The sequence below is a fragment of the Photobacterium sp. BZF1 genome, from assembly GCF_014349205.1.
Lineage (GTDB): Bacteria > Pseudomonadota > Gammaproteobacteria > Enterobacterales > Vibrionaceae > Photobacterium.
Map to the genome: position 1 here is coordinate 1 of NZ_JACSOF010000029.1, position 52,051 is coordinate 52,051.

Here is a 52,051-nt window from a genome sequence, read left to right on the forward strand (position 1 = left end):
AATTGGCAGAGCAGCGGATTCCAAATCCGCGTGTTGGGAGTTCGAATCTCTCCACCCCTGCCATCTTCGAAGCCTCAGCAGAAATGCTGGGGCTTTTTTGCGTCTGTTGCTTCTGCGAAGCAATGTTGGGAGCTGGAGCGCCAGCCCGCTTGGAGGCAAGTCCCATCGAATCTCCGGGGTGCCGGCCCAGTTCACACCTGCCATCTTCGAAGCCTTAGTCGAAAGACTGGGGCTTTTTTACGCTTGTTGCTTTTCAATAAATACGCCCTCAAGTGAGGGCGTATTATGAATCAATAGTTTTTGCAGCTGACCGCTTCCGGGCGGCAGAACATTTCATCATGGTCGCTGATGCACTGGTTGACGACCTTAGCAATTGCCTTGCCCCGGCTGGATGAACGGCCTTTATATGTTTCGCCAAAGATGCTCATTTTGCATTGGTACATTCGGTCATGGCGCTCGTAATCTTGTTTGTGATCAAGCTCCCTTTCAAGGCTATCTACCCGTTGGGTCAGTAACCGAATTTGGTATTCCAGCTCTTTGATTCGCTGATCAGTATTATTGCTTGCCGCATGGGCTTGTGTGGTGACAACAAGGCAGAGTGCCAGTAAGGGCAGTATTTTCTTAAACATAGTATTGCTGGAACTTTAAATTGAACGGTGTTTTATTTGTGTTTATGGTAGCAAAATATCACTTGATTTGAAATGTGAAACACTTTGAATGGGGTAGGCTGTGTACAGTGTTTGACCCGAAATTGACAAAAATAGCTGCGAAAAAGATGTGTTAGATGGTATCTTGTGGCTTTTTCAGGTTAAGCAAAATTGGAGTTACCATGCCGCACCTGCGTTTCAGAGCCGTTGAATTTGATCATGTGAAGGCGCTGTCGACCAAACTGGTTGACGATCTGCAGCCGCTAATGGCTTGTCCTCGTGAGGATTTTACCCTTGAGCATATCTCAACCACTTTCATTTTTGATGGTGAGGTATCCGATGCCTACCCGTTTGTGGAGGTGCTGTGGTTTGATCGCGGCCAGGAAGTTCAGGATCAGGTTGCTGAGCTTATCACCAAGGCTGTGCGTGCTGAACTTGAAGAGCCAGAACAGGATGTTGCGGTAATATTCTCAGCGCTGATGCCGTCAGCATATTATGACAACGGTAGTCATTACTGATACTCAAAGCGGCCAATAGGCCGCTTTCCTTACTGTGGTAGCTTGTTTTAAGTCAGTTGTTGGTTGGGTAGGTTAGATGTCGCGTTATACCAAGGTTGTAGCAGGATTGGGGGTTGTCGCAGGAGCGTTGGGGCTCAGCACGGGCTTGTCATTTGATGTGTCCGAAGTCCCTGAGGTCAGTGCTAATGTGTTGGCACCACAGTTCTCGTTCAACTGTATAAAAAGCGATGTGGCCATGCCGCTGGATAACGATGGTTCGTTTTCGGTATCGGTGTGGAATATCTACAAGCAACAGAAGGATAACTGGCGCAGCGAACTGGAAAGGTTCAGCCAAAATAGCGGGTTGGTATTGCTCCAAGAAGCGAGCTTGACCACCGAGCTGAAAGATTACCTGGACGATACCCAGTGGAAAGTCAGAATGGCCAATGCCTTCAAGTTCCTTAATACCCCTGCGGGTGTGATGAACTTGTCCTCGGTCAATGCCAAGACGACTTGTGCTTACTTGGCCATGGAACCTTGGTTGCGCTTGCCAAAATCGGCTTTGTTGTCTGAGTTTGTGCTTTCAAATGGTCAGACTTTGGCGGTCGTTAACTTGCATGGCGTTAACTTTGCTCTGGGCTTGGAAGAGTACAAGGAGCAGTTCCATACTCTCAAGCGGGTATTGGATAAGCATATTGGCCCGGTGATCCTAGCCGGTGACTTCAATACCTGGCGACAAGCAAGATTGGACGTTGTCGATGACTTTGCCCGTAGCTTAGGCTTGGAAGATGCAGTATTGCGCCGTGACCAAAGGGTGAAGGTGTTTGGCAAGCCACTCGATCACCTGTACTACCGGGGGCTAGATTTGGTAAGCGCAGAGGCACCGTCAACCGATGCCTCTGATCATAACCCGATTATTGCCAACTTTAGGCTGCAATAATCATTATCGGCCAGACGATCAGCGTCAGCAGCCATGGCAAGGCGGCGACAATGATACATTTGGCACGGTCAAAGTCAGTCCATGCGGCAACCGCTGCATAGCTAAGCGCGATATACCATGGTGCCAACAGAGGGGCGGTGGTCGCAAATGCCGACCAAGGGTGGTTGAGCGGTAGCTTCAAGAACCCGTTGAGGCTGTTGAGATCCGCTGCGTTTGGCAAGAAGTTGGTCGTATTGAACACCGCATTCAAGTAGCTGGCCAAGTCACCGATGACCGCTGGCAGCATAATAAAGCATGCAGCAGCCAGCCATTTGCCAAAGCTGTGCTTGTAGCTATTGCTCTTGGTAGCCAGGTTCAACCATAGCGCCAAAACAAAAATCGCGGCCGTCCGGCCAAAGAAATCACTGAACACTTCACCAGCTAAAAGCACTTCCTTAGTCAACCAGGCTTCCTGTACCTGTTGTTCGACGTTAGGAAGTTGCATCATCAGAGTTTGCTGTAACCAGTCCATGTCGACATGGTTGAAGTAGCCCCCCCAAAAGAAGAACGGACCAACGATGATCAACAAATAGGGAAGGAACGCCCATTTAGGGCGTTCGTGGACGGCAGCAAAGCAGTCAATCGGTGAGCGGAAGGTATCGAGAACCGCAACAAACGGGTTTTTGGAAGGCGTCATACACTTACCTTGGTAACATCAACATAAAGCTTTAATTGCTGTCCCGTTTTCAGGTACTTCTGGCCATTGATCTGGTTCCATTTCACGACATCGGCAACTTTTACCTTATAGCGCTGGGCAATGGTACTCAGGTTGTCACCAGAGCGAACCTTGTAGTAAACCGTGCGGATCACACCACCTGTCTCACTCGATTTCCATAGGGTCAGCTTCTGGCCAACGCGAAGCGGCGAGTTCTTGCTGATCCCGTTCCATCGGGTGATTTGGTCAATAGACACTTTTTGTTGGCGGGCAATGGTCCACAGGCTATCGCCAGACTGGACAGTATAGGTTGTACGGTAACCGCTGCCGTGGCTTTGCTGGGTGTTGTTAGCCATACGGGCGGCAACAGTCTCGCCATCTTGCATCGCAACCGGGATAAGGATGTGGCGGCCAACACGGATATTGGTGCCGCTCATATTATTGGCACGCTGGATCTGCTTGGTCGTGGTCTTATGTTTGCGGGCCAGCACACTCAGGGTATCGCCCGGTTTGACCTCGTAGCGGATCACTTTCATGCCACGGTGACCATTCTCTGCAAAGGCAGCATTGAACTTGTCGACCTTGCTGACTGGCAGTAACAGGTGGCTCGGGCCTTCAGGAGCGGTCGCCCAGCGGTTGTAGCCAGGGTTCAGGCGTTGGATCTCATCAAGAGAAACATTGGCAAACTTTGCTGCCATCGCCAGATCCATCTGGGTCTTAGGCTTAACCAGTTTCACTGCAGGTTCGTTGTCGATTGCAGGGATACTGATGCCGTATTTGTCACGGTTCTGGATCACGTCAGAAACAGCAAGCAGTTTAGGTACATAGTCACTGGTTTCACGTGGCAGGTCGAGCGACCAGAAGTCAGTCGGTTTACCTGCTGCCCTGTTATTGCGGATTGCACGGAATACTCGGCCTTCACCGGTATTGTAGGCAGCAAGGGCGTGGAGCCAGTTACCGTCAAACTTACGGTTGAGGTATTCAAGTAGGTCCAACGCGGCACGGGTTGATTCCACTACGTCACGACGACCGTCATACCACCAGTTCTGCTCAAGGCCAAAACTGCGGCCTGTCGGTGCTGTGATTTGCCACAGACCTGCTGCCCGGCCATGGGAGTAGGCAAACTGGTCGAATGAACTTTCAACAATTGGTAGCAGGGCAAGCTCAAGCGGAAGATCACGCTTTTCGATTTCCTCTGTGATCATATAGAGGAACGGTTCGGCTCGCTGGGCTACGGTGTTGAGATGGCTTGGGTGACGGAGGTACCAGTCACGGTAGTGGATGACGCGTTGGTCATTAGGGATATCCGCCCTCAGCTGCATGCTGATGCGTTCCCACACATCTTGCTGCTCCTGAGGGGTTGGAATTTTCTTAGGGACAACGACCTGCGGCTTAGGTGTTGTTTTTGTTGTTGCTGTTGGGGCAACTTGGGCCGCAGGATCATTATTTGTTGTGTTTGTTTTTTCTTCTACTGTATTTGTCGTATTTGTAATTTGGCAACCAGCCAGAAGTAGCGCACTCGCCAAAAAAAATCGGGTTTTCATGTGTCCAGCCTATAGCCAAAATAGTTGGAGATAATACTTGTCCAACCACCTTAGTTACAAGTGACACAGGTCAAAATTCGTCTTTCCAACGGCGCAGTGCAGCAAAGGTTTCCACATCGCTATCGTTAACTGCTTTATTTGCCACTGATTTTTTGATACTCAGCTGGTCACAGCGCAGGAAGGGATTAATCAATTTTTCTTGTTTCAAAGTGCTAGGGATGGTGCTGATCCCCTGTGCCCGCATTCTGCTGACTTCTTCACGGTAACGCTGCAAGTGCGGGTTGTCCTGCTCAGCCACTAGAGCAAAGGCCAAGTTGCTACTGGTATATTCGTGGGCGCAGTACACTTCGGTTTCATCCGGCAGGGCGCTTAGCTTCTGTAGCGAGTTGTACATTTGCTCTGCGGTCCCTTCGAACAGGCGGCCACAACCTGCAGAGAATAGGGTATCGCCGCAGAATAGCTTGCCGTCGCCAACGTAGGCGACGTGGCCTGCAGTATGGCCCGGTACACCCAGTACCATAAAGCGCTCGCCGAAGATTTCAACCTGGTCGCCATCGTCAACGGATTGCGATACGCCTGGGATAGGTTCGGCTGAAGGGGCAACAATATGGATATTTGGGTAACGGCGCTTGAGTTCGCTGATCCCACCGATATGGTCATGGTGGTGGTGGGTGATCAGGATGGCATCAAGCTCCAGCTGCTCTTGCTCCAGGAACGCCAGCACCGGAGTGGCATCACCGGGGTCGACCACCACACAGTGGTTATCCGGACTGTGAATCAGCCAGATGTAATTGTCATTGAATGCAGGTATGCTTTTAATGGTCAGCATCTTTGTTTCTCCGGCTTTTTTTGCTATTGAGCATCGACTTAGTTTGGAATTGCTATGAAGCCAGCCCGCATACTAAAACATATCGAACCACCACACACCTGGTCACAAGTGGTCAATGGTGAATGGGCAGCAGAGCTACTGCAAGCCCAGCTAGATGAATGGTGGCCCAAACTGTTTGGCTACCATATGCTGAAGCTGGGTGGGCTAAGCTGCGAATTGGCCAGTGGCCATTGTAACATCCAGCATCAGATTTGCATTGATAAGTTCAACCCTCTGCATAATGTTGTGGCGGATCCCTTTGCCTTGCCATTTGTCGAGAAGGCCTTTGATGCCTGTGTGATTGCCCATCAATTAGATTATTGCAGCGATCCCCACCGGCTGCTGCGGGAGGTTGATCGGGTGATTGTCGACGACGGCTATATCCTGATGAGCGGCAATAACCCGGTCAGTGCGTTGGGAATGCGCGGCCTCCTGCCTTGGAACCGTAAGCGTTTTCCCTGGAAAGGGCGGATGTTCATGCCGATGCGGGTAAAAGACTGGCTCGGGGTTTTGAATTACGAAGTTGTCTTCCATGAGAACTTTGCGATATTGCCTGCCACCCGCCACCAAGCATGTTCAGCCTGGGTGGAAGGGATGGTATCTGATAGCTTATCGTCGGTGGGCAGTATGTACCTAATTGTCGCGAGGAAGCGGACAGTGCCTCTAAAGCCGATTAAACCGACGTGGAAATTGAGGCGGCAGTTGGCACCATTAGGCATGAACTGCCGCACTAAGGCATCCCGCAAGCAGAAGTGCTAAAGCATACTTTGGCTAGCTAGCCTGATAGCCGGTATCGTCTTTGTCTGGTGATTCGGCAGCTGTGCGGGCCAGTTCATCACAGCGCTCGTTTTCAGGGTGGCCGGCATGGCCTTTCACCCAGTGCCAGCTGACCTGGTGGCGTTGGGTTTCGTTATCGAGGCGCTGCCAAAGGTCGGCATTTTTTACCGGCTTTTTGTCGGCCGTTTTCCACCCGCGCTTTTTCCAGTTGTGGATCCATTGGGTGATCCCCTGGCGAACATACTGGCTATCGGTGGTGAGATCTACCTGACAAGGCTCTTTCAGGCTCGCCAAACCGACAATCGCAGCAAGTAGCTCCATACGGTTGTTGGTGGTCATGAAAAAGCCTTCGCTGAGCTCTTTTTCATGCTGTTTATAGCGTAACACGGTACCATAGCCTCCCGGCCCCGGGTTGCCGAGACAAGAACCGTCCGTGAAAATTTCTACCTGCTTCGTCATATTTGGTAGTATTCGTCTTAGTTAAAACTTTAGTCTGACACAATCGTTACTATGAAAGCCACTAATGAACGCATAATCGTATTCGATACTGAAACGACCGGTATGAATATGACCGGCCCTCACTATGAAGGGCACTGCATTGTCGAGATCGGTGCCGTGGAGATCATCAACCGTAAGCTTACGGGCAATACTTTCCACGTCTATATCAAGCCAGATCGCGAAATCGATGCCGAGGCGATTGATGTCCACGGTATTACCGATGAGTTTTTGGTGGATAAACCGACTTATGGTGACGTGCACCAGGAGTTCATGGACTTCATCCAGGGGGCTGAGTTGGTGGCCCACAATGCGCCCTTCGATATCGGCTTTATGGACTACGAGTTCGGTAAGCTTGATCCCTCGATAGGCAAAACAGAGGATTTCTGCAAGGTGACCGATACCTTGGATATGGCCAAGCGCCTATTCCCAGGTAAGCGTAACAACCTTGACGTGCTCTGTTCCCGTTATGGTATTGATAACTCACACCGTACCCTCCACGGGGCATTGCTCGATGCCGAGATCCTGGCCGATGTCTACCTGATGATGACAGGTGGCCAGACATCCTTAGCCCTTAGCAGCGGCAGTGAAGAAAGTGATGCTGGTGCAGAAAATGCGATCCGGCGTCTGGCTTCCGGGCGAAAAGCGCTAAAGGTTATCCGAGCTTCTGCCGATGAAATACAAGCGCATGAAGCGCGTTTGGATATTATCGACAAGAAGGGTGACGTGATGTGGCGTCAGTAAGGGTATGATGAAGCGATTATGGTTGCTATTGATGGTGTGGCCGCAGCTGTTGTTATGGCCAACGTTATCGTGGGCTGACGACAGTACTGTGATGTCATGGCTGGATAATCGCTTTCGTGTAGATCCTACGGTGCAGCAGGTCTCTTTTATGGTCAAGCGCGACCAGAAGAGTAATTCCGTCGTGTTGGTCCGCCCCGATGGTCAAAAGTATTACGCCTGGCGCCATCCTGACAACGTCTCTTGGTATGAAGAGACGGGGATGGATATCATCTCTATCGAGAACCCTATGCCCGGGCCGTGGCAGGCCGTTGGTAAGGTGAGCCCGAAAAATCAAATTACCGTCCTGTCCGATTTGAAGCTGGATGTCGACAACCTACCGGCAAGGCTCTATCAATCGGAAACCATCAAATTTACCGCCCGCCTGAGCCAAAACGGCCAACCGTTACAGATGCGTGATTTCCTCGACCGCATCAGCTTGTCCGTAGTGTTCTATGAATATATCGAAAACCCCGATGAGCTCCCTAAAGAAGCCTTGCCGATGCCGATTCCTATGGGGACCTTTGCCGATGATGGCCAGGGGTTTGACGAGGTGGCCGGCGACGGGGAGTTTACGGTTGCCCTTCCTGTAGAGCTTCAGCCGGGTAAGTACACAGTCAAGGTCAGTTCCAGCAACGGCATTTTTCTTCGTACCGTCGAGCAAGAAGTGTTGGTGTACCCTCCACCGATCAATGCCAGTTTTATCCAGGGACGGGGACAAGAAGAAGCTCACCAAGTGGTGATTACTGGCGAAGAAGGTACATTGAAGACCGGCTCGCTGGCAGCCCATATAGAGCAGGTTAGCTTTGAAGGTGAAACCACTATTAGCCAGCAAGCGGCTTTGCCAGATGAGGAAAGGCTGACCGTATGGCTACCCAATGGGAAGTTACCGGGGCGTTATACGTGGTCGGGATGGCTTTATGCGACCGATAATTTTAGCGATCGGGAACTGATTTTCCAGATACCCCAAAGCCATTTTGCGGTTCAGGCTGAATTACAGCTCGATCGTAACCTCAATGCTTTCCGTGAACAGCAAGAGGCTAAGGAGCGGCAGGCGGAGTTTGCCCGGTTAGAGGCAGAACGTCAGGCCAGTCGTGCCAAAGCAATAAAAGTTATCGCCCTCGCCAATGTTGTCGTGATTGTGCTGGTGGTCGTCGCGGCCGTGCTTTGGCGCAAGCGCAAAGTGAAGAAAGCGATGGAAAGTGCTGAGCTCAGTGTGCCTGGAAGCTAATGACTATCCCCCGTAGAATGAGACAAATAAAAAGGGAAGCCGGCAATGGCTTCCCTTTTTGCTTCATGTCGATATGGATTAAGCCGCTATTTCCTTAGGTGTCGGTTGGTAAGGCTTAGCAGCAAGCTCTTGAGGATCGAAGTCATCGACGTTGATCGTGCGGAGTCGACCTTCCTCGGCACGGCAGAGAAGCTCGGCTTCTTCAGGGTTGATGACATTGAGTTCAAGCCCTTTCTCGGCCACTTTGTCCAGCTGCATGAACGGCATTCTCTTACCTGCGGCTTTACAGACACGGTCGTAGATTGGTTCGGCAGCAAGGATATCGCTCAGTGTCGCTTCGATCATACCCACTGCGTTGTTGGCTGTTGCTTCGAGGTACTGGTTGCGGCCGATACGGCTGCGGGTTTCGCTCGGAGTCTGGATGATCCTAGCCAGCTTGTGATCCAGTTTGTCGGATGGGCGTACACGGCCCAGGCCTAGCGGGAACACCATGGCACGAAGCAGTGCCGCGACAGGACGGTTAGGGAAGTTACGCAGGAATTCATCCAAGGCTTCCTGAGTTTGGTAAAGCGCATCTTGCAGCCCCCAGTGTACCAATGGCAGATCTTCGGCTTTCGCACCTTCATCGGTGTAACGCTTGAGTGTTGCCGAAGCCAAGTATAGTTGGCTCAACACATCACCTAAGCGGGCTGACAAACGTTCTTTGCGCTTGAGCGAGCCACCCAGTACAGCCATAGAGATATCTGCCAGCAGAGCCAGGTTGGCACTGTAGCGGTTGAGTTGCTGATAGTAACGGGTGGTTTGATCTTTTCTCGGCGCTGCCGAGCCGCGACCATCAGTCAGGCCGAACCAGAATGAACGGACCATATTGCTGATCACAAAGCCGACATGGCCGAACAGCGATTTATCAAATTCCTGCAGCGCTTTTTCTGCATCTTCGTCGTATGCCGCGTTGATCTCATTGAGGACATAAGGGTGGCAACGGATCGCCCCCTGACCAAAGATGATCATCGAGCGGGTAAGGATGTTGGCCCCTTCCACGGTAACGGCAATCGGTGCACCTTGGTAACCTCGGGCGAGGAAGTTACTCGGTCCCATACAGATCCCTTTACCGCCAACAATATCCATCGCGTCGATCACACTGCGCTGGCCACGGTGGGTACAGTGGTATTTCACAATTGCCGAAATCACCGAAGGTTTTTCGCCAAGGTCGATACCGGCAACGGTAAAGTTGCTGGCAGCATCCATCACATAAGCGTTACCTGTGATGCGGGCCAATGGCTCTTCAATACCTTCCATCTTACCAATAGGCAGTTTGAATTGGCGACGGATGCGGGCATAGGCACCTGTTGCCAATGCAGCGGTTTTCAGGCCGCCAGTTGAATTTGAAGGCAATGTGATACCACGACCGACAGATAAACACTCAACTAGCATCCGCCAGCCTTGGCCAGCCATTTCTTGGCCACCAATGATGAAATCGATAGGCACAAAAACCTTGTCGCCTTGTGTTGGACCATTCTGGAACGGGATATTCAGCGGGAAGTGGCGGCGGCCAATATCGACGCCATCAATATCGGTCGGGATCAGGGCACAGGTGATCCCCAGCTCTTCTTCGTCCCCAAGAAGATGGTCGGGGTCGAATAGCTTGAACGCCAGACCAAGAACAGTGGCGACAGGGGCTAGAGTGATATAGCGCTTGTTCCAGGTCAGCTCCATCCCCAGCACTTCTTCCCCTTGCCAGATCCCCTTCTTGACGATACCGAAATCAGGAATAGATCCGGCATCAGAACCCGCTTCTGGGCTGGTCAGGGCAAAACAAGGGATTTCTTTACCTTCGGCAAGGCGAGGTAGGTAATGATTCTTTTGATCTTTGGTCCCGTAGTGCTGTAACAGCTCACCAGGGCCTAGTGAGTTAGGTACCCCGACCGTCGATGACAATACGGCAGAAACACCGGTCAGTTTTTGTAGCACCAGTGATTGGGCATAGGCTGAAAATTCCAAACCGCCATACTCTTTTTTGATGATCATGGCGAAGAACTTGTGGTCTTTCAGATATTGCCAGACTTCCGGTGGCAGGTCGGCCAGTTCATGGGTGACCTGAAAGTCATTGACCATACGGCACACTTCGTTGACTGGACCGTCAAGGAAAGCTTTTTCTTCCGTGCTTAGGCGCGGGGCAGGGATATCATGCAGCTTGTTCCAATCAGGAGCACCACGGAACAGGTCCGCTTCCCACCAAACTGTACCGGCATCAATGGCTTCTTTTTCAGTGCGTGACATTTCAGGCATCACTTTCTTGAATGCCTCGAGTGCACGGCGGCTTAGTAGCGAGCGGCGTAGGGAAGTAATGTTTAGCGGTATAGCAATAGCAAGGAAAGCCAGCCAGCTGTACTGACCGGTAATATCAAGTAAGGTGCCCGCAGCCAGTGCCGCAGCAATAGCCAGGGTGAAGGTGCGCAGGTTTGCCCGGTGGTAAGCCAGCACACCGGTTATACCAATCAGCCCCAGTAGGTACACGAGTGTAACCATTTTCAATCTCCTTATTTGGGCGTTGCTTTATTATATTTTGGGTACATTTTATGCAAGGTAAGAGGTCTAACCACTTGTGATAAGTGTAATGTTGTTTTTAATGAAATGTAAAATAATTTTCCGTTCTGAAAGTGGGGGGTTACGTAAAGATGTCTTGTCACTGCTTGTAAAATAAGGGATTGATCGAGATCAGCGGGAAGGAAAAAAGTACTTGCGTTAATTCCTCATACAATTAAGATCCCGTGACATAGTTCACGTATTACTAGGATCTCGGCATCGAAGCCGGCATTTTCGTGAATCTTCAAGGAACGAGCAGGGCGACGCAAAGTGGCCTTTTCAGATTGTTGCCTTTCCCGAACTCCGACTGACAGTTGCCCGCCGGATCCCATTCTCGGGATGACGACTACTTACAATTCTTCATTTTCTTTTCACCAAACGGTAACAAGCCGCATTTGGCTTTTGGCGTTCCTGTTTGGTTGGTAAGGGGTTATTTCCGTGTTGTTATTTGATGCGTTTAGACAGGCGTGGCGTGACGGTTTCTCTCTTTCGTCATTAAGATCCGATATTGTTTCTGGCGTCACCGTCGGTGTGGTGGCTATTCCTTTGGGCATGGCTTTGGCAATTGCAGTCGGTGTCCCGCCGCAGCATGGTCTTTATACTGTTATCGTCGCTGGCCTATTGGCTGCACTGTTGGGTGGCTCCCGTTTTAATATCACCGGCCCGACAGCGGCGTTTGTGGTGATCCTTTTGCCTATCACCCAGCAGTATGGCCTTTCAGGCTTGATGTTGGCGACCATGATGTCCGGGGTGATTTTGTTACTCATGGGCGTCTTGCGCCTTGGTCAGCTGGTGGCCTATGTGCCGTATCCTGTCACAACAGGGTTTACTGCCGGTATTGGCCTGACGATTGCTTTCTTGCAACTTAAAGATTTGCTTGGCCTTAGCGTCGCAACGAATCCTATTCATTTCCCGGAAAAGGTGGTGGCGTACGCCAGTGCCATGCCAACGCTGAACATGGCGGATGCGCTGGTGGGTTTGGTAACGATTGCTGTCTTCATCCTTTGGGCCAAGCTAAAGACCAAGGTTCCTGCCCACGTTGTTGCACTTTTAGCGGGCACTTTGGTGGCTTTGTTTGTCAACCAGATGGGGGATAACCATGTCGGCCTATTGGGTGAGAAATTCCATTATCAAATTGGAGACTTGGTTGGTCAGGGGATCCCACAGGTATTGCCGCAGTTAGTGATGCCTTGGCAGGGTGGTCATTTTTCATGGGATCTAGTGATTGAGCTGCTGCCAGCTGCATTTACCATTGCCATGTTAGGTTGTATCGAGTCCTTACTGTGTGCGGTCGTTGCCGATGGCATGACCGGTACCAAGCATAACCCCAATGCTGAACTGGTTGGCCAGGGCCTTGCTAATATCGTGGTGCCTTTCTTTGGCGGGATCCCGGCTACCGCCGCCATTGCCCGTACCGCGACCAACATCCGTGCTGGGGCATTTTCGCCCATCTCTGCCATAGTCCATGCTCTGTTTGTACTGGCTGCAATGATAGCTCTGGCCCCGATGCTTTCTTATGTCCCTATGAGTGCGTTGGCTGGCCTGTTAATCATGGTGGCATGGAACATGTCCGAGGCGCCGCATTTTGTTCATACCCTAAAAGTGGCACCACGCAGGGATGTGGCCGTATTGCTTACTTGCTTCACCCTAACTGTTGTCTTTGACATGGTAGTGGCTGTGGTGGTGGGGCTGCTTCTAGCTGGTGTGCTGTTTATCCAGCGAATTGCATCATTGACGACCGTTGACAAAGTAACGGGTGGACACCCGCACCAGAATTTTGGCGAAGATGTGGTTGTGTATGATATCAATGGCCCGCTGTTCTTTGCCGCCAGTGAAAAAGCCTTGTCGGTGATTGACTACACGGCACCGGACACCCAGGCGGTGGTGCTGGATTTCAGTGATGTCAGCACCATCGACATTACCGCTATTCATGCATTGGAAAATGCCATTGACCGGATCCGCGATTACCCGGTTTACTTGCTTGGTGTGGCTGCGCATATTGAGAAGAAGTTAGCATCAGCCGGTCTTCTGGCCGTGGATAATGTCGCTTGCTGTGCGTCAGCCGACTCATTACGTGAACATTTGGCGCTAAAGACTCACAATGTTCAATCTAAGGAGTCGACACTTCCAAGCGTTTCTTTGTACACTGCTAGTTGATAATAATTTTTGATAAGACAGAGAAGGTCCTATGTATCAAGACACCATCCGCGCCGAGTTGACGGAAGCGGCAGACGTCCTCAACCGTTTTTTAAGCGATGACAAGAATATTGCTGATATCGAAGCAGCTGCCAAACTTCTGGCCGAGTCGTTTAAGCAAGGTGGCAAGGTGTTGTCTTGTGGTAACGGTGGATCTCACTGTGATGCGATGCATTTTGCCGAAGAGCTAACGGGGCGTTACCGTGAAAACCGTCCGGGCTACCCGGGGATTGCGATTTCAGATCCGAGCCATCTGTCTTGTGTGAGCAATGACTTCGGCTATGAGTCGGTCTTTTCGCGCTACCTTGAAGCGGTCGGTTCGCAGGGTGATGTTCTGTTTGGCCTGTCGACCTCGGGTAATTCCGGTAATATCTTGAAAGCGATTGAAGCGGCCAAGGCCAAGGGGATGAAAGTGATTGCCCTGACTGGTAAAGACGGCGGTAAGATGGCAGGCTTGGCTGATGTGGAAATTCGCGTGCCGCATTTCGGCTATGCTGATCGTATCCAGGAAGTACATATCAAGATCATCCATATCTTGATCATGCTTATCGAAAAAGAAATGGCGGAATAATCCAGTCTCGATGACTGGTGCAACAGAGGAAGGGCATAAAGGACTATGTGTGAATTACTTGGCATGAGCGCCAATGTGCCAACAGATATTTGCTTTAGTTTTACCGGCTTGATGCAGCGTGGCGGGAATACTGGCCCGCACAGTGATGGCTGGGGGATTACCTTTTACGAGGGCAAGGGGTTTAGGACCTTCAAGGACCCAAACCCAAGCAGCAAATCGCGTATTGCAGAGTTGGTACAGGAATACCCGATAAAGAGTTGTGCGGTGGTCAGTCATATCCGGCAGGCAAACCGTGGCGGCGTGAGTTTGGAAAATACCCACCCGTTTACCCGTGAGTTATGGGGGCAGTACTGGACCTTTGCCCACAACGGCCAACTGACGGGGTACGACGAACTGGATACCGGTCGCTTCAAGGCGGTTGGGGATACCGACAGTGAAATCGCTTTTTGCTGGCTGCTCAAGCAGCTAGACGACCGGTTCCCGGATACGCCGGATGACTGGGAGGCCGTCTATCACCTACTGGCGGAGAGTTGTGACAAGCTACGTGGGCTGGGCGTATACAACATGTTATTGAGTAATGGTGAGTACGTACTAACTTATTGCACTAACAATTTGCATTGGATCACTCGCCGGGCACCATTTGGCAAGGCCTCACTGATTGATGAGGATGTTACCATTGACTTCCATCAGGAGACGACGCCGAACGATGTCGTGACGGTAATCGCCACCCAACCGCTGACCAATGATGAAAGTTGGCACAAGATGGAAGTTGGCGAGTTCAATGTTTTCCACTTCGGCGAGCAGGTCTTCAACCGCACGCTGTAATATCAAGCCAGATAAATAAAAAACGCGACCTCAGGTCGCGTTTTTAGTATCTGTACTGTTTGCTAACAAACCCGATCACTCATCGGTCGCATAGCCGGACAGGGGCAATATCAGCCCATCTAGAACCGCTTTTCCGTCTGTCATTACAACACGGTCTTGCAGGCACCAGTTGGCAACCATCGGGTAGATACGGTGCTCCTGCTCCTGCACGCGTGCCATCACTTCCTCGGCATCGTCACCGGCAAAGATTGGCACCTTGGCCTGGAGGATCACCGGACCGCCGTCGAGTTCCTCAGTAACGAAATGGACGCTGGTACCATGCTCGCTGTCCCCGGCATCAATCGCCCGCTGGTGGGTATTAAGGCCAGTGTATTTCGGCAGCAGGGAAGGGTGGACATTAAGCATCCGCCCCTCATAGTGGCGAACAAATTCGCCGCTGAGGATGCGCATGAAGCCTGCGAGGATCACAAGATCGGGCTGGTAGCTGTCAATGCGCTCGGCCATGGCTTGGTCAAAAGCCGCACGATCGGCATAGTCAGCCGCAGAAAGATGCAGAGCATCAATGCCTGCTTGGCGGGCACGCTCTAATCCGTAAGCGTCAGCCTTGTTGGACAACACCGCACTGATGCGGGCGTCCTTGATGATGCCTGACTCGCAGGCATCAATCATCGCTTGAAGGTTAGAGCCGTTGCCTGAGATAAGAACAACGATATTCTTCATCGCTTACAGGATCTCCACCTGCTCTTCGCCTTCGTTAGCGTTAGCAATGTGGCCCAGTAGCCATGCTTGCTCGCCTTCGGCATTCAGGATGCTGATTGCTTGCTCTGCCTGTTCTTTTGGCAGGGCAATCACCAAACCGACACCACAGTTGAAGGTACGGTACATCTCGTACGTGTCTACGTTACCAGCTTGTTGTAGCCAGTTGAACACAGCAGGCCATTGCCAGCTGTTACCATCAACGACTGCCTTGGCACCTTCAGGTAGTACGCGCGGGATGTTCTCCCAGAAGCCACCACCTGTGATGTGGGAAATCGCGTGAACATCACAGCTTTCCATCATCTTCAGGGTCGACTTAACGTAGATTTTAGTTGGCTCTAGTAGGTGCTCAGACAGGGCTTTGCCTTCTAGCTCCTGGCTTAGGTCAGCATTTGAAACCTCAAGGATCTTACGGATCAGCGAAAAGCCGTTCGAGTGTGGGCCGCTTGAAGCGACAGCGATAAGTGCATCGCCTTCTGCCACTTTGCTGCCATCAATGATGTCTGCTTTCTCAACCACACCGACACAGAAGCCGGCAACATCGTAGTCTTCGCCGTGGTACATGCCAGGCATTTCAGCGGTTTCGCCACCGATTAGTGCACAGCCAGACTGGATACAACCTTCACCGATACCGGCTACCACGTCAGCTGCTGTATCAACGTCCAGCTTGCCTGTTGCGTAGTAATCAAGGAAGAACAGTGGCTCGGCACCTTGTACGATCAAATCGTTGACACACATAGCAACCAGATCGATACCGATAGTGTCGTGCTTGTTCAGATCCATTGCCAGGCGCAGTTTTGTTCCAACACCGTCTGTACCAGATACCAAAACTGGCTCTTTGTACTTGGTCGGCAGGCTGCACAATGCACCAAAGCCGCCAATACCGCCCATCACTTCAGGACGGTGGGTGCGTTTTACCACCCCTTTAATACGATCAACTAATGCATTACCTGCATCGATATCAACACCAGCATCTTTGTAGCTAAGAGAAGAGTTATTGCCGCTCACAGGAGTTTCCTCAACGTATTAAAGTAAAAAAGCGGGGGTATGATAACAGCAGTCAGGGCGGAAAGGAAAACGTTTGCGTCAATATTTGTCACTGGGTGTTTCCTGAGCAAATAACAGCTGCACCCCTACCAGAGCGTAAATGGTCTAGTGTATAATAGTGCGATTTTTTGAAATTTATTTGCCAGGAGTCAGAGATGAAAGTCGTTGAGGTTAAACACCCACTAGTAAAACATAAGATTGGTCTTATGCGCGAAGGTGACATCAGCACTAAGCGTTTCCGTGAACTAGCAACGGAAGTTGGCAGCTTGCTGACGTATGAAGCGACTTCAGACTTCGAAACAGAAAAAGTTACCATTGAAGGCTGGAATGGTCCAGTTGAAATTGATCAGATCAAAGGTAAAAAAGTAACAGTTGTGCCAATTCTTCGTGCCGGCCTAGGCATGATGGACGGTGTACTTGAGCATATGCCAAGTGCCCGTATCAGTGTGGTTGGTATCTACCGTGACGAAGAAACACTTGAGCCAGTTCCTTACTTCAACAAGCTAGCATCTAACATCGACGAGCGTATCGCGCTGGTTGTTGACCCTATGCTGGCAACGGGCGGCTCTATGATTGCTACTCTAGACTTGCTGAAAGAGCAAGGCTGTAAGCAGTTCAAAGTCCTAGTGTTGGTTGCCGCGCCTGAAGGTATTGCAGCGCTTGAGAAAGCACACCCAGATGTCGAGCTATACACTGCCGCTATCGATGAGAAGCTAAACGACAAGGGCTACATCGTACCGGGTCTTGGCGATGCGGGTGACAAAATCTTCGGTACTAAATAACGTCTAAAGCACCGCTGAAAAAACAAAAAGCCGGATTGTTATCCGGCTTTTTTTATGTGCTCGATACCTTGGCTAACCGGGTATGGGGTCATTAACACCTGGTACCCGGTTAACGTTTTATCGTTTACTTGTCTGACGCTTCCATTTGAGCATTATCGACCACATGGTTCTCACCAAGGTCATCCGGCAAGATAAGGTTCAGTAGGATTGCCACAATACCGCACAAGCTCACGCCCTGTAGGCTGAATTCGCCGATACCGAAAGCCATACCACCGATACCGAATACCAGTGTTACCGCTACAATGACCAGGTTACGAGCCTTGTGCAAGTCAACTTGGTTCTTGATCAGGGTATTGAGGCCAACGGTGGCAATCGAGCCAAACAGCAGGATCATAATACCGCCCATAACCGGCACAGGGATGGTTTGCAGCACGGCACCTAGCTTACCGACAAACGCCAGAACCAGCGCTGTGACAGCAGCATAGGTCATGATCACGGGATTGAAGGCTTTGGTCAGCATTACGGCACCGGTCACCTCTGAGTAAGTGGTGTTCGGCGGCGCGCCGAACATCGAAGCAGCCATCGTTGCTACCCCGTCACCCGCCATGGTGCGGTGCAGGCCTGGTTTTTTCAGGTAGTCTTTACCGGTGACGTTAGAAATAGCCAGCATATCACCAACGTGCTCAACGGCCGGGGCAATGGCAACTGGGATCATAAACAGCACGGCATTGATGTTGAATTCAGGGAAAGTGAAGTTAGGTAGTGCTAACCAAGCGGCCTGCTGCACAGGTGTGAAGTCAACCACGCCGAAACCAAGGCTGACCAAGTAGCCTGCCACAATACCAGCCATAATCGGGACAAGCTTGAAAAAGCCTTTGGCAAAGACGCTGAAGCCAATGGTCACAAGCAGTGAAATCGCAGAGATCCACAAGGCAGCATCACCGTTGACCAACTGCACTGCACCGTCACCGGTTTTACCCAGCGCCATGTTGACCGCTGCTGGTGCCAGACCCAAGCCGATAACCATGATCACCGGGCCAACTACAACTGGTGGTAGCAGTTTATGGATAATCGCAACGCCGCGTACCTTGATGATGGCACCCATACAAACGTAGATCACACCGGCCATCATTAGGCCACCCATGGTTGCAGGGATCCCCCAGGTTTGTACGCCATACATAATAGGGGCAATAAAAGCAAAAGAGGAGGCGAGGAAGATAGGGACGGAGCGTTTGGTGATGACTTGGAAGAGGAGGGTACCGATACCGGCACCGAAGAGGGCAACGTTAGGATCCAGCCCGGTAAGAAGCGGTACCAGAACCAATGCACCAAATGCAACGAAAAGCATTTGGGCACCCTGTAATATCTGCATCATGGTTGATTTCCACCCTGTCTGTAAAAAAAATCGCGGAATGTTATCACAGGGGCAACCGTTTACCTACGGCTAATCGGCAAAATTTGCCAAAAAAGGATCTCAGCATAATTTTGTGATGTATGTAATGAAATCTTACAGAACATTGACGTTGATTATTGTCATATAGCAAAGACTTATAAAAAGTTAGGAACAGAAAAATACAATTGAATGATTTTTTTGTGTTCGTAGCAGTTGCCCCGCAAGATATGTTCAATTTATGATCGGGCATTAACTTTAGTGATAATGAGTACTTTATGTTGCGTATTGCATTACTTTTCTTGGCACTTTTGGCTTTGCCGTTGAAGGCCGCCACGGTGACAAACCTTTATCAGGCGCAGGTTGCCTTGCCTGATACGGATCGCCAATCCGAGCAAGCAGCCAGGAAGCAGGCCCTAGAGCAGGTACTGATCAAGGTATCAGGGCAGAGTGACATCGTCGAGAACGAAGTCGTTGCCAAGGCGCTGGGAAGCAGTAGCCAATACGTCAGCCAGTTCAGCTATGCCAACCGAGATGGCCAGCGCACCTTGCTGCTGACTTTCGATCGCAACCGTATCCGTACCCTGCTGACTCAGGCTAACTCAACCTTCTGGGGTGAGCAGCGCCCGAGTGTGTTGGTTTGGCTGGTAGAAGACGCCAACCGCAGCCGCAACATTATCTGGGATCAGTCAAATAACGATTTGGCCAAGCTTATCCAGAGTGAAGGTGACCGCCGCGGTGTGCCGGTGATGATGCCTATCGGGGATTTTGAAGATGTTACGGCTATCAGCATTCCGGATATCTGGGGTGGCTTTGCCCAACCAATCGCGACAGCAAGCCAGCGCTACCAACCACAAGCCGTGCTTGTCGTCCGTGCCCGCCAGCAAGATGGCGAACAAGTTGCGCTGAATTGGCAGTTATATAGTGGAAATATCGACCAGCTTGCCCGTAACCAGGTAGCCCCATCCGAAGGCCGTAACAGCGGTGAAACGGTGACGACGGTTGGCCAGATGGTCGATAGCGTGTCCGATATCCTGGGGGCCAAATATGCTGTGCCGCTAGGTGGCGATACCAGCGGCCAGTTGGCGGTAGTGGTTGAGAATATCCAATCATCGAAAGATTTCTTTACCTTGGAGCGCTTGATCACCAACCTGACATCGGTAGCCGGAGTGAATGCTTACCGTATTCAGGGAGACCGCGTTGAGTTTACGGTCCAACTGCTAAGCACTGAAGATGTGTTCCAGCGTGAACTGAGTCAGGACAGCCGTCTATCAGCGGTCACTGCGCCAGTGGCGGAGCAGTATGAACCAGCACCACAACCAGAAGGTATGCTGCGAGCAACAGATATCTCGGCTCCGGCCCCAGCAGATCAGCCAGCCCCTGAGGGAGACGAGTCATCAGAGGTGGATGTTTCGGGTACCGAACAATTGGATGGTGAGCCACAAGCTGTGAATACACAGGTCGAAGCTAAGCCTGCCAAACAGGCTGCGGTCTTTAGCTGGTCGAATTCAGCGTCAACACCTGTTGCGCTGTAAGCGGCAGCATAAGCAAATTCTTGTGACATTAAAAACGGTGGCCTTGGCCACCGTTTTGTTTTTTACGTCCAACGCCTAGCGCTATTGCCTCTCATGGCGGGCCCTTTCTTCTTTCTCAACCTGGGAGAGCTTTTTCAGCTTGAGGCCCAACTCCCTGCCACGGTGGCGGGCAAACAAAATATTGGCTATGAAAGCTGCGGTTGTCAGCGATAACTCAATCAGTGCCAGCCAGCGCTCACCGTCATCGATCCACAAGATGGTCAGGGCATGGAGGAAATAGAACATCAGGATGAAGTTGGCCCAGGCATGGGTATAAGGCTTGCCCGCCAAAATCCCCTTGAGCGGAAGTAGCAAGGGAGCCATCCAGACCAGCGCCATTACCATGTTATTGAGGTGTGGGTGCGGGGAAAGGCTGGCCTGCCATAAGGCTACCCAAGCCAATAGGCCTAGATTAGCGGAAACGGCGCTATAGCGTAGCAAGCGCGTTTTTTTCTGCATGACGGTCATGACTTCTATCCTTGTAATTTGCAGGTTGTTTCCGCCAGGCGTTTGCCACAGGCTTGGGCCAATTCACATTCTTCTGCACTTAACTGGCGCGATTGCTCATGGTTGAGGTGAGAAGGGCCGTAAGGAGTCCCTCCCGTTCCGGTTGTATGCAACGCCGGCTCTGAATAGGGCAGGCCGACAATCAACATGCCGTGATGCAGCAGCGGCAGCATCATCGATTGCAGGGTGGTTTCCTGCCCCCCGTGCATTGACGAGGAGGCGGTGAACACACAAGCCGGTTTGCCGATCAGGGTACCGTTCAGCCACTCGGCGCTGGTTGAGTCAATAAAATGCTTGAGCGGCGCGGCCATGTTGCCAAACCGGACCGGGCTACCGAGAGCCAGCCCTGCACATTGCTGCAGGTCGGTTTTGGTCACTAGCGGATCACCTGTGGCTTCAAGCTGCAGTTGGCCGTCAGCGCCAAGCTCGGCGACAGTGCGCAATACAGCCTCGCAGCCAGCAACCTGCTCGATACCACGAGCAATTTGCCGCGCCAGCTGGCGAGTGGAGCCGTGGCGGCTGTAATACAACACGAGAATGCTATGCATAAGCGCCTCGAGAGATTAAAGGATGTCTAGGACTTGCTCTGGTGGGCGGCCCATGGCTGCACGGTCACCGTTAACGACAATAGGGCGCTCAATCAGCTTCGGATTGGCCGCCATTGCATCAATCAGTTGCTGCTCGGTGATGTCTGCGCCTCCAAGCTCCAGCTCTTTGTACAGGGCTTCTTTGGTGCGCATCATCTCGCGAGCTGAGGTGTAGCCCAGCTGGCTCAACAAGGTTTGGATCTGCTCGGCTGAAGGGGTGTCATCGAGGTATTTGACGATGGTTGGGGTGATCCCTTTCTCTTCTAGTAGCGCAAGGGTTTGGCGGCTTTTTGAGCAACGCGGGTTGTGGTAAATGGTGACTGACATGGTACTTCCTTCTAAAAGGTAACCGGCGTGTTGGTCACGCCGGTTACAAATTGTTTTGATGATGTTGCCCCATTGTAGAACAGCTGTCATCAAGAAGGAATGCTAGGCTCCCGGTTCTTTGAGAGCGCGATCAGAGATTGGCAAAGCGCTGTCTGGCCAATCGCAGCTGATCTATCCGGGCATCATAGCGGGCCTGATCCAGTGAATTGACTTCAACAATTTGGCTGGCCTGGATATACATCTGGATAGCCTTTTCCCATGCCCCGCGTAGGGCAAGCAATTCGGCCCTGGCTGCGAGTTCCGCATCACGGCGGCCATTGGCAGCCTGTGCCTGTGCTAACAAGTGCCAACCGTTAGGATCTTCCGGATTGTCATAGGTGTAGCGGGTTAGGATTGGGATACTTTCATTGTTGCGATCCGCTTCCTGTAATGCATTGGCCAGATTCAGGCGCAATACCTTGTTGTTAGGGTTGGCCTTCTGTGCTGCTTCTAAGCGGCTGATGGCACGGTCATATTTCTTCTGATGCAAATCGAGATCAGTGGCCGAGTCGATATAGAAACGGTTATTTGGCTCTTTGGCTAATAGCGGATCAAGCAAGGCATGGGCTTTCTCGTATTGCTCTGAATCGATATAGACCAGCGCCTTTCCGTAGGCGATAGCATCCTTGGTTACGGCATTACTTCTTTTTTCTTGGCGTTCGAACCAGTCAAGGGCTGCGTTGCTGTCGATTCCGGCATAGCGGGCGACGATCCGGGACCTTGCCAACTGGTAGCGTTTCGAGGTTGCAACCTGGCGGGCCGGGAACTGGTTGGCACGGCTGCGGCTGTCGGTAATGCGCGATTCAGGCAACGGGTGGGTCAGCAGCATTGGTGGAGGCGTACTGACATAGCGGTACTGGTCAGCGAGACGGCCAAAGAAACGTGGCATGGCCTGCACATCAAAGCCGGCTTTGGACAAAGTGGCTATACCGATCCGGTCAGCTTCTTTTTCATTGCTACGGGTGTAGTTGATTTGGCCCTGCGCCGATGCCGCCGTCGTCGCATGTATCGCTGCGATACCCGCTTCCGGCGATGCAATGGCTAGCATCATGGAACCAATTAGTGCTGCCAATGTGGCCGGTGATTTCCTCGCCTGATCTTCCATACTGCGGGCAAGGTGGCGCTGGGTGACGTGGGCGATTTCGTGCGCAACAACCGAGGCTAACTCACTTTCGGTCTTGGCATGGAGGAACAACCCGGAATGAATCGCCACATGGCCGCCGAAGAAAGCGAACGCATTGATTTGCCTGTTCTGGATCATGAAGAAATTGAACGGGGTACGGACATCGTTGGCGTTGGCAACCAAACGGTGGCCCAGATCACTGATATATTCGGATAGGAGCGGGTCGCTGATCACTGGCATACTGGCCCGGATCATTCGCATATAGGCGTCACCATACTCTATTTCCTTTTCAATGCTGAGCGTCGCTGCCGCAGCTGTGCCTATGTCGGGCAGGCTGCTCAAGTCGTTGGCCGGAGCCGCAATGCTAGTGCCGAGTAGTGCACTGATAAGAAGATAGGCTGGCGCCTTAGCAAATCGAAACATAGTAATAATTGATACCGCCTTCTGTTGCGTGTTCCTGCATTCGCACTACTGCGAGGCTAAATCTTTCCTGAATAACGCTGTTTTTCACCAAGGTCAGACAGCGAAACCTTTGACAGGTTTCTTTTTTGTCGTTCGAATGTCCTTTACAATAACCTGATGGATGATATTTGTCAGTATACCGGAATGGAACCTGTATTGCTTAATTTGACGACGGAACGCTGCCCAATGGCATTGCTATTGGCAAAAAGGGCGGCCCAGGCGCTTAATGTGGGCGACAAGCTAGAAATTCACATCACTGACACAGGGGCACGGCAGGATATTCCCCGCTACCTCTCAAACCATGGCTTTATTATTGATGTACAGTTGGACAACCGACAGGTACTTGAAATTATTGTGACCAAAAGGCAGTAAACATTTTATGCTGGATATGCTGACTCGCTGGTATAAGCGACGATTTTCCGATCCCCACGCCGTGAGCTTGGTAGCTATTCTGTTGGGTGGCTTCCTGACGATCTACTTCTTCGGTAACCTGATTGCGCCATTGCTGGTGGCGATTGTCCTTGCCTACCTGCTTGAATGGCCGGTGATGCAACTGACACGCTTGGGTCTACCAAGAACGCTTTCAGTGATGGGGGTACTGCTGATTTTTGCCGGTGTAATGGTGATGGCAGTATTTGGCCTGGTACCAACTATTTGGCATCAGGTAGGTAATTTGATTGCCGATGTGCCGAATATGTTCAATGGCCTGCAGGAATATGTATCGAGCCTACCTGATCGCTATCCTGATTTTGTCCAGCCGCATCAAGTCTCTACCTTTATGGTCACCCTGAGAGAAAAGGTGCTTGGGTTGGGTGAAAGTGCCGTGAAGGGATCGTTGGCGTCATTGGTTAGCCTAGCCACCCTGGCCGTTTACCTGATTTTGGTCCCTTTGCTGGTGTTCTTCCTGCTTAAGGACAAGGAAGAGATGCTAGAGATGCTCAGTGGCCTGCTGCCAAAGAACCGCCGCCTAACCAGCAAGGTTGGGGCAGAAATGAACCAGCAGATCTCAAACTATATTCGTGGCAAGGTCACCGAAATCTTCATAGTTGGTATTGTCAGTTACATCACGTTCGCACTGATGGATCTGCGTTATGCGGTATTGCTCGGGGTGTTGGTCGGTTTCTCGGTATTGATCCCGTATATCGGTGCAGCCGCGGTCACCCTGCCGGTGGCGATGGTAGGTTTGTTCCAATGGGGGATCAGCCCCGAGTTCTGGTGGTTGCTGGTGGCCTACGGCATTATCCAGGCTCTGGACGGTAACGTACTGGTACCAATCCTGTTCTCTGAAGCGGTTAACTTGCACCCGGTGGCAATCATTGTTGCAGTCTTGGTGTTTGGTGGCATGTGGGGCTTCTGGGGCGTATTCTTTGCTATCCCATTGGCGACCTTGGTCAAGGCTGTATGGAATGCCCTGCCGGCCACTGAGCCGCCAATAGAAGAGCACCTCGAAGAATAGCGAGTACACCTCAAATAGATATCCACACAAAGGTCGCAGCAGCGGCCTTTTTGTTATCTGTCAGTTCTAGTATTTTCGGCACAAAACTGGAGGCAGACCGCAATTGGGTTCGTTTTGCTGCTACAAAGTGTGCCCAGCATAAGGGAATAACAGGCATTTTATTGAGCAATATATTAGCTGTGATTAACTGGATACGGGCTATTTCAAGGGCAGTGCTACGTGATGAAAACAGTTTTAATGACAGGATTAACCGGAACACTTGGACCTATAGTGGCGGCGCAGTTCAGACTTCGTGGTTGGGACGTCATAGAGTGGAACCATCACCATGTATCTCCTGAAGATAAAGAGCGGAGTGAGTCGTTCTGGCAAAGCCTTCGTGTTGATGCCGTGTGCCATATGGCGATGGGAAGTGAAGAGTGGGCAGGATGGCTTGCACAGCGGTGTGCATGGCGAAATATTCCTTATCTATTTGTCAGCACCGCCATGGTCTTTGATAGCGAACAGGATGGCCCTTACGGCATTTTTCAGGATAGGAATGCAAAAGACGCATATGGGCAATATAAGATCCGTTGTGAAGATGCGATCTGGAAGGTGAACCCCAATGCAATGATTGCCCGGATTGGCTGGCAGTTTCATGAAAGGGGGGGAGGCAATAATATGCTGGCTCACCTAGAACAACAGAACAATAAGCATGGGGTTATCAGGGCAAGTGTGGGTTGGTTTCCCGCAACCTCACATATGGAAGATACGGCATTCGCCTTTTTACAATTGATAGAGCGGAATGACGCCGGGCTTTATCATCTTGACAGTAATGCCAAGGACCGTTGGAGCTTCTTTGAACTGGTCTGCGCCCTCAATACTCATTTCAAAAAAGGTTGGCGAATCATTCCAAGTGAAGATTACCACCATGATCAACGCCTGAAAGATGAACGAATAGCTTTGCCGCCTTTGAGCGCCCGCTTTAACGCCTAACACTCAGTTGGCAATGTTTGACTTGCCACATTTTCGAACTCAGCTAAACAGTGACTAATATAAAAAAAGCGCCACTTGCAATAGGGCAAGTAGCGCTCGTTATAGACACCAGAGAGGGACGATTAGCTGTTCTCTTTCAGGTAAGCCAATACAACTTCATGGTGATCTTTGGTCTTGAACTTGTTGAAGACATGTTCAATCACACCGTTTTCATCAATCAGGAAGCTGATGCGGTGCAGTCCATCATAGATTTTGCCCATGAACTTCTTCTCGCCCCATACACCAAACTGATCGGCAACCGCATGGTCTTCATCCGATAGCAGGGTGAAGTTGAGGTTATCACGTTCGATAAACTTTGGCAGGCGCTTGACGGCATCGATACTGATACCCAGCACTTCGACATTGAATTCGTCTAACTCAGCTTTACTATCACGCAGGCCGCAAGCCTGAACCGTACAACCCGGAGTCATGGCTTTCGGGTAGAAGTAAGCGAGGACTTTCTTACCTTTAAAGTCAGCCAGGCTGACAGGCTCGTCATTTTGGTTTTGCAGAGTGAAGGCTGGCGCAGGCGTACCGGCGGTCAAAGTCTTCATAGTGGATTCCTTATTGATTATGGCCGACGAAAGTCACGTTGCCGCTGACGACCAAGTCTTGGCAAAGTGCTTCAAATTCTTCTTGTAAGGTCATTAGGTTACAGCCTTCAGGCAGGTTTGTCCCGATCTGCAGCTGAAATCTATTGGGAGAGCCGTCCTGTTTGCTTTCCTGGGTGTGGGCGCTGAGTGAAGCGATGTCGATTGCCCTGGAGGCAAAGAAGCGGGTGAACTGTTCAATCAAGCCTGGGCTGTCATTGGCCTCTATTTGGAAGTCAGCGGTGTAGGCAAAATGACGGTATTCGTGTTTGGTAGTGCGTTTCATCACTGTCAGCAAGTCATGCTCACTGGCCTTTAGCGGTAAGGTGGACTCAACTCGAGAAATGGCATTGGCCGAGCCTGACAGCAGCATGATCAGGGTAAATTCTTGGCCGAAAAGGGCCAGTCGGCTGTCAACGATGTTGCAGTTGCAAAGGGTGATGAGCCGGGTGACTTCATCCGAGATGCCCGGGCGGTCGGTGCCAACCGCTGTTACGACGAGATAATGTTCCATATTTTTACATCACATTTTGAATACCTTCTGCATGTTAGCACAGACCGGTTAGCTGAAAAGGAATATCTCCTGAAGATGCAAAAAGTGAACGGTTGCAAATCAGGCGGTGATTTGTCGCGCATTATTAGCAGCAAAAAAGTAGATGTAAAAGTGAGCTGTTGGCAAAGAGTTAGCCTTCACTGATTTACATACTTCTGTCTTGAGTTTACTGTTACTGAAAAGTAGTATGGTTTGTCTTGGCCGCTTGATTATTCGCTTATCCAGCATAAATTCATGATGAGGCCAGGGATATATTTATTCAGGGGAGATGGACATGTTTTCAGGAAGCATGGTAGCGCTAATTACACCGCTCGACGAAGCCGGTGAAGTTGATTACGCCAGTTTGGCGTCACTTGTAGAATACCACATTGCCGCAGGCACCGATGCGATTGTCGCAGTCGGCACAACCGGCGAGTCAGCCACACTGACTGTCGACGAGCATGTGAAGGTGGTATTGAAAACCTTGGAATATGCACAAGGCCGCGTGCCGGTCATTGCAGGTACCGGGGCCAATGCGACGCATGAAGCCATCACCTTTAGCAAACTCTTTTCTGGCACAGGTGTTGCGGGTTGTTTGACCGTCACACCTTACTATAACAAGCCAACCCAAGAAGGCCTGTACCAGCACTTCAAAGCGATTGCTGAAGCAACCGACCTGCCTCAGATCCTATACAATGTACCTGGGCGTACTGCTGTTGACCTGTTGCCAGAAACCGTGGCTCGACTGGCGAAGATTGATAACATCGTCGGTATTAAAGATGCGACAGCTGATTTGTCCCGTGTCCAGAAAACCCGGGAACTTTGTGGCGATGATTTTATCCAACTAAGCGGTGATGATGCCACAGGGTTGGATTTCGTTGCTGAAGGTGGCCATGGTGTGATTTCAGTCACAGCTAACGTAGCAGCAGCCGATATGTCACAGATGTTCAAATTGGCGCTGTCAGGCCAGATGGATGCTGCCATTGATATCAACCAACGATTGATGCCACTTCATAAGCAATTGTTTGTCGAATCCAACCCTATCCCGGTAAAATGGGCGGCTCATCAGCTTGGCCTTGTCTCGTATGGTACGCTTCGCCTGCCATTGACAGAGCTGAGCGAATCTGCCCAACCAGTAGTAGCCGAAGCACTCAAGGATGCGAACGTACTGCTGTAATTTGCTAGAGCGTAGGAGCGCAGAAGCGTAATGAATTATAAGTATAAGCTGGTGGCGGCTGCCGTTGCAGTAGTAACACTGGCTGGTTGTTCTGATGGCGCCGAACGTCGCCGTCAGGCTAATCAGGATTTTAATTACCTCAATACCCAACCGTTGGAAAGCTGGACATTGCCTAGCGATGCCCAGTCAGGGCAGGTCAGTGACTACGACATTCCGGCTGGTGAGTATCAGGGTGCCATTGGCTCCGGGGTTGATATCCGCCCGCCGCAACAGGTACTGGCGTTGATCCCAGGTGCACGAGCGTTGCGGGACGATGATGGTGTGACCTTGGTGATGGTCAAGCAGGAAGATCTGACCGAGGTATGGTCGGTGACCCGTAAATTGATTGCCGAGCAGAACATCGCCCTGAGAAGCCAGAGTGCCGATGTGCTTGAGACTGACTGGATCAGCTGGAACAACGAAGATGAGGATACCGAAATCGGTAGCCGCTATCGCATCGAAAAATCCGCCAATGGTGGCCGTTATAGCTACCGGATCATGTTGGTTGATTGGCGTGAAGGTGGTGTCGAGCAAACGGTAAGCGTTGAGAACAAAGAGCGCTACAGCATTCTGATGACCAACCTGGTGACATCTCGCTACGATGAACAGGAACGAGAGCTGGCCCGTTTACGAGCTCAGGAGTTGATCAAGCAGATCCCTATCTCTATGGGACAGGACCGTAGCGGTCTGCCGGTGATTATTGCCCGTGCACCGTACAACGTGTTCTGGGAACGTCTACCAGAGGTATTGGGCCAACTTGGCTTCACGGTTGAAGGCCGTAACCGCTCGCAGGGTGTGGTCGAGGTACAGTTCAAATCGCCAGATGATGAATTCTGGGCAGATCTAGGCACTCAGCCGATTGAACTAGAAAACCGTGCTTATAATTTACAGCTAGGTGATTTGGGCAACCGAACGTCTATCAATATTACTGATACCGACGGCAAACCTGTGACCGAGCAAGCGTTGAACAGCCTTGCACCTGTAATGGCAGCCGCTATCGAGCGAGCCAACCAAGGCTAAGCCATAAAATAGATAGCAATTAAAAACGCAGCTGGTCCAGCTGCGTTTTTTTATGTGCTAAATAAGCCTATGTTGCCAAGTACCCCGTAGGGAAGGCACTTGGCAGTCATATTATGCTTACTTCACTTCTTCGCCTTTGGCCTGCATATCAGCATGGTAAGAAGAGCGAACGAATGGGCCACATGCAGCATGGGTAAAGCCAAGTTCAAGGGCAATTTCTTTTAGCTCATCGAATTCAGCTGGTGGCACGTAGCGCTCAACCGGTAGGTGGTGGCGGCTTGGTGCTAGGTATTGACCCAGTGTCAGCATGGTCACACCGTGGGCACGAAGATCTTTCAGTACATCGATGATCTCTTCTTTGGTTTCACCCAAACCCATCATCAGACCTGATTTGGTCGGCACTTCAGGGTGCATTTCCTTGAACTTTTTCAGCAGATCCAGTGACCACTGGTAATTTGCACCAGGACGAGCCTTGCGGTATAGGCGAGGAGCGGTTTCAAGGTTGTGGTTGAATACATCTGGCGGATTGTCACGCAAGATGTCCAGCGCACGATCCATACGACCACGGAAATCAGGCACCAAGGTTTCGATTTTGATCTCTGGGTTTAGAGCGCGAATTTCACGAGTACAATCAGCGAAGTGCTGGGCACCGCCATCACGTAGGTCATCACGGTCTACAGAAGTGACTACGACGTAGCGTAGCTTCATGTCTGCGATTGTTTTGGCTAGCTGCTGTGGCTCTTCGGCATTCGGCGGCAATGGGCGGCCGTGGGCAACGTCACAGAATGGGCAGCGACGGGTACAAATCGCGCCGAGGATCATAAAGGTTGCCGTGCCGTGGTTGAAACACTCTGCCAAGTTCGGGCAAGAGGCTTCTTCACACACTGAGTGCAGCTTGTTCTTGCGCATCGCAGACTTAATGTCCTGGATACGCTTGCTGTCTGCTGGGAGTTTGATCTTCATCCACTCAGGCTTGCGCAGTACTTCCTTCGGCGCTTCCTCAACCTCGACATTACGGGTTGGGATCAGGGCCATCTTGTCGGCATCACGGTATTTGACACCTTGTTCAATTTTGATTGGTTTACTCATGAATTGCTTTCCGTTTTCCACTCAATGCTCTGGTAATCGAGCAGGTTGACCAGCTCTTCTACAAGTACAGGCTGAATTTCCGCTAGTTCAGATGGCCCATTCAATAACGCTGTTTGCGTCATTTCCATCCCTGCATAACCGCACGGGTTGATGCGAAGGAAAGGAGCCAAATCCATATTGATATTGAGTGCCAGACCGTGAAAAGAGCAGCCGCGTCTGATCCGTAGCCCAAGTGAACATATCTTCTGACCGGAGACATAGACACCCGGCGCATCAGGGCGGGCATTGGACTCAATCCCGAAATGGGAAAGGGTCTTGATAATTGTATTTTCAATATGCGTGACGAGGTCGCGCACACCCATTTTCTTTCGACGCAGGTCGACAAGGACATAGGCAACGAGTTGGCCTGGCCCGTGATAGGTAACCTGACCACCACGGTCGCTTTGCACCACGGGGATATCCCCGGTGTTGAGCAGGTGCTCGGCTTTGCCTGCCTGACCTTGGGTAAACACAGGGTTGTGTTCAACCAGCCAGACTTCGTCCGTGGTTTCCGGGCTACGTTCGTCGGTGAACTTATGCATAGCCTGCCAGATTGGTTGGTAATCTTGGCGGCCGAGGTTGCGAATTATAATCTTATCTTGCAATGTCACACCCATTTAGTCATTTGGCGAAGCCTGAAAAACTGACACCCCGCATGGGTGTTCAATACCGATTGGTATTATAAAACTTGGCGGCTGAATTTACAGCCGCCAATTTTATAGGGGATTAGGGTAGTGCTTACAACACGACACGGACAATGTCGATTTCACCCAGCTCTTTGTACAGGGTTTCTACCTGTTCAATAGAAGTTGCTGTGATAGAAACAGACACGGCACTGTAGGTCCCTTTGCCACTTGGCTTAACGTCCGGGGTGTAGTCGCCCGGTGCGTGACGCTGGATCACCTCAACAACCAGATCAGGGAGTTCAGGTTTGTTGTAACCCATCACCTTGTAAGTGAACTTACATGGGAACTCTAGAAGATCTTTAAGTTTTGGCTGCTCTTGCTGCTGCATGCTGAACTCCGAGTATTTGCATTCATTTTGCGATGTTAGCCGAGCATATTAATGGGTATAGGGCTTTTTCACAAGTCATCAGGTGGGCTCTCAAACGGCCGAAAAAGAAAGAGGCAACCCAAGGTTGCCTCTTTTCTTTATTTATCGGGGTGTTATATCCGCTATGGCTGAGTTAGCTCAACCAGCCCTTGAATAGCAGCATGATGTAATCAATCAGGCGGCTGAACATGCTGCCTTCTTTGATGTCATCCAAAGCTAGCAGCGGGTACTCGGCAATATCTTCATCACCAACACGGTAATACAGCTTACCGACGACATCGCCTTTGCTGATTGGCGCTTTAAGCTCTTTTTCTAGCACAAAGCTTGCTGACAGATCTTTAGTCTGGCCGCGAGGAAGTGTTACGAAAGTATCTTCGCTTACGCCAAGGGATACCTCGTCTTTGTCACCCATCCAGACTTTTTCGGTCACAAAGGTTTCGTTGGCTTTATGAGGGGAAACTGTTTCGAAGAAACGGAAGCCGTAGTTCAGCAGTTTCTTGCTCTCTGCTTTACGGGCGTTCGGGTTACTGGTACCCATTACCACCGCGATTAGGCGCATCTGGCCTTCGGTTGCGGTGCTAACCAGGCTGTAGCCGGCATTGTTGGTATGGCCGGTTTTCAGGCCGTCAACGTTGAGGCTTTTATCCCACAGTAGGCTGTTACGGTTGTACTGGGTGATACCGTTGTAGGTGAAAGACTTCTCTTTGTAGATCGCGAACTCGTCTGGCACGTCACGGATCAGGCCCTGGGCAAGTAGCGCCATATCATACGGCGTTGTGTATAGGTCAGGGTTATCTAGGCCATGGACATTGGCAAAGTGGGTAGAGTCCATACCCAAGGTCTTAGCCCATGCATTCATTAGATCGACGAAAGAGTCTTCAGAGCCAGCAACATGCTCAGCCATGGCAACACAGGCATCGTTGCCCGATTGGATGATGATGCCACGGTTAAGATCTGAAACTTTTACTTCGCTACCGACTTCGATGAACATCTTTGAAGAACCTGGGAAATTCTTGGCCCAGGCGTTCTTGCTGATCACCACAGTGTCATCCATGGAGATATTGCCACGGTTAACTTCTTGGCCGATAACGTAACTGGTCATCATTTTGGTCAAGCTGGCAGGCGGGATTTGATCGTATTCTTTGTTGCCAGCCAGGATCTTGCCTGAATGGTAGTCCATTAGGACATAGCCCTTGGCAGCAATCTGAGGAGCTTCAGGTACTACAGCTGGGGCAGCCGCTGCTGTTGCTGAAGCCAGCAAGGTTGCCGAAATAGCAACAGAGCGAAAAAGTGCAGCAGATTTTTTCATGTTGGTTGTAACTTAATTTGTCGAATGTAAAAAACTTCACACACTATATCAGATTGTCAATATGAGACCAGCTTTGGGCTCGGATATGTTGTGCGGCAGGCGAATCTTGACATAAGTTTGAGTCAAAAAAATACCAAAGCAGGTGTCTGCTCTGGTATTTTTTTATGACAGCCAATTAGGATTTTGGTTCCAACTCACGTTTGGATGTGATGATGAAAGCCTGTGGGTACTGTCCGGCTTTGGCTTTATCACGCTGGATAATCGCTTCATCCCGGTCGATGTATGGTCCGAGGCGTAGGCGATAGATTTCTGCAGAATCGGCTTTCTTGAGATCAACCGATGTATCGAACTCCTGTTCCAGCTGCTTGGCTATCTGATCGGCTTTGTCGGCATTGGTTACGGCAGCCAACTGGACAAAATAGAAGTTAGGGTTGGCACTTTGCCACTCGTTCGGGTTATCCGGTTTGGCGACTTGGATCAGCTCGATTTTAACCGGTGCCGTACCGTGCTTGATGACATCCAGCCTTGCCGCCGCAGCCATACTCAGGTCGATGATCCGGCCGTCATGGAAGGGGCCTCGGTCGTTAACGCGGACAATGGCGCTTTTGCCATTGTTGGTATTGGTAACCTTGACATAACTCGGTAGTGGCAGCGTTTTATGGGCCGCTGTCATAGAGTACATGTCGTAGATCTCGCCGTTGGACGTTTTATGGCCGTGGAACTTTTGGCCGTACCATGAGGCATAGCCTTCTTCAACGAACGGCTGATCACCCTGCACAATCTGGTAGTGCTCGCCGCGTAGGGTGTAGTCCTTGTTACCGGCCAGGCTCTTTGGCTCGTAGCGCGGCTGGGCATCTTCAATATGATCCAATGTCGGTGAAGATTCTGGTGCAACATCGTCAGCTAGATCGTAACGCTCGTTGCTTGGCGTCGAGCTACATCCGGCAAGGATAAGAACAAGGAGTAAAGGGGATATGCGCATTTAGGTCGCCTTGGACAACATTTTTCTATGGGTATGGATAGACATCAGGATGCCAAAGCCTGCCATCAGGGTCACCATCGAGGTCCCCCCGTAGCTAACCAGCGGGAGCGGCACACCCACGACAGGAAGCAGCCCGCTAACCATCCCGATGTTTACAAAAATATAAACGAAAAAGCTCAGCACAATACTGCCTGACATCATCCGGCCGAAGGCTGTCTGGGCACGACTGGCCAGCAGCAAGCCCCGCCCGATGATAAATAGGTAGATAGCCAGCAGGCACAGTACACCGATCAGGCCCCATTCCTCGGCAATTACCGCAAAGATGAAGTCGGTGTGGCGCTCGGGCAAGAACTCTAGTTGGGACTGGGTACCTTGCAGCCAGCCCTTGCCGGACAAGCCACCGGAGCCAATGGCAATTTTCGACTGGATAATATGGTAACCAGCACCGAGTGGATCGGATTCAGGGTTGAACAGGGTCAGTACCCGGGTCCGTTGGTAGTCCCGCATCAGGAATATCCACAGTACGGGGATGAATGCCCCGACCAGCACTCCCGCAGCACCAATGATTTTCCAGCTCATGCCCGAGAGGAACAACACAAATACCCCTGATGCAGCGATCAGGATGGATGTTCCCAAGTCTGGCTGCTTGGCAATCAAGATAGTCGGAACGAAAATCATCACCAGTGCGATGACGATGTTCTTCAGGCTCGGCGGCAGCGGGTTATTGCCGATAAAGCGTGCCACCATCAAAGGTACCGCCAATTTTATCAGCTCCGAAGGTTGGAAGCGGACGAAACCTAAATTGAGCCAGCGCTGGGCCCCTTTAGAAGCCTCACCAAAAAATAGGACGCCAAGTAGCAACAGCAGCCCGACCCCGAACAGGTAGGGCGCCCAGGTTTCATAATGGCGCGGAGAGATCTGGGCCAGAATAAACATGATCCCCAATGACAGCACCATGCGTATGGCTTGCCGTTCCATCATGGCTAGTTCCTGACCGCTGGCGCTGTACATCACCATCAGGGCGAAGCCCATCAGGGTGAGGATCCCCATCAACAGCGGGAAGTCCAGGTGTAAGCGGTCACTCAAGGTCCGTTTGTTGCCTGTCGCGGCCATGATACTCATTGCGCTACCTCGGCTAATTTTTTATCGACGATTTCTACCAGTGGGTCTGGGGTTTCCGGTTTTAGCAGCATGTGGTCGAAAATCCGACGTGCTACCGGACCACCGTTGGAGGAGCCGCCACCGGCATTTTCCAATACCATGGATACCACGACTTCCGGCTTATCATATGGAGCGAAGGCGGTGAACAGGGCATGGTCGCGCAAGTGCTCTTCCAACTCCTCGGCGTTGTATTCCTGATCTTCAGCCAGGCCAAAGACCTGTGCCGAGCCTGACTTACCACCGGCTTTGTACTCGGTACCATAGAAAGGACGGCGGGCAGTACCACGCGGGCCGTAAAGTACCTGATACATCCCTTGTTTGGCGACATCCCAATATTTAGCATCAACATTGTCGATAGGTGGGAAATCATCATAGACCGCCGGTTTTTCAACATCTTCATCTATGATGTCTTTGAGCAGGTGTGGAGCCTGAACCCGGCCCTGGTTGACCAGTACCGTAGTGGCTTTGGCAATTTGTAATGGCGTCGCTGTCCAGTAACCCTGTCCGATACCGACCGGAATCGTATCACCCTGATACCAAGGCTGGCGGAAACGGGCTTGCTTCCACTCACGGGTCGGCATGTTGGCCTTACTCTCTTCGTGGATGTCGATACCTGTGTATTCACCGAAGCCAAAGCGGCTCATCCAGTCAGAAAGGCGATCGATACCCATGTCGTAAGCAATCTGGTAGAAGAAGGTATCTACCGACTCTTCAATCGCTTTGTAGATATTGACCTTGCCGTGGCCCCAGCGCAGCCAGTCACGGAACGGGCGACTGTTGGAGTTTGGTATACGCCAGTAACCCGGGTCATTTCGGGTGGTACGGGTTGTGATCACTCCTTCACTCAGCGCTGCAACCGCAATCATCGGTTTGACTGTCGAGGCCGGCGGGTAGATCCCCAGTGTGACCCGGTTAACCAGCGGGCGGTTTTTGTCATTCAGCAATTCGCGGTATTTAGGCCCGGAAATGCCATGGACGAACAGGTTCGGATCGTAGCTTGGGCTGGATACCATGGCCAGTACTGACGAATCACGAGGGTCCATCACCACCACAGAGCCACGTCTGTACTTGATTAGTTCCTCACCGGTATCTGGGTCGAGTTTACGCTCAGTGAGTAGTTCTTTGACATAAAGCTGCAGCTCAATGTCGATATTCAGTTTGATGTCACTGCCAGGGATCGGCGGAACATACTTCAGGGTACGGATGATCCGGCCACGGCTGTTGACCTCGACTTCCTGGTAGCCGGAGGTGCCGTGCAGCATATCTTCGTAATAACGTTCGATACCCAGTTTGCCGATATCACGGGTTGCCTTGTAGTTGTTGATTTTGTCTTCACGCTCAAGGCGTTGGAGGTCACGGTCGTTGATTTTTGCTACATAACCCAAGACATGGGTCAGGGCTTCACCGTAAGGGTAGTGACGCTTGAGGTAGGCTTTGACTTCGACACCTGGAAAACGGTGTTGGTTGACCGAAAACAGCGCAACCTGATCTTCAGTCATCTGGTTGAGGATCGGTACTGACTTGAAACGACGGGTACGGCGGCGCTCACGCTCGAAGCGCTCGATTTGCTCATCGGTAACGCCCATCAATTCCTTGAGGCGGTCGAAGGTATCTTGCCTGTCTGGCACTTTTTCCGAGGTGATCTCAAGTGAATATACCGGACGGTTCTCGGCGAGGAGGATACCGTTACGGTCATAGATCAGGCCACGGTTGGGCGCAACAGGGACAATTTTGATCCGGTTATCGTTCGAACGTGTCTGGTAGTCTTCGTGCTCCTGGATCTGGATATGATACAGGTTAGTCAGCAAGACCCCTACCAGCACGACGATGCCGATAAATGAGACAAGAGCCCGGCGGAAAAATAGCGCCGACTCAGCCCGATGGTCGCGGATCTGCGTTCGCTTTTGTCTCATTGCCCATTATTCCCTATGGTACGGATGGTTAGCCGTGATGCTCCACGCACGGTACAGGCTCTCGGCCATGACGATACGTACCAGCGGGTGGGGTAGCGTCAGTGGTGATAGCGACCAGCTTTGATCGGCTGCTGCCTTACAGGCTGGCGCCAAGCCTTCCGGCCCACCGATCAGGATAGAGACATCACGCCCGTCCAGTTTCCAGCTTTCCAGTTGGCCGGCCAACTGCTCGGTATCCCAGCGCTTGCCAGGGATATCCAAGGTGACAATACGGTTGCCTTTTGGCACTGCAGCCAGCATCGCTTCGCCTTCCTTTTGCAGGATACGGGCGATGTCGGCATTCTTGCCGCGCTTGCCAGCCGTGATTTCGACCAGTTCAAGCGGCATGTCTTTGGGGAAGCGGCGGCTGTATTCTTTATAGCCTTCCTCGACCCATTTCGGCATCTTGGTGCCAACAGCAATCAGTTGAAGCTTCATTGTCGGTTAGCCCCAAAGCTTCTCCAGTTGGTACAGGTTACGCGCGTCTTCCTGCATGATGTGCAGCATAACGCTACCCATATCAACGATAACCCACTCACCGTCTTCTTCGCCGCTGATCCCAAATGGCGGGTAGTCAATCAGTTTCGATTCCTTGTTAACGTGATCGGCAATCGAGGCGACATGACGGTTAGAGGTACCGGTGCACAGTACCATGAAATCAGTGATGCTTGATTTACCGCGAACATCCAGGGTAACAATGTCCTGTGCTTTGATGTCATCTACTTTATCAACAATAAAATCGTGTAGTTCTTGAACCTGCAAAAGGGGGTCCTCTTTTGTGTGTTTGGTGTCTTTACTGTAGACCTAGATAGGACTGGGTCCCAATGTAGCGGCGCAGTATACCATGCTCAAGCTTGTTCAATACAAGTTAGCAGTAACTTTACATAGCCTGCGCCTTAGTTGTTCTTGGTGGTTAAAGCTTGCCCGGGATAGCGGTATGCACTCCGCACATTTCAGCACACAGTGCCGAAAGGGCATCCCATGGCTGGTAGTCGAAGTCGGTTTTGACCCTTAGCTCCAACTCGGCCAACTGGTGCAGCAATTTGATGATAACCGGTAACGGCAATCTGTGCAGGGCACCGATGTAGACTTCCCGGCGGCTTTGCCAGATCCTGAAATTCTCGAAGATGTTATTGAGTGAAGTGCCTTTGCTACCCATCTCTTGCATTTTATACAACTGGGTAAGTTCACGCTGTAACGTGCGTAGCAGGATCACTGCTTCAACCCCTTCGCCTTGCAGTTGGCGCAAAACCCGTTGGCTGCGCTTGGCCTGGCCGGCTAGCACGGCATCAAGCAACTGGAATGGCGTGTAGTGGTTGTGACGGCTTAATGCCTCCTCTAAGCGGACAATGGTCAGGTCGCCGTCGGGGTAGAGCAGTACCAGTTTCTGTAGGCTCTGGGCCAGCGCAAGTAGGTTACCCTCGTGCCATTGTGCCAACAGCTGTACCGATTCATGGTCCGGCTTGAGGCCAAGCTGTTGGCAACGTCCCTGGATAAAGCGCGGCAAGTGTCTGGCTTCTGGGGTATTACAAGGGATATAAAGCCCCTTGACATCAAGGGCCTTGAACCACTTGGTACTCTCCTGCTTCTTGTTGAGGCGCGGGCCTTGTACCAGCAGCAAGATATCCTCGTGAATGCTGTCTATCACTTCCTGCAGGGATTTGGCTTGCTGGGCATTGAGGCCATTCTCAGGCAGCTCAAGCTCAATGATCTGGCGGGATGAAAACAGGCTCATGGCCTGGCAGCAATCGAGTACCGTATTCCAATCGAGCTGCGCATCCACAGTAAAGCTGTGGCGTTCATCGAAGCCGGCTTGTTGGGCCGCTTGTTTGATGTTGTCGGCAGATTCCAGTTTTAGCAGAGGCTCATTGCCACTTAGCAGGTAAGCTTGACGCAGCCCTTTTGATAGCTGCTGCGCCAATTGTTCCGGGTAGATCCTCATTGTGCAGACTCAACCTGCATCGCTGACTGGTTGCTGTTGTCAGAGGCTGATACGCTTTCTGCCTTCACATCTAGGCCAAGCTCGGTACTGACTTGTTCATTACTCTCGCTGTTAGCGCTTTGTTCTAGCAGGGCTTCGAGCTCTTCTTCTTCCATCTTATTGAAAACGGCTGTCAGGCGGGCAAGCTGGCGCATGATCTGCTTGGCGGCCTGCTCGCGCATTTCCTGCTCGATCATGTCTCGCTCGACAGATTTTGCCAGTGCAGTCAGCGGGTTATCGAGGAAGGTACGGTTGACTCGGGTGGTATAGCTTTGACTACCTTTGCCTGGTACCACGATACGGTACTGTACGATGTAGGTAAGTTCGTATTCGGCAGCACGGGCGTTCTGGTAAAGCGACAGGGTACGTTCACCGGTCGACTCGCTGATCAGGTGCAGGTTAGGTACCTGGGCCGAAGGTGCAACAGGCTCGATACCATGTAGCTGGAATTGGGACTTTACCTGGCGGTGCAGCTGGCCGTATTGGTCAAAGCTGGTCAGGGAAAGTTTGGCAATGTCGTCGGGTAGCATGTAGTTACCACGGAGGTGAAAACCGCAAGATGCAGTTGCCAACGCCATAAGGACAACAAAGAAGGTTCGGATAATGCTTTTTGCAGAAATGAAAGCTCTCACCGAGTCTGCTCCATGAAAAAAAGTGAAAACTGACCGGCTGACGCGGATGGTGCTAAAAAAGGGTGGGTGAGCCGGATTAAACTGTGGCTCCATACAGGAGCCACAGGTTAGGCACTGGGAAACTGCTTTAGTTCGATGCGAAATTAGTTAGCAACGATATTCAGCAGTTTGCCCGGTACGTAAATCACTTTGCGAATTGTTTTTTCGCTAGTGAATTTGGTCACGCCTTCATCGGCCATTGCCAAGGCTTCGACTTGTTCTTTTGTTGCATCAGCGGCTACTGTCAGCTTAGCACGCAGCTTGCCGTTTACCTGAACAACAATCAGTTTCTCGTCTTCAACCAAGGCTTTGTCGTCAGCCACAGGCCAATCAGCATGGTCAACGTCGCTCTGGCCCAGCGCTTCCCACATCTCGAAACAGATATGCGGAGTCATTGGGTATAGCATACGAACGATAGCTTTCAGTGCTTCGTCTAGTAGGGCACGGTCTTGTGCACTTTCCTGCGAGGCTTTGGTCAGCTTGTTCATCAACTCCATGATAGCTGCGATAGCCGTGTTGAATGTCTGGCGGCGGCCGATGTCATCGCCCACTTTAGCGATAGTTTTGTGAACATCGCGGCGTAGGGCTTTCTGATCTGAAGTTAGAGCAGTTACATCTAGCGCTTCAGTTTCGCCTTTGGCTGTGTGGTCGTGAACCAGTTTCCAAACACGTTTTAGGAAGCGGTTAGCACCTTCAACACCAGATTCTTGCCATTCCAGCGTCATGTCGGCAGGAGAAGCGAACATCATGAACAAGCGAACGGTGTCGGCACCGTACTTATCAACCATTTCTTGCGGGTCGATACCGTTGTTCTTCGACTTGGACATCTTGGTCATGCCCGAGTGAACCACTTCGTTGCCTTCGTTATCAACAGCCTTGGTGATACGGCCTTTGTCGTCACGCTCAACCGTTACGTCGGTTGGGGCAACCCAGATTTTCGCGCCTTTGTCGTTGGTGTAGTAGTAAGCATCAGCCAGTACCATACCCTGACAAAGTAGCTGCTTGAACGGCTCGTCGCTGGTAACCATACCACAGTCGCGCAGTAGTTTGTGGAAGAAGCGAGAGTACAGCAGGTGCATACATGCGTGCTCGATACCACCGATGTACTGGTCAACTGGCAGCCAGTAGTTCGCGGCATCAGAATCTAGCATCTCGTCAGCCTGTGGCGAACAGTAGCGTGCGTAGTACCAAGACGATTCCATGAAGGTATCGAAGGTATCCGTCTCAAGCAGTGCTGGCTGGCCGTTGAACGTAGTCTTCGCCCACTCTTTGTCGGCTTTGATCGGGCTAGTTACGCCGTCCATCACCACATCTTCAGGCAGGATCACTGGTAGCTGATCAGCTGGTACCGGGTGAACTTCGCCGTCTTCAGTCGTCACCATTGGGATTGGAGCACCCCAGTAACGCTGACGGGATACACCCCAGTCGCGTAGACGGAAGTTAACGGTTTTCAGGCCTTTGCCTTCTGCTTCCAGTTTGGCTGCGATGGCATCGAATGCCGCTTGGAAGTCCAGACCGTCGAACTCACCTGAATCGAACAATACGCCTTTTTCGGTGTATGCCGCTTCAGTGATGTCTAGCTCGCTACCGTCTTCTGGCTTGATCACAGGGATGATGTCCAGGCCGTACTTGGTGGCGAACTCGTAGTCACGCTGGTCGTGGGCAGGTACTGCCATTACCGCGCCTGTGCCGTAATCCATCAGGACGAAGTTAGCAACGAATACTGGTACTTCACGGCCGTTTAGCGGGTGAATCGCCGTCAGGCCAGTTGCCATGCCTTTTTTCTCCATGGTTGCCAGTTCAGCTTCGGCTACCTTGGTGTTACGGCACTCTTCGATGAACGCAGCAAGCTCAGGGTTGTTCTCAGCCGCCGCTGTCGCTAGAGGGTGGCCTGCAGCGATACCGACGTAAGTCACGCCCATTAGGGTGTCTGGACGGGTTGTGTACACTTCCAGATCGTCGTGGCCTTTCACTTCGAACTTAAGTTCTACACCTTCAGAGCGGCCGATCCAGTTGCGCTGCATGGTCTTGACCATGTCAGGCCAGCCTTCAAGGCTGTCTAGGTCGTCCAAAAGCTCCTGGGCGTATTCAGTGATCTTGATGAACCACTGAGGAATTTCTTTTTGCTCTACCGGCGTGTCACAACGCCAGCAGCAACCGTCTTCTACCTGCTCGTTAGCCAGTACAGTCTGGTCGTTCGGGCACCAGTTTACTGAAGAGGTCTTCTTGTAAACCAAGCCTTTTTCGTACAGCTTAGTGAAGAACTCTTGTTCCCAGCGGTAGTATTCAGGGGTACAGGTCGCGAATTCACGGTTCCAGTCGTAGCCGAAGCCCAGCAGTTTTAGCTGGTTCTTCATGTATTCGATGTTTTCGTAAGTCCAAGGCGCAGGTGCCGTCTTGTTCTTAACCGCGGCGTTTTCAGCAGGCAGACCGAATGCATCCCAGCCGATTGGCTGCATAACATTCTTGCCCTGTAGGCGCTGGTAACGAGATATCACATCACCGATGGTGTAGTTACGCACGTGACCCATGTGCAGTCGACCACTTGGGTACGGGAACATGGAGAGACAGTAGAATTTTTCTTTATTAGGGTCTTCACTTACAACAAAGGTCTTTTTGTTGTCCCAATGTTCTTGAACTTTCTGTTCAATGTCCTGTGGACGATATTGTTCTTGCATCGATGACATCCGGGATTTTGTGAGTTGAGTACAAACACATTCAATATAATCGACATAGAATAACTAAAGGTAAAGGTGTCAACAATAGCTGAAACCACTTCGGGGACGAATTGTTGGCCGATAATGGTGCCAATTACGCAGAAGGCAGGCGGATGCCGGTGAATTAGCGGATAGGAGGTGACCTATGGCAACAAAGAAAACGGATTATGAGGCGCTACTCGAGCAAGTGACGGAAACCCTCAAACACAGCCCTGATGAGCTAAAACACTGGGCAGAGGTGACGGAAAAGTACCGGCAGGCAGCCAGTGACATGACCAAGGATGAGCTGGCACTGATTTCTGCTTACCTCAAGCGGGATGTGCAGGAATTCGGCCAGAATGCCGATGAAAGCCCAGCCCCGTTTGGCGACAGCCCGTTCTACCGGGTGGTGAAAGAAACGATTTGGGAGGGGCTGGCCGAAGCTACGGACAAAACCCAGATAGAATGGCATGAAGTGATGGGGGACCTCAAGCATCAGGGTGTCTATGAAGCGGGCGAGATTGTCGGCCTTGGCCATTTGGTGTGCGAAAAATGCGGTCATGACGAAGTGATTACTCACGTCAAAGAAATATCAGCATGCCTTAACTGTGGGCATACCCGGTTTACCCGCAAACCACTCTCTCCTTAGCTTTTTTCATCAAACTGATAAATTGAAAAACGGGCCAATAGGCCCGTTTTTGTATCGTATGTTGCATGGATACGCACTGATTTAGTTTAGTGGCTCTACCGTTTCAACGACGATTGTCGTTGGTTGGGTCTCTGGTAGTTGTACGGGCTCTGGCAACTGTACAGGTTGAGCTGCAGATGGGTTGTTAACCGGCTCGACACTGAATTTCTGGCCGGCGATTGCCGCTTCCACCATCATCCCGCCCTTGGCAACGGTGAAGACTGCAACACCATTGGTGTAGTCGGCATCGACGTAGTTATCGCCCGCGCTGGCACGGAACCCTGATGTCCCTGCGTTGGCCTGGGCACCCTCGGTCAAGGCGACGGCAGAGGCGGAGGCATCGAGTTCGAAGTTACCACTCATGAAGCGGTCGTAAGCGCGTTTGTCTTGGAAGAAGACAATCTCGCTGTAGGACTGGCCACCAAACTGTAGGCCGAAAGAGACTTGGTATAGTTTGGCATGGCCGGTGAGCTGGCCGTCTTTGAACACGGAGCCGCTACCGTAGGCCCCACCGACCCAGAAACCACCTTTACCGACGGACGGGAAGACCGCATAACCATAGGCAGTATGGAAAAAAGGCTGGGTTTGCGAAGCGGCCTGGAATTGGGTCAGGGCCGCTTGGGTTTCAAGATCTTCTTTGGCGACTGAGCCTGTGGCGACGCAGAGCATGGCGACGCTGCATAGCATCGCGAATAATTTATTGATCGATTTCATTGGCATTCCCCAAGTAGACGTTGTGCTGTTTTTATCCCAAGTTGCAGAAAGTGCAGTGGCACATTCGAGGACACAGTGCTTGGTTATATGGCCAATATATTAACAAGGTGAATGAAAAGGCGAAGGGGTTACCTTCGCCTTTTGGGAGCATTGTCAGCGTATATTCAGTGTTGGCTGCGGTGCAGGTTATTCGTGGTAGTTGATCTGTGGTTGCTCGTCACGGAAGCGGCCAGCCTGGCGGCGGATCAGGATCCAAGACAGGGCAACAGACCACAGCATGTAGATGTATAGCGGCCAGCTACCAAGGGTGGTGTAAGGCGTCATACCGATTGTCGGTACCACTTTAGCCCTCAATACGCCGGTTTCGAACTGCGGGATCTGCTCAATGATTTTACCTTTGTGATCGACAATGCCGGTCAAGCCACTGTTAGTTGCGCGGAGCAATGGCTTACCCACTTCCAATGAGCGCATTTGGGCAATTTCCATATGCTGGAATGGGCCGATAGATTTACCAAACCAGGTGTCATTGGACAGGGTCAGCAGGAACTCGGTATCAACATTGACGTTACGACGTACTTGCTCACTAAAAGCGACTTCGTAGCACAGTGCTGGTGCCAGTGAGTAACCGTTGGCCTCGAGGTTAGGCTGGATATAATCACCGCGGCTAAACGACGACATTGGCAGGTTGAAGAACGGTGCCAGCGGGCGCAGGATATCGCCAAACGGGACGAACTCCCCAAATGGCAGCAAATGATGTTTGCTGTAGCGCTCGGCCTGATCGTATTGGTACGGGCCAACCGCATTGACGCCAAGGGTCAGGATGTTGTTGTAGAACTCGCCATCCTCATTCTGATCCAGCACACCGGTGATCACTGTACTGTTGTTGTTGCGCGCGGCGGCATCTAGGTTCTGCAGGAAGGTGGTAACCTGGGTCTCCAGTGCAGGGATCGCCGCTTCCGGCCAGATGATGATATCTGCCCCCCAGTTTTCCCGGGTCAGGTCGGTGTACTTCATCAGGGTTGGCCAGCGCTGGCTCGGTAGCCATTTGATCTCTTGCGGCACGTTGCCCTGGATCATCGCGACATCTACGGTGTTGTCTGCATCAGGCTTGACCCATTGCTTTTGGCCGGCAAACAGGCCTAGGGCCAGGACAAACACTGGGATTAACAGTGGACGCCAGTTGCGGTAGTAGGTAGCGGCGACGAGGGCACCACAGCTAATCACGATGGCGAGGGTGATACCCTCGACACCCAATATCGGTGCAAAGCCGGCATACGGGCTGTCGATTTGGCTGTAGCCCAGCCACAACCACGGGAAGCCCGTCATCAGCCAGCCGCGGATCCAGTCGAGGATAAGCCAGATCACCGGGCCGCTCAGCATCAGCTGGTGGAATGGGCGGCCACGGTTGAATTTGTTAAATAGGGCGCCGAAGACGGCAGGGTAGAGTGCGAGGTAGCCGATGAGTAGGGCCATCAAGCCCCAGCCGGCAATCCATGGCATTCCACCGAAGTTGGCGATGCTGACGTGTACCCAGCTGATCCCGGTACCGAATAAGCCTAATCCCCAGAGAAAACCTATCAAGCCGGAACGCTTGACCGATTGGTTCTGAAGTAGGTAGAGGAAAATAAATAGGGAAAGGGGAGCAAGGTACCAATGGTGGTACGGGGCGAAAGATAGGGTGGCTAAGGCACCTGCTGGGACAGCCAGCAATGGCTGTCCCAACTTCTTAAGGGTATTTGTTGTCATTCGTTATGATGTTGTCGTCGGTTGTGGTGCTTCGTGAGGCACGGTCACTTGCAACTGAATAACCCGGCGGTTGTCGGCTGACGTTACCTTGAATGAGTAGCCCGCCAATTCAACGATTTCACCACGGGTCGGCAGGTGGCCGAAACTCGTCATGACCAGGCCGCCGACAGTATCGACTTCCTCATCGCTGAACTGGGTATGGAACATTTCATTGAACTCTTCAATGGTTGTCAGTGCTTTAACCGCAAAAGTATGCTTGCTTAACTGACGGATATCCTGTTCTTCCTCGTCGTCGAATTCATCTTCGATTTCGCCAACGATTTGCTCCAAGATATCTTCAATGGTGATAACACCGGATACCCCACCAAACTCATCCACCACAATGGCCATGTGGTAGCGCTCTTCACGGAACTCCTTGAGCAGGCGGTCAACACGCTTGCTTTCAGGTACGACAACCGCAGGTCGCAGTACTTTTTCCATGTCGAACGGTTCGCTGTTCGGTTGCAGGTAACGCAAAAGATCTTTGGCCAGAAGGATACCTTCGACGTGGTCTTTGTCGTCACTGATGACCGGGTAGCGGGAATGCTGGGCATCAACAATTAAATCAATCAGATCCTCTAGCTTCTGAGAACGCTCGATTGTGACCATCTGAGAGCGCGGGATCATGATGTCACGGACACGCATCTCGGAGATTTCCATGACCCCTTCGAGCATGTCGCGGGTGTCGTGGTCGATCAAATCGTTTTCTTCTGAATCACGGAAAACTTCTACCAGTTCTTCGCGGTTCTGTGGCTCGCCCTGGAACAGCTGGCCAATACGTTCAAAGAAGGACTTTCTACTCGGACCTTCAGAATTTTGTGAGTTATCTTCGTTCATTGTTTGTAAGAATTACTTCTCTCAGTTAAGTGGCTGTGCCACGGGAAATGATACGGTAATTAGATTGTACCGTATCAGTTTGACAACAATATCATGAAAAGGTTAATGCTTTTCTTCGGCATACGGATCGGCAAAGCCCATCTGATGCATGATCTCCGTTTCCAAGCCTTCCATCTCTTCAGCTTCGTCGTCCTCAATATGGTCATAACCTAGCAGATGCAGACTGCCATGTACAACCATGTGTGCCCAGTGGGCATGTAGAGGTTTATCCTGTTCCTTGGCTTCTTTTTCGACAACCTGTCGGCAAATGATCAAATCACCCAGTAGTTCCAGTTCAACCCCCGGTGGTGCCTCAAACGGGAAAGACAGCACATTGGTTGGCTTGTCTTTACCACGGTACTCGTGGTTCAGGCCATGGCTTTCTTTCTCATCGACCAGCCTAATGGTAACTTCGGCATCGGCCTGGAAAGGCGTGACTGCCGCATCCAGCCATTGCTGGAATTGGGCTTCGCTCGGCATACCGTTGGTGTTGTCGGTCGCAACTTGGAGATCAAGATAAATCGCCATTAGTTTGTTTTTTCCGTTTCTGTTTCTGGTGTCGCTGCTGGCACTGATACCGGCGCTTGCTTTGCCGCTTGCTCATCACGACGGCGCTGCTCTGCCAGTTTGCGCTGCTTCTGATCTTCGCTCTCCCACACTTCGTACGCCTGGACAATACGCGCTACGACTGGGTGGCGGACAACATCGTCAGCCTGGAAGAAGTTGAAGCTGATTTCATCGACATCAGAGAGTACTTCAATAGCATGGCGTAGGCCTGAACGAGCACCGCGTGGCAGGTCGATCTGGGTGACGTCACCGGTAATTACCGCTCGGGAGTTGAAACCAATACGGGTCAGGAACATTTTCATCTGCTCGACCGTGGTGTTCTGGCTCTCATCGAGAATGATAAAGGCGTCATTGAGGGTACGGCCACGCATATAGGCAAGTGGTGCAACTTCAATCACGTTACGCTCAATCAGCTTCTCGACACGCTCGAAGCCCAGCATTTCAAACAGGGCATCGTACAGCGGACGCAGGTAAGGGTCGACTTTCTGGCTTAGATCGCCCGGAAGGAAACCCAGCTTTTCACCCGCCTCAACCGCAGGACGGGTCAGCAGGATACGGCGGATTTCCTGACGCTCAAGGGCATCAACAGCGGCAGCAACCGCGAGGTAGGTTTTACCTGTACCAGCAGGGCCAATACCGAAGGTAATGTCATGGCGAACCATGTTGGCAATGTACTGAGCCTGGTTTGGCGTACGCGGCTTGATCACCCCTTTCTTGGTTTTGATCACCACTTCCTTGCCGTAAGGAATGCTCGACTCGGTCGATTGCTCAAGCACACCGGACTCTTTGATAGCCAGGTGGACCTGATCAGGCTCGATATCAGGAATGGTGTTGCGAACCGGGGCGGTATCGACATACAGGGTTTTGATGATATGGGCGGCGGCTTCGGCGGTGTGGGGTTGGCCGACTACGCTGAAACTGCTGCTGCGGTGGTTGATTTCTACACCCAAACGGCGTTCAAGTTGTTTGATGTTATCGTCGAAAGGGCCACAAAGGCTGGAAAGGCGATGGTTATCGGCAGGTTCCAGATTGAATTCAATAGTTATAACTTTGCTCAAGATTTGCCTCTCAATAGGGCCACCCGTCTGGGTGGCCTCGGGTTCAGGGCGCGTCCTACTTTGTTCAGACGGGCGTCTTACTATGGAGTATATACGCCAACACCCAATTCATCTTCTTTGCGTGTTTTCTCCATCACTTCGGCAGGAGACATGGCCACGCGTAGGTCCATTTCCGCTTCAGTGCGAACCAAATCACCACGTAGTGAGTTGGTGAAGACGTCAGTGATTTTCACGTCAACGAATTGGCCGATAAGCTCTGGTGAACCTTCGAAGTTCACGACACGGTTATTTTCAGTACGGCCACGCAATTCCATTACGTTCTTCTTCGATGGGCCTTCAACCAGAATACGCTGCTCGGTACCTAGCATCTGGCGAGAGAAGCGCATAGCTTGAGTATTGATCTGTTGTTGCAGTTCGTACAAGCGTTCTTTCTTCACTTGCTCAGACAGATCACATGGGTAATCGGCTGCTGGCGTACCAGGGCGCGCTGAGAAGATAAAGCTGAAGCTGATATCGAAGTCGACATCGCGGATCAGTTTCATCGTATCCTGGAAGTCCTGATCAGACTCGCCCGGGAAACCGACAATGAAGTCTGAGCTGATAGTGATATCCGGACGCGCCTTGCGCAGTTTGCGGATCTTCGACTTGTACTCGATTGCCGTGTGCGGGCGCTTCATGTTGGCCAGGATGCGGTCTGAACCACTTTGAACCGGTAGGTGCAGGAAGCTCACCACTTCTGGGGTGTCTTCATACACTTCGATGATGTCATCGGTGAACTCGATTGGGTGGCTAGTGGTGTAGCGGATACGGTCGATGCCGTCGATTGCCGCAACTAGGCGTAGAAGTTCTGCGAAAGTCGCAATTTCACCGTCATGGGTGTCACCACGGTAGGCATTCACATTCTGGCCTAGTAGGTTAACTTCACGTACGCCTTGCTCTGCCAGTTGGGCGATCTCGAACAGAACGTCATCCAGTGGGCGGCTAACTTCTTCACCACGGGTGTAAGGAACCACACAGTAAGTACAGTACTTAGAGCAGCCTTCCATGATAGAAACGAAAGCTGTCGGGCCTTCGGCACGTGGCTCAGGCAGGCGGTCGAATTTCTCGATCTCAGGGAAAGAGATATCCATGACAGGCGCATGATCGCTTTGTGATTGCTTGATCATCTCAGGCAGGCGGTGCAGTGTCTGTGGGCCGAAGATAACATCGACATACGGTGCACGCTGGCGGATTGAGTCGCCTTCCTGGGTTGCTACACAGCCACCCACACCGATCACTAGGTCAGGTTTTTTGTCTTTTAGGGTTTTCCAGCGACCAAGCTGGTGGAACACTTTTTCCTGGGCCTTTTCACGGATGGAGCAGGTGTTAAGCAGCAGAACGTCTGCTTCTTCTGGTTCTTCCGTTAACTCGAAGCCATTGGCTGCATTAAGAAGATCGGCCATTTTCGATGAATCGTATTCGTTCATCTGGCAACCCCAGGTTTTGATAAGCAGTTTCTTAGCCATGTCTAACTCTTCACTCGTAGTGTTTATTCATTGCATTTCACATTGCTTGTCTCCGCTTCGGCAGCCGAAAAAAGGCCGCCTGCGGTAGCAAGCCGCGTATTGTACTGCTTTAAAGCCTGCCTGACTAGATCATCACCACCCCGAATATTTTGTGGTTTTTTATTGTGCCGCTACTGGTTTGAGTTTATTGAGGGTTTGCGTGCCGAGCTGGCGCATCTGCTGGCGTATCCAGCGGCTGCGCTGCTGAATATAAGGCGTCATTGGCGCAGGTTGCATCCGGTACGGGTTTGGTAATACCGCCGCGAGCTGCGCCGCTTGCTGGGCATTCAATCGGCTTGCTGGGATCCCGAAAAAGGTCTGGCTTGCGGCTTCAACGCCAAATAACCCTGGGCCGAACTCGACGATGTTCAGATAGACTTCGAGGATCCGTGTTTTTTCCCACAGTAATTCCATCCACAGTGAGAAATAGAGCTCAACCCCTTTGCGCAGGAATGTCCGGGAGGGAAAGAGAAACAGGTTTTTGGCAGTCTGCTGGGTGATGGTGCTGCCACCCCGGCTGGGGCCGCCACTACCGGTTTGCTTGATAATTGTCAAAATGGCGTTGATATCAACACCATGATGGTTAGGAAAGTGCTGATCTTCAGAAGCAATCACTGCCAGTTGTACGTTGGGTGATATTGCCTCAATAGGTACCCAGAGATGGGCAGCGCGCGGCGGGTAGCCTTGCGGTGGAAATATATTGCGGTGGAGTTGCCAACCCCAGACGGGCGGGTCGATGTATTTGCCTGCCAATACCAACAGGAAGGGCAACACAAGGGCTAGCAAGAGTAGCCTGAGCAGCCAACGTTTGATAAATCCGATCATCCACCTTATCCCTGTGTAGGTTCGCGGTTATTAATCACTGATGCGCTTGTGAAATTTAGTTAGAATAAAGGCAAGAGCGCCAGTGTGCGCTGAACTTTTATCTTGAGCATAACAAATGGAAACCGGAATGGAACAGTTTGATGTGGTTGTGGCCGGCGGCGGTATGGTTGGGGCGGCAACAGCAATAGGTTTGGCCCAACAAGGGTTATCTGTTGCAGTATTGGAAGGGGTACAGCCAGCCCCATTTGAAGCCTCGCAGCCGATGGATTTAAGGGTATCGGCCATTTCTCCACATTCTGTTTCATTGCTAGAGCGGCTAGGGGCATGGGAGGCGGTCACAGCCATGCGCCTATGCCCGTATAAGCGGCTTGAAACTTGGGAGCACCCTGAGTGCCGTACCCGCTTCAATGCCGAACAAATGCACCTGGATCGCCTTGGTTATATTGTTGAAAACCGAGTGATCCAACTGGCACTGTGGCAGCAGTTCGAGCTTTACCCGAACCTGACGGTGAAATGCCCGTCCCGCATGGTCTCGGCGACTGATAGTGATAATGGCCAAGTGATTGTGCTCGAAGACGGCAGCCAAATCCAAGCGACTTTGCTAGTCGGTGCCGATGGTGCGAATTCTAAAGTCCGCCAGCAGGCTGGGATTGGCATCACCGCATGGGATTACCGCCAGCATTGTATGCTGATCAATGTCGAAACCGCCTTGCCACAGCAAGATATTACCTGGCAGATGTTCACGCCTCACGGACCGCGCTCATTCCTGCCGCTGCCGGGCCATCAGGCCTCGCTGGTGTGGTATGACAGCCCATCCCGTATTCAGCAACTCTCTGCGCTGAGCCCTGAGCAATTGGAAGCACAGATCAAAGCCCACTTCCCGGCAGAGCTTGGCGAGTTCAAGGTGCTTAATCATGGCCGTTTCCCACTCACTCGCCGTCATGCCCAGACTTATTATAAGCTGGGTATCGTGCTGCTTGGGGATGCTGCACATACGATTAACCCATTGGCAGGGCAGGGAGTCAACCTTGGCTTCAAGGATGTCGATGTGTTGCTGCATGAAATCGAGAAAGCAGGGCAGGATTGGCCGCAGCAACGAGTGCTCAAAGCTTATGAGCGCCGCCGCCGTCCTGATAACGTATTGATGCAAAGCGGGATGGACTTTTTCTACACCGCATTCAGCAATGATTTGCTGCCGGTGAAGTTTTTGCGTAATGCTGGATTGAAACTGGCTGAGCAAGCCGGGCCTATCAAGCAGAAAGTATTGAAGTATGCGATGGGGATGTAGCGGACTTTTTCTTGCCAATTAACAACCTGCAGAAAGAAAAAAGCCGAATGTTCTTTGAAAAACATTCGGCTTAACAACCAGAGAGATACGATCATTGAGTTGGTTGTAAAATCTGTTGTCTAACCTTTTGGATATCGATGTATATCGTTAACCAAGTGCCAGACATAAGAAAACCCACCAAAAGGTGGGTTTCTAAATATGGTGCGGAAGGAGAGACTTGAACTCTCACACCTTGCGGCGCCAGAACCTAAATCTGGTGCGTCTACCAATTTCGCCACTTCCGCGTACTTACCGTCTAATTTCATTTTAGCAATGAATCATTAATGACGTTAAGCAAAATATGGCAGGGCTACCTGGATTCGAACCAGGGAATGACGGGATCAAAACCCGTTGCCTTACCGCTTGGCGATAGCCCTGCAGTGTGCTCTTCTGAGCATGTTAGAGAGAATGGTGCGGAAGGAGAGACTTGAACTCTCACACCTTGCGGCGCCAGAACCTAAATCTGGTGCGTCTACCAATTTCGCCACTTCCGCATATATTGTAGCTGATCACTCAGCGTTTTCTCTAACATCAAACTGAACATCTACGATGGTCAATTTAAATAATGGTGCGGAAGGAGAGACTTGAACTCTCACACCTTGCGGCGCCAGAACCTAAATCTGGTGCGTCTACCAATTTCGCCACTTCCGCATACTTACCGAAT

Annotated in this window: 51 protein-coding genes and 4 tRNA genes; 17 read left to right on the forward strand and 38 right to left on the reverse strand. The window is 51.5% G+C overall.

Annotated elements, in window-relative coordinates; translation table 11 throughout:
- Positions 1-290 precede the first annotated feature (290 nt).
- Positions 291-629 carry a hypothetical protein gene (locus tag BIZ37_RS08420; RefSeq protein ID WP_187461125.1) on the reverse strand — a complete coding sequence of 113 codons (339 nt, stop codon included), beginning with the start codon at positions 627-629 and terminating at the stop codon, positions 291-293.
- A gap of 200 nt (positions 630-829) precedes the next feature.
- Between BIZ37_RS08420 and BIZ37_RS08425 the strand changes: the two genes are divergently transcribed.
- Together BIZ37_RS08425 and BIZ37_RS08430 are read left to right on the forward strand one after the other, a co-directional pair.
- Positions 830-1,165 carry a DUF1904 domain-containing protein gene (locus BIZ37_RS08425; RefSeq protein WP_187461126.1) on the forward strand — a complete coding sequence of 112 codons (336 nt, stop codon included), beginning with the start codon at positions 830-832 and terminating at the stop codon, positions 1,163-1,165.
- Positions 1,166-1,241: 76 nt separating this feature from the next.
- Complete coding sequence (locus BIZ37_RS08430; RefSeq protein ID WP_187461127.1) at positions 1,242-2,084, forward strand: endonuclease/exonuclease/phosphatase family protein; 843 nt, start codon at positions 1,242-1,244, stop codon at positions 2,082-2,084.
- Here BIZ37_RS08430 and BIZ37_RS08435 read toward each other — a convergent pair.
- The 3 genes from BIZ37_RS08435 to gloB form a co-directional block, all read right to left on the reverse strand.
- Positions 2,071-2,760, reverse strand: a complete 690-nt coding sequence (locus tag BIZ37_RS08435) for a Yip1 family protein (protein WP_187461128.1) — start codon at positions 2,758-2,760, stop codon at positions 2,071-2,073. The genes BIZ37_RS08430 and BIZ37_RS08435 overlap by 14 nt on opposite strands.
- Positions 2,757-4,322 (reverse strand): LysM peptidoglycan-binding domain-containing protein, encoded by a 1,566-nt coding sequence (locus BIZ37_RS08440; RefSeq protein WP_187461129.1) that lies wholly within the window; start codon positions 4,320-4,322, stop codon positions 2,757-2,759. Before BIZ37_RS08440 ends, BIZ37_RS08435 begins: the two co-directional genes overlap by 4 nt.
- Before the next feature lie 70 nt (positions 4,323-4,392).
- Positions 4,393-5,151, reverse strand: a complete 759-nt coding sequence (gene gloB / locus BIZ37_RS08445; protein WP_107300980.1) for a hydroxyacylglutathione hydrolase — start codon at positions 5,149-5,151, stop codon at positions 4,393-4,395.
- A 54-nt stretch (positions 5,152-5,205) separates the two neighbouring features.
- Between gloB and BIZ37_RS08450 the strand changes: the two genes are divergently transcribed.
- Positions 5,206-5,949 carry a methyltransferase domain-containing protein gene (locus tag BIZ37_RS08450; RefSeq protein ID WP_187461130.1) on the forward strand — a complete coding sequence of 248 codons (744 nt, stop codon included), beginning with the start codon at positions 5,206-5,208 and terminating at the stop codon, positions 5,947-5,949.
- A gap of 12 nt (positions 5,950-5,961) precedes the next feature.
- Here the strand turns inward: BIZ37_RS08450 and rnhA are convergent, their stop codons facing one another.
- Complete coding sequence (gene rnhA / locus BIZ37_RS08455; RefSeq protein ID WP_107300982.1) at positions 5,962-6,426, reverse strand: ribonuclease HI; 465 nt, start codon at positions 6,424-6,426, stop codon at positions 5,962-5,964.
- 51 nt (positions 6,427-6,477) lie between these two features.
- Here rnhA and dnaQ point away from each other — a divergent pair, with 51 nt between their 5' ends.
- Both dnaQ and BIZ37_RS08465 read left to right on the forward strand, forming a co-directional pair.
- The gene (gene dnaQ / locus BIZ37_RS08460) at positions 6,478-7,206 is read left to right on the forward strand and encodes a DNA polymerase III subunit epsilon (RefSeq protein ID WP_107300983.1); all 729 of its coding nucleotides are present in this window, start codon (positions 6,478-6,480) and stop codon (positions 7,204-7,206) included.
- Between the two features lie 4 nt (positions 7,207-7,210).
- Complete coding sequence (locus BIZ37_RS08465; protein ID WP_187461131.1) at positions 7,211-8,473, forward strand: TIGR03503 family protein; 1,263 nt, start codon at positions 7,211-7,213, stop codon at positions 8,471-8,473.
- 78 nt (positions 8,474-8,551) lie between these two features.
- On the opposite strand, the gene fadE is transcribed toward BIZ37_RS08465, so the two are convergent.
- Positions 8,552-11,002, reverse strand: a complete 2,451-nt coding sequence (gene fadE, locus BIZ37_RS08470) for an acyl-CoA dehydrogenase FadE (RefSeq protein WP_187461132.1) — start codon at positions 11,000-11,002, stop codon at positions 8,552-8,554.
- Positions 11,003-11,497: 495 nt separating this feature from the next.
- On the opposite strand from fadE, the gene dauA reads away from it, so the two are divergent.
- Genes dauA through BIZ37_RS08485 form a run of 3 tightly spaced genes read left to right on the forward strand, consistent with a single transcriptional unit; the run spans position 11,498 to position 14,651 of the window.
- A complete protein-coding gene (dauA, locus tag BIZ37_RS08475) occupies positions 11,498-13,216 on the forward strand; it encodes a C4-dicarboxylic acid transporter DauA (protein WP_187461133.1) in 1,719 nt (572 codons plus the stop codon).
- A gap of 31 nt (positions 13,217-13,247) precedes the next feature.
- Positions 13,248-13,826, forward strand: coding sequence for a D-sedoheptulose 7-phosphate isomerase (lpcA, locus tag BIZ37_RS08480; RefSeq protein ID WP_107300987.1), 579 nt, complete (start codon positions 13,248-13,250; stop codon positions 13,824-13,826).
- A gap of 45 nt (positions 13,827-13,871) precedes the next feature.
- On the forward strand, positions 13,872-14,651 hold the full coding sequence (locus tag BIZ37_RS08485) for a class II glutamine amidotransferase (RefSeq protein ID WP_187461134.1): 780 nt from the start codon (positions 13,872-13,874) through the stop codon (positions 14,649-14,651).
- 75 nt (positions 14,652-14,726) lie between these two features.
- Here the strand turns inward: BIZ37_RS08485 and purN are convergent, their stop codons facing one another.
- Together purN and purM are read right to left on the reverse strand one after the other, a co-directional pair.
- Complete coding sequence (gene purN / locus BIZ37_RS08490; protein ID WP_107300989.1) at positions 14,727-15,371, reverse strand: phosphoribosylglycinamide formyltransferase; 645 nt, start codon at positions 15,369-15,371, stop codon at positions 14,727-14,729.
- Positions 15,372-15,374: 3 nt separating this feature from the next.
- The gene (purM, locus tag BIZ37_RS08495; RefSeq protein ID WP_187461135.1) at positions 15,375-16,415 is read right to left on the reverse strand and encodes a phosphoribosylformylglycinamidine cyclo-ligase; all 1,041 of its coding nucleotides are present in this window, start codon (positions 16,413-16,415) and stop codon (positions 15,375-15,377) included.
- Positions 16,416-16,609: 194 nt separating this feature from the next.
- On the opposite strand from purM, the gene upp reads away from it, so the two are divergent.
- Positions 16,610-17,236: a uracil phosphoribosyltransferase gene (gene upp / locus BIZ37_RS08500; protein ID WP_044622620.1), complete on the forward strand. Its 627-nt coding sequence runs from the start codon at positions 16,610-16,612 to the stop codon at positions 17,234-17,236.
- A 124-nt stretch (positions 17,237-17,360) separates the two neighbouring features.
- Here the strand turns inward: upp and BIZ37_RS08505 are convergent, their stop codons facing one another.
- Positions 17,361-18,611, reverse strand: a complete 1,251-nt coding sequence (locus BIZ37_RS08505; RefSeq protein WP_107300991.1) for a uracil-xanthine permease family protein — start codon at positions 18,609-18,611, stop codon at positions 17,361-17,363.
- A gap of 293 nt (positions 18,612-18,904) precedes the next feature.
- On the opposite strand from BIZ37_RS08505, the gene BIZ37_RS08510 reads away from it, so the two are divergent.
- Complete coding sequence (locus BIZ37_RS08510; RefSeq protein WP_187461136.1) at positions 18,905-20,161, forward strand: DUF2066 domain-containing protein; 1,257 nt, start codon at positions 18,905-18,907, stop codon at positions 20,159-20,161.
- 81 nt (positions 20,162-20,242) lie between these two features.
- Here BIZ37_RS08510 and BIZ37_RS08515 read toward each other — a convergent pair whose 3' ends face one another.
- The 4 genes from BIZ37_RS08515 to BIZ37_RS08530 all read right to left on the reverse strand — a co-directional run bounded on the left by BIZ37_RS08515 (position 20,243) and on the right by BIZ37_RS08530 (position 23,206).
- Entirely contained in the window at positions 20,243-20,668 is a 426-nt protein-coding gene (locus tag BIZ37_RS08515; RefSeq protein WP_187461137.1) for a DUF2069 domain-containing protein, read from the reverse strand.
- Between the two features lie 5 nt (positions 20,669-20,673).
- A complete protein-coding gene (gene wrbA / locus BIZ37_RS08520; RefSeq protein WP_187461138.1) occupies positions 20,674-21,255 on the reverse strand; it encodes an NAD(P)H:quinone oxidoreductase in 582 nt (193 codons plus the stop codon).
- Between the two features lie 15 nt (positions 21,256-21,270).
- The gene (gene arsC, locus BIZ37_RS08525; RefSeq protein ID WP_107301021.1) at positions 21,271-21,621 is read right to left on the reverse strand and encodes an arsenate reductase (glutaredoxin); all 351 of its coding nucleotides are present in this window, start codon (positions 21,619-21,621) and stop codon (positions 21,271-21,273) included.
- 130 nt (positions 21,622-21,751) lie between these two features.
- Positions 21,752-23,206 carry a M48 family metalloprotease gene (locus BIZ37_RS08530; RefSeq protein ID WP_187461139.1) on the reverse strand — a complete coding sequence of 485 codons (1,455 nt, stop codon included), beginning with the start codon at positions 23,204-23,206 and terminating at the stop codon, positions 21,752-21,754.
- A 183-nt stretch (positions 23,207-23,389) separates the two neighbouring features.
- On the opposite strand from BIZ37_RS08530, the gene BIZ37_RS08535 reads away from it, so the two are divergent.
- The 3 genes from BIZ37_RS08535 to BIZ37_RS08545 all read left to right on the forward strand — a co-directional run bounded on the left by BIZ37_RS08535 (position 23,390) and on the right by BIZ37_RS08545 (position 25,673).
- Positions 23,390-23,617: a sulfurtransferase TusA family protein gene (locus BIZ37_RS08535; protein ID WP_187461140.1), complete on the forward strand. Its 228-nt coding sequence runs from the start codon at positions 23,390-23,392 to the stop codon at positions 23,615-23,617.
- A 7-nt stretch (positions 23,618-23,624) separates the two neighbouring features.
- Entirely contained in the window at positions 23,625-24,701 is a 1,077-nt protein-coding gene (locus tag BIZ37_RS08540; protein WP_107300997.1) for an AI-2E family transporter, read from the forward strand.
- A gap of 222 nt (positions 24,702-24,923) precedes the next feature.
- Positions 24,924-25,673 carry a sugar nucleotide-binding protein gene (locus BIZ37_RS08545; RefSeq protein WP_187461156.1) on the forward strand — a complete coding sequence of 250 codons (750 nt, stop codon included), beginning with the start codon at positions 24,924-24,926 and terminating at the stop codon, positions 25,671-25,673.
- Between the two features lie 122 nt (positions 25,674-25,795).
- Here BIZ37_RS08545 and bcp read toward each other — a convergent pair whose 3' ends face one another.
- Together bcp and BIZ37_RS08555 are read right to left on the reverse strand one after the other, a co-directional pair.
- Entirely contained in the window at positions 25,796-26,266 is a 471-nt protein-coding gene (gene bcp, locus BIZ37_RS08550) for a thioredoxin-dependent thiol peroxidase (protein ID WP_187461141.1), read from the reverse strand.
- Positions 26,267-26,276: 10 nt separating this feature from the next.
- On the reverse strand, positions 26,277-26,816 hold the full coding sequence (locus BIZ37_RS08555; protein ID WP_187461142.1) for a glycine cleavage system protein R: 540 nt from the start codon (positions 26,814-26,816) through the stop codon (positions 26,277-26,279).
- 313 nt (positions 26,817-27,129) lie between these two features.
- Between BIZ37_RS08555 and dapA the strand changes: the two genes are divergently transcribed.
- Complete coding sequence (gene dapA, locus BIZ37_RS08560) at positions 27,130-28,011, forward strand: 4-hydroxy-tetrahydrodipicolinate synthase (RefSeq protein WP_107301001.1); 882 nt, start codon at positions 27,130-27,132, stop codon at positions 28,009-28,011.
- A 30-nt stretch (positions 28,012-28,041) separates the two neighbouring features.
- Complete coding sequence (gene bamC / locus BIZ37_RS08565; RefSeq protein WP_187461143.1) at positions 28,042-29,070, forward strand: outer membrane protein assembly factor BamC; 1,029 nt, start codon at positions 28,042-28,044, stop codon at positions 29,068-29,070.
- Between the two features lie 117 nt (positions 29,071-29,187).
- Here the strand turns inward: bamC and lipA are convergent, their stop codons facing one another.
- From lipA to leuS, 12 genes are all read right to left on the reverse strand, one after another.
- Positions 29,188-30,159, reverse strand: a complete 972-nt coding sequence (gene lipA, locus BIZ37_RS08570) for a lipoyl synthase (protein ID WP_187461144.1) — start codon at positions 30,157-30,159, stop codon at positions 29,188-29,190.
- Positions 30,156-30,803: a lipoyl(octanoyl) transferase LipB gene (gene lipB, locus BIZ37_RS08575; RefSeq protein WP_187461145.1), complete on the reverse strand. Its 648-nt coding sequence runs from the start codon at positions 30,801-30,803 to the stop codon at positions 30,156-30,158. The genes lipA and lipB overlap by 4 nt, the downstream gene beginning before the upstream one ends.
- Before the next feature lie 133 nt (positions 30,804-30,936).
- The gene (gene ybeD / locus BIZ37_RS08580; RefSeq protein WP_036820956.1) at positions 30,937-31,212 is read right to left on the reverse strand and encodes a DUF493 family protein YbeD; all 276 of its coding nucleotides are present in this window, start codon (positions 31,210-31,212) and stop codon (positions 30,937-30,939) included.
- Positions 31,213-31,384: 172 nt separating this feature from the next.
- A complete protein-coding gene (locus BIZ37_RS08585) occupies positions 31,385-32,560 on the reverse strand; it encodes a serine hydrolase (protein WP_187461146.1) in 1,176 nt (391 codons plus the stop codon).
- 175 nt (positions 32,561-32,735) lie between these two features.
- Positions 32,736-33,542 (reverse strand): septal ring lytic transglycosylase RlpA family protein, encoded by an 807-nt coding sequence (locus tag BIZ37_RS08590; RefSeq protein WP_107301005.1) that lies wholly within the window; start codon positions 33,540-33,542, stop codon positions 32,736-32,738.
- Positions 33,543-34,664 (reverse strand): peptidoglycan glycosyltransferase MrdB, encoded by a 1,122-nt coding sequence (gene mrdB, locus BIZ37_RS08595; protein WP_107301006.1) that lies wholly within the window; start codon positions 34,662-34,664, stop codon positions 33,543-33,545.
- Positions 34,661-36,616, reverse strand: coding sequence for a penicillin-binding protein 2 (gene mrdA, locus BIZ37_RS08600; RefSeq protein WP_187461147.1), 1,956 nt, complete (start codon positions 36,614-36,616; stop codon positions 34,661-34,663). Before mrdA ends, mrdB begins: the two co-directional genes overlap by 4 nt.
- Positions 36,617-36,622: 6 nt before the next feature.
- Positions 36,623-37,093: a 23S rRNA (pseudouridine(1915)-N(3))-methyltransferase RlmH gene (gene rlmH, locus BIZ37_RS08605; RefSeq protein WP_107301008.1), complete on the reverse strand. Its 471-nt coding sequence runs from the start codon at positions 37,091-37,093 to the stop codon at positions 36,623-36,625.
- A gap of 6 nt (positions 37,094-37,099) precedes the next feature.
- Positions 37,100-37,417, reverse strand: a complete 318-nt coding sequence (rsfS, locus tag BIZ37_RS08610; RefSeq protein ID WP_039461484.1) for a ribosome silencing factor — start codon at positions 37,415-37,417, stop codon at positions 37,100-37,102.
- Between the two features lie 151 nt (positions 37,418-37,568).
- Positions 37,569-38,597, reverse strand: coding sequence for a DNA polymerase III subunit delta (gene holA / locus BIZ37_RS08615; RefSeq protein ID WP_187461148.1), 1,029 nt, complete (start codon positions 38,595-38,597; stop codon positions 37,569-37,571).
- Positions 38,594-39,268 carry an LPS assembly lipoprotein LptE gene (gene lptE, locus BIZ37_RS08620; RefSeq protein ID WP_187461149.1) on the reverse strand — a complete coding sequence of 225 codons (675 nt, stop codon included), beginning with the start codon at positions 39,266-39,268 and terminating at the stop codon, positions 38,594-38,596. Before lptE ends, holA begins: the two co-directional genes overlap by 4 nt.
- A 143-nt stretch (positions 39,269-39,411) precedes the next feature.
- Positions 39,412-41,985: a leucine--tRNA ligase gene (gene leuS / locus BIZ37_RS08625; protein WP_107301011.1), complete on the reverse strand. Its 2,574-nt coding sequence runs from the start codon at positions 41,983-41,985 to the stop codon at positions 39,412-39,414.
- Between the two features lie 184 nt (positions 41,986-42,169).
- Here leuS and BIZ37_RS08630 point away from each other — a divergent pair, with 184 nt between their 5' ends.
- The gene (locus BIZ37_RS08630) at positions 42,170-42,652 is read left to right on the forward strand and encodes a zinc ribbon-containing protein (RefSeq protein ID WP_107301012.1); all 483 of its coding nucleotides are present in this window, start codon (positions 42,170-42,172) and stop codon (positions 42,650-42,652) included.
- 81 nt (positions 42,653-42,733) lie between these two features.
- On the opposite strand, the gene BIZ37_RS08635 is transcribed toward BIZ37_RS08630, so the two are convergent.
- The 7 genes from BIZ37_RS08635 to mtgA all read right to left on the reverse strand — a co-directional run bounded on the left by BIZ37_RS08635 (position 42,734) and on the right by mtgA (position 50,060).
- Positions 42,734-43,405 carry a YSC84-related protein gene (locus tag BIZ37_RS08635; protein ID WP_187461150.1) on the reverse strand — a complete coding sequence of 224 codons (672 nt, stop codon included), beginning with the start codon at positions 43,403-43,405 and terminating at the stop codon, positions 42,734-42,736.
- Between the two features lie 186 nt (positions 43,406-43,591).
- A complete protein-coding gene (lnt, locus tag BIZ37_RS08640) occupies positions 43,592-45,151 on the reverse strand; it encodes an apolipoprotein N-acyltransferase (RefSeq protein ID WP_187461151.1) in 1,560 nt (519 codons plus the stop codon).
- A 3-nt stretch (positions 45,152-45,154) separates the two neighbouring features.
- A complete protein-coding gene (gene corC, locus BIZ37_RS08645) occupies positions 45,155-46,027 on the reverse strand; it encodes a CNNM family magnesium/cobalt transport protein CorC (RefSeq protein ID WP_107301015.1) in 873 nt (290 codons plus the stop codon).
- A 102-nt stretch (positions 46,028-46,129) separates the two neighbouring features.
- Positions 46,130-46,594: an rRNA maturation RNase YbeY gene (gene ybeY / locus BIZ37_RS08650; protein WP_187461152.1), complete on the reverse strand. Its 465-nt coding sequence runs from the start codon at positions 46,592-46,594 to the stop codon at positions 46,130-46,132.
- Positions 46,594-47,694: a PhoH family protein gene (locus BIZ37_RS08655; protein WP_187461157.1), complete on the reverse strand. Its 1,101-nt coding sequence runs from the start codon at positions 47,692-47,694 to the stop codon at positions 46,594-46,596. Before BIZ37_RS08655 ends, ybeY begins: the two co-directional genes overlap by 1 nt.
- 77 nt (positions 47,695-47,771) lie before the next feature.
- The gene (gene miaB / locus BIZ37_RS08660; protein ID WP_187461153.1) at positions 47,772-49,196 is read right to left on the reverse strand and encodes a tRNA (N6-isopentenyl adenosine(37)-C2)-methylthiotransferase MiaB; all 1,425 of its coding nucleotides are present in this window, start codon (positions 49,194-49,196) and stop codon (positions 47,772-47,774) included.
- A gap of 159 nt (positions 49,197-49,355) precedes the next feature.
- Positions 49,356-50,060, reverse strand: coding sequence for a monofunctional biosynthetic peptidoglycan transglycosylase (mtgA, locus tag BIZ37_RS08665; protein WP_187461154.1), 705 nt, complete (start codon positions 50,058-50,060; stop codon positions 49,356-49,358).
- 127 nt (positions 50,061-50,187) lie between these two features.
- Between mtgA and BIZ37_RS08670 the strand changes: the two genes are divergently transcribed.
- On the forward strand, positions 50,188-51,348 hold the full coding sequence (locus BIZ37_RS08670; protein ID WP_187461155.1) for a 2-octaprenyl-3-methyl-6-methoxy-1,4-benzoquinol hydroxylase: 1,161 nt from the start codon (positions 50,188-50,190) through the stop codon (positions 51,346-51,348).
- A 199-nt stretch (positions 51,349-51,547) separates the two neighbouring features.
- Here the strand turns inward: BIZ37_RS08670 and BIZ37_RS08675 are convergent.
- The 4 genes from BIZ37_RS08675 to BIZ37_RS08690 form a co-directional block, all read right to left on the reverse strand.
- Positions 51,548-51,632, reverse strand: a tRNA-Leu gene (locus BIZ37_RS08675).
- Positions 51,633-51,689: 57 nt separating this feature from the next.
- Positions 51,690-51,764 (reverse strand) — tRNA-Gln (locus BIZ37_RS08680).
- Between the two features lie 32 nt (positions 51,765-51,796).
- A tRNA-Leu gene (locus tag BIZ37_RS08685) sits at positions 51,797-51,881 on the reverse strand.
- 72 nt (positions 51,882-51,953) lie between these two features.
- Positions 51,954-52,038, reverse strand: a tRNA-Leu gene (locus BIZ37_RS08690).
- Positions 52,039-52,051: the final 13 nt, after the last annotated feature.

Coding starts and splice junctions, on each gene's coding strand:
- BIZ37_RS08420 (WP_187461125.1), bottom strand. CDS start 629: ATGTTTAAGAAAATACTGCCCTTACTGGCACTCTGCCTTGTTGTCACC.
- BIZ37_RS08425 (WP_187461126.1), top strand. CDS start 830: ATGCCGCACCTGCGTTTCAGAGCCGTTGAATTTGATCATGTGAAGGCG.
- BIZ37_RS08430 (WP_187461127.1), top strand. CDS start 1,242: ATGTCGCGTTATACCAAGGTTGTAGCAGGATTGGGGGTTGTCGCAGGA.
- BIZ37_RS08435 (WP_187461128.1), bottom strand. CDS start 2,760: ATGACGCCTTCCAAAAACCCGTTTGTTGCGGTTCTCGATACCTTCCGC.
- BIZ37_RS08440 (WP_187461129.1), bottom strand. CDS start 4,322: ATGAAAACCCGATTTTTTTTGGCGAGTGCGCTACTTCTGGCTGGTTGC.
- gloB (WP_107300980.1), bottom strand. CDS start 5,151: ATGCTGACCATTAAAAGCATACCTGCATTCAATGACAATTACATCTGG.
- BIZ37_RS08450 (WP_187461130.1), top strand. CDS start 5,206: ATGAAGCCAGCCCGCATACTAAAACATATCGAACCACCACACACCTGG.
- rnhA (WP_107300982.1), bottom strand. CDS start 6,426: ATGACGAAGCAGGTAGAAATTTTCACGGACGGTTCTTGTCTCGGCAAC.
- dnaQ (WP_107300983.1), top strand. CDS start 6,478: ATGAAAGCCACTAATGAACGCATAATCGTATTCGATACTGAAACGACC.
- BIZ37_RS08465 (WP_187461131.1), top strand. CDS start 7,211: ATGATGAAGCGATTATGGTTGCTATTGATGGTGTGGCCGCAGCTGTTG.
- fadE (WP_187461132.1), bottom strand. CDS start 11,002: ATGGTTACACTCGTGTACCTACTGGGGCTGATTGGTATAACCGGTGTG.
- lpcA (WP_107300987.1), top strand. CDS start 13,248: ATGTATCAAGACACCATCCGCGCCGAGTTGACGGAAGCGGCAGACGTC.
- BIZ37_RS08485 (WP_187461134.1), top strand. CDS start 13,872: ATGTGTGAATTACTTGGCATGAGCGCCAATGTGCCAACAGATATTTGC.
- purN (WP_107300989.1), bottom strand. CDS start 15,371: ATGAAGAATATCGTTGTTCTTATCTCAGGCAACGGCTCTAACCTTCAA.
- upp (WP_044622620.1), top strand. CDS start 16,610: ATGAAAGTCGTTGAGGTTAAACACCCACTAGTAAAACATAAGATTGGT.
- BIZ37_RS08505 (WP_107300991.1), bottom strand. CDS start 18,611: ATGATGCAGATATTACAGGGTGCCCAAATGCTTTTCGTTGCATTTGGT.
- BIZ37_RS08510 (WP_187461136.1), top strand. CDS start 18,905: ATGTTGCGTATTGCATTACTTTTCTTGGCACTTTTGGCTTTGCCGTTG.
- BIZ37_RS08515 (WP_187461137.1), bottom strand. CDS start 20,668: ATGACCGTCATGCAGAAAAAAACGCGCTTGCTACGCTATAGCGCCGTT.
- wrbA (WP_187461138.1), bottom strand. CDS start 21,255: ATGCATAGCATTCTCGTGTTGTATTACAGCCGCCACGGCTCCACTCGC.
- arsC (WP_107301021.1), bottom strand. CDS start 21,621: ATGTCAGTCACCATTTACCACAACCCGCGTTGCTCAAAAAGCCGCCAA.
- BIZ37_RS08530 (WP_187461139.1), bottom strand. CDS start 23,206: ATGTTTCGATTTGCTAAGGCGCCAGCCTATCTTCTTATCAGTGCACTA.
- BIZ37_RS08535 (WP_187461140.1), top strand. CDS start 23,390: ATGGAACCTGTATTGCTTAATTTGACGACGGAACGCTGCCCAATGGCA.
- BIZ37_RS08540 (WP_107300997.1), top strand. CDS start 23,625: ATGCTGGATATGCTGACTCGCTGGTATAAGCGACGATTTTCCGATCCC.
- BIZ37_RS08545 (WP_187461156.1), top strand. CDS start 24,924: ATGAAAACAGTTTTAATGACAGGATTAACCGGAACACTTGGACCTATA.
- bcp (WP_187461141.1), bottom strand. CDS start 26,266: ATGAAGACTTTGACCGCCGGTACGCCTGCGCCAGCCTTCACTCTGCAA.
- BIZ37_RS08555 (WP_187461142.1), bottom strand. CDS start 26,816: ATGGAACATTATCTCGTCGTAACAGCGGTTGGCACCGACCGCCCGGGC.
- dapA (WP_107301001.1), top strand. CDS start 27,130: ATGTTTTCAGGAAGCATGGTAGCGCTAATTACACCGCTCGACGAAGCC.
- bamC (WP_187461143.1), top strand. CDS start 28,042: ATGAATTATAAGTATAAGCTGGTGGCGGCTGCCGTTGCAGTAGTAACA.
- lipA (WP_187461144.1), bottom strand. CDS start 30,159: ATGAGTAAACCAATCAAAATTGAACAAGGTGTCAAATACCGTGATGCC.
- ybeD (WP_036820956.1), bottom strand. CDS start 31,212: ATGCAGCAGCAAGAGCAGCCAAAACTTAAAGATCTTCTAGAGTTCCCA.
- BIZ37_RS08585 (WP_187461146.1), bottom strand. CDS start 32,560: ATGAAAAAATCTGCTGCACTTTTTCGCTCTGTTGCTATTTCGGCAACC.
- BIZ37_RS08590 (WP_107301005.1), bottom strand. CDS start 33,542: ATGCGCATATCCCCTTTACTCCTTGTTCTTATCCTTGCCGGATGTAGC.
- mrdB (WP_107301006.1), bottom strand. CDS start 34,664: ATGAGTATCATGGCCGCGACAGGCAACAAACGGACCTTGAGTGACCGC.
- mrdA (WP_187461147.1), bottom strand. CDS start 36,616: ATGAGACAAAAGCGAACGCAGATCCGCGACCATCGGGCTGAGTCGGCG.
- rlmH (WP_107301008.1), bottom strand. CDS start 37,093: ATGAAGCTTCAACTGATTGCTGTTGGCACCAAGATGCCGAAATGGGTC.
- holA (WP_187461148.1), bottom strand. CDS start 38,597: ATGAGGATCTACCCGGAACAATTGGCGCAGCAGCTATCAAAAGGGCTG.
- leuS (WP_107301011.1), bottom strand. CDS start 41,985: ATGCAAGAACAATATCGTCCACAGGACATTGAACAGAAAGTTCAAGAA.
- BIZ37_RS08630 (WP_107301012.1), top strand. CDS start 42,170: ATGGCAACAAAGAAAACGGATTATGAGGCGCTACTCGAGCAAGTGACG.
- BIZ37_RS08635 (WP_187461150.1), bottom strand. CDS start 43,405: ATGAAATCGATCAATAAATTATTCGCGATGCTATGCAGCGTCGCCATG.
- lnt (WP_187461151.1), bottom strand. CDS start 45,151: ATGACAACAAATACCCTTAAGAAGTTGGGACAGCCATTGCTGGCTGTC.
- corC (WP_107301015.1), bottom strand. CDS start 46,027: ATGAACGAAGATAACTCACAAAATTCTGAAGGTCCGAGTAGAAAGTCC.
- ybeY (WP_187461152.1), bottom strand. CDS start 46,594: ATGGCGATTTATCTTGATCTCCAAGTTGCGACCGACAACACCAACGGT.
- miaB (WP_187461153.1), bottom strand. CDS start 49,196: ATGGCTAAGAAACTGCTTATCAAAACCTGGGGTTGCCAGATGAACGAA.
- mtgA (WP_187461154.1), bottom strand. CDS start 50,060: ATGATCGGATTTATCAAACGTTGGCTGCTCAGGCTACTCTTGCTAGCC.
- BIZ37_RS08670 (WP_187461155.1), top strand. CDS start 50,188: ATGGAACAGTTTGATGTGGTTGTGGCCGGCGGCGGTATGGTTGGGGCG.